The organism is Pseudomonas sp. Z2-11 (assembly GCF_054161305.1).
Map to the genome: position 1 here is coordinate 5,137,949 of NZ_CP096395.1, position 56,395 is coordinate 5,194,343.

Below are 56,395 nucleotides of genomic sequence, written 5' to 3' on the forward strand. Positions count from 1 at the left end.
TGTGTTCAGAGGGGGCCGCTATGCACTGGAGCGCCAGCCGGCCCAGCGGGAGCAAGCTCCCTCGCCACAAAAGCAGTGATCAGAACTGCGTACTGATCCACGACATCAGCAGCGCCAACCCCAGGCAAGCGAAGCCGAAACGGTAGAAAAACCGGTTCATACGTTGCGTCGCCAGGTCCAGCAGCGCTTCGAATCGTTCATTGCCTTCGCTGCTGCGCTCCGCAAGACAGGCCCGCGCACGCAGTTCGCGGCGTCGCGTCGCGTGCAGCACCCAGCCACCCGGACAGGCAAACAGCAGCGCGAGCAGGTTGATCAGTTTGGCGGGGTGGGCAGCGAACAGCGAGAACAGTTGCAACGACATCACAAACCTCAAGCGAAAACGGACGCGCTGCGCCCGGAGCCTACGAACAGGGCGCGGATTCTACCGAAAGCCAATCGCCTTGCGCGGCTTTTTCCGACCGGTAACGATCCCAATGCCCGCAATGCGGTTCACTTAAGAAAAATGATGGACCCGTGGCGAGGGAGCTTGCTCCCGCTCGGCTGCGAAGCAGTCGTAAGCCGGCGGGTGCGGTGTGTCTGATGCTCCGCATTTGGCAGGTTTTGGGGCCACTTCGCGGCCCAGCGGGAGCAAGCTCCCTCGCCACAAGACGAAGTGCAAACCTTCTAATTCTTCATGTCACGGTTTCGTCATATGGATAGGCCACCCTGTCGCCCTCCAAAACCGTACGGAATCCGTCATGCTGCACGCCGAAAACCAGGATCGTCTCTACCTGATCAGCCCGAGCGATGAACAACAGAACCTTGTCGGCAGTCTGTCCTTCAATGTGCAGGATCGTCATTGGCTGGTGTACTGCGCCCTCGGCGGCCATCAACATGCGGACCTCCCGGAGACAGACCTGCTGACCGGGATCAGCGTGCTGGAGCTCTATTCCCAGGCTGCGTGAATCACGCCCATAAAAAACCCTGTGGGAGCGACTGTGGGAGCGGGCTTGCTCGCGAATGCATTGCGCCAGTCAACATTTATGCAACTGATCCACCGCCTTCGCGAGCAAGCCCGCTCCCACACAAGCTCGCTCCCACAGGGATATCAGACTTGCTGCTTACTCCGCCAACACCTGACCAATGGTCGGGTCCTTGAACAGACGGGTCAGCGCATCACTCAACACGTCGCTGACCAGCTTGGTGTTGGTGTCCTGGTTGGGCGCCATGCCGAAGCGCTGGTCCAGTGACGCGCCATAACGACCGCTGTAGCGGCGGTTGGCGTTCTGCACGTCGGAACGGAACGTCGCGCCGATGGTGGCTTCGGTCACGTACATGCCTTCCTTGGGCGACTGGTATTTCAGCTCGGCCAGGGTCACGGTCAGTTGCGGGGCGTTCATTGCGTTCTGCGTCGGGGTGAAGCCCAGCAGACGCACGGCTGCTTCAGCCTGGGCCTGCAATTTTGGCAGGACCTGTGCGCCCTGCACCGTGATCACGCTGGTCTCAGGGTACAGACCACCACGCGTGCCGAGGGTTGGCGACGGGCGACCGTCGACGACCCGCACCACCACCGGCTGGCCGCGACCCACCGGCGCCAACTGGGCGTTGAGCTTGGGTTCCGGGTTAAGTTGTTGCGGGCTGTGGGCACAGCCGACAAGGGTCAGACTGGTCACGGCGATCAAACCGAACAACAGGCGTTGCAACATGCTCTTCTCTCCAGAATCGGGCACAAACAGGCCGGCAGTATAGCGGTGCGCCATCGCGGCGAACTAGCGTCGCCGCATGAATACTGAAATGTCAGACAGGGGCCGCGGTGGCCGGTTCCTGTCACCGTGTTGTCATTGTCCTTACACCGGGGTGTCATGCCGGGCTGTCAGGCTGGTCCCAAGTTCCCCGGACACGGTATCCGACCATGCGTTTTCTCATTTCCCTGTTTACCCCGCGCCCGCATCACCGCTGCTTCGCCCTGCTCGACCGCAGCGGTCGTTGCCAGGCATTCAAGCAATGCAGCCTGCAGCCCATGGGCGATGGCTGGGTCGAAATCGAAGAGATCCGTCTCAATTGGCTGCATCAGCCGTTGCCCGCCAGCGCCCTGGTACAAGCGCCCCGCGCTCGTGCACGCAGCCGCCAGTTGTTGGCCGTCTGACCGTAAGGCTAATAAAAGTCATAAAACACGACCATTTCCGCGCGTTTCTTCGCTACAATCTCCCCCCGATTATAAGGACGTCTCCTGATCGGGCCCCGCAACGCCGCTGATGCGCTTGTATTGGCACCCCGCACCGCCCACAGAGAGCCGCCCACACAGATCGAGTGAAGCTGGCGCGCTTGCTGTTTCCCTGGCAATCACTGCTTTTCGCGAATCTGCAGAGCTGTCATTACGCTCGGTCACTGAGCTGTCTGCCCGTTTTGCCTGTCATGTATTACATGAGGGGCATCCAGATCGGGCGCGGTGCCAGGCTGGGACAGCCCTTTTTGAGGTTCACGTCTTCAAAAGAGCGTGAAAAAACGGGTTTTCACAACTTCACAAGAGTGTGGCGAGCAAATGAAGAGTTTTGCGTCTGAACAAGCACCATTGGCGTCTGGAACAGCCCAACGAGACAGGACCGGATATCGCTCAAGAACCGGCGCCTGAAGCCTGTCCGCTACGGATTTGGTTGCACGAACGGATGTCTCGGCCATAAGTCGAATTGCCCGCCCGGCGCTTAAATGAGTTCATGGGACTCTTGAGGCCAGGCTGCATGCATCCGCAGTGTTGCGAAAAATTGCGAAGATTCGGACATGGCGATCCTGGCCATGGATACCTGGGGCGCAACTGACCTGCCCCGCTTCCTGGCCGCTATGCCGACAATTTGGTGCTGCAGATTTTGGAGACGCGTTAAATGGCGCATAACGAAGCAGTCGACGTAGTTCTGGTAGGGGCCGGCATCATGAGTGCCACCCTGGCCGTGCTGCTCAAGGAGCTCGACCCGGCGATTTCGCTGGAAGTCGTCGAGCTGATGGATTCGGGTGCCGCGGAGAGTTCCAATCCCTGGAACAACGCCGGTACCGGCCACGCCGGGCTGTGTGAGCTGAACTACACACCCCAGGCCGCCGATGGCAGTGTCGACATCAAGAAAGCCGTGCACATCAACACCCAGTTCGAGGTGTCGAAGCAGTTCTGGACGTACCTGACCAAAAAAGGCACGTTCGGCTCGTCGAAATCCTTCATCGCCCCGGTGCCGCACCTGAGCTTCGTGCAAGGCGAGAAAGGCGTGGAATTCCTCAGGAAGCGCTTCGAGCTGATGCGCCAGCACCACGCGTTCGCCGACATGGAATACACCGAAGACCGCGACCAGATGGCCGAGTGGATGCCGCTGATGATGCCAGGCCGCCCGGCTGACGAAGTCATCGCCGCGACCCGCGTCATGAACGGTACCGACGTCAACTTCGGCGCCCTGACCAACCAGTTGCTCAAGCACCTGGGCAGCGCGCCGGACACCCAGATCAAGTATTGCAAGCGCGTCACCGGCCTCAAGCGCAAGGGCGATGGCTGGACCGTGAGCATCAAGGACGTCAACTCCGGCAGCACCCGTGAAGTCGACGCCAAATTCGTCTTCCTCGGTGCCGGCGGCGCCGCGTTGCCGCTGCTGCAAGCTTCGGGCATTGAAGAGAGCAAGGGTTTCGGCGGTTTCCCGGTCAGCGGCCAGTGGCTGCGTTGCGACAACCCGGAAGTGGTCAAGCATCACCAGGCCAAGGTCTACAGCCAGGCCGCGGTGGGCTCGCCGCCGATGTCGGTGCCGCACCTCGATACCCGCGTGGTCGATGGCAAAAAATCCCTGCTGTTCGGGCCATACGCTGGCTTCACCACCAAGTTCCTCAAGCACGGCTCGCTGATGGACCTGCCGCTGTCGGTACGCGCCGGAAACATCGGCCCGATGCTGGCCGTTGCCCGGGACAACATGGACCTGACCAGGTACTTGATCAGCGAAGTGATGCAGTCCATGGAGCAGCGCCTGGAATCCCTGCGGCGCTTCTACCCCGAGGCGAAAGCCGAGGATTGGCGCCTGGAAGTGGCTGGCCAGCGCGTGCAGATCATCAAGAAAGACCCGAAGAAGGGCGGCATCCTGCAATTCGGTACCGAACTGGTGGCGGCCAAGGACGGCACTCTCGCCGCCCTGCTCGGCGCTTCACCAGGCGCTTCGGTCACCGTGTCGATCATGCTCGAACTGATCGAGCGCTGCTTCCCGGAAAAAGCCAAGGGAGAGTGGGCCGCCAAGCTCTCGGAAATCTTCCCGGCCCGGGAAAAAGTGCTGGAAACCGATGCGGCGCTGTATCGCAAGGTCAACGCGCAGAACAACATCGCGCTGGAACTGGTTGAAGCAAGCAGCGAAACCCAAAGCTACGCTTGATTCGCCCGGATGAAAAAACGCCCCGTTCTCCATGAGAGCGGGGCGTTTTTTTTGCAGCTTTTCGTGGCGAGGGAGCTTGCTCCCGCTGGCCTGCGCAGCAGGCCTGATCAATCAACCGCGAGCTTTCTTGATCAACTCAATATATTCCTCTGCATTGCGCTGATCATGGATCAACGCAACGAAATCGTTACCCTGTTCGTCCTTGCCATTCAGGTCGTAACCCGCCTCGACGAAAAACCCCAGGAAGCGCTCGAAATCGTCGACACGCAGCCCACGGTAGGCCTTGATCAGTTTGTGCAGCGACGGCGAAGTGGCATCGACGGGCTCGAAATTGAGGAACAGCTTGATCTGTTCGTCGCCAATCTCGTCACCAATCACTTGTTTCTTGTCTTTACGCATTGCCGGCTCCAGCTCGCACAGTTCACGGGGCGGGCAGTTTACCCCCGGCGGGCCTCGGGGCTCAACGCGGGCGTGCGGCGCCAGTGTGCAGGTCGGCCCAGATATGGCCGTTGGCGTAGCTGAGGAACTGCACGTAGACCGTGTCGTTGCGCAACAGATCGATCACCACCCGGTACTGGGCCTGTGGATAAGACAGCGTCAGGGTCTTGCTCGCCTCATCGAATACCGGTTTCTTCAGGCTTTTGCTTTCGCCATCAAAATTGAGGATCACCTGGCTGATGATGGCTCCCTTGTTCAGGGGCTTGCCCTTGAGCCGCACCATCAGCGGCGAAGTGACCGGGATCGGCTGCTGGTTGGATGGGCGCTGGTTGCCCAGCACCACCGAATACTCGGTGACTTGCAGCAACTGCTGCTGTTCGGGCTGTTCCTGACGCGCCACCAGGTCATCGGGGGGCAGGAACTGGCTGTGCATCGGCGCGGCCACCGCCAGCAATGGCAGACCGCAGATCAGCAGCAGAGCGGCACAGCGACGGATCGATACACTCATGACAGGCTCCAGGTGCTTGGCTGGGCACGCTAGCATCCCTTGAAAAAATATGCGACCCGGGTCAATACAGCGGGGCTTGCGGCGCGGCATACTCCGTGAGGCCATCGGTGTCGGCCCGCTGGCATATGCCGTTGTGGCGAGGGAGCTTGCTCCCGCTCGGCGGCGCAGCCGTCGTATCGGCTAACGCGTTCCGTCTGAAAGATTTCAATGGCCCATCTTGGGTCTGCTGCGCAGCCCAGCGGGAGCAAGCTCCCTCGCCACGGGTTTATTGTCCAGTCTATGCGAGGAGCATCATGGCCTTCTCCGCCCCACCCCTGTTCGCCGCCTGGCGCCAAGCCTGGCGTGCCGGTTACACCCTTGAGCGCCTGCGCGGCGACCTGGTAGCCGGGCTTACGGTCGGCATCATCGCCATCCCCCTGGCCATGGCCCTGGCAATCGCCGTTGGCGTGCCGCCACAACACGGTCTTTACACCGTGCTGGTGGCCGCCCCCTTGATTGCCCTGACCGGCGGCTCGCGATTCAACGTGAGCGGGCCGACGGCCGCATTCGTTGTCATCCTGCTGCCCATCACCCAGCAATACGGCCTGGGCGGCCTGCTGCTGTGCACAATGCTTGCCGGCCTGATCCTGATTGCCCTGGGGCTGATGCGCGCCGGGCGCTTGATCCAGTTCATCCCTTATCCGGTGATCCTCGGTTTCACCGCCGGGATCGGCGTGGTGATCGCGACGCTGCAATTGAAGGACCTGTTGGGCCTGAACACTGCGGGCCAGGCCACGCATTACATCGAACAGCTGGGCGAATTGATCGTGGCGCTGCCCGGCGCACGGCTTGGCGACGCCATTATCGGCGGGGCATGCCTGGCCGTATTGATTGTCTGGCCGCGCTGGGTGCCACGCGTCCCGGGCCATCTGGTCGCGCTGCTGATCGGCGCGTTGCTGGGGCTGGCCATCGAGCGCGCCGGGCTGCCGGTCGCAACGCTGGGCGAACGCTTCAGCTACGTCGTCGACGGCATCGTCTACCCCGGCATCCCGCCTTTCCTGCCGCGCTTCGACTGGCCCTGGAACGTGCCGAATGGCCAGGGCGGTGCGTTGATACTTTCCTATGACCTGTTCCGCCAATTACTGGGCCCGGCCTTCGCCATCGCCATGCTCGGCGCCATCGAGTCATTGCTCTGCGCGGTGGTGGCGGATGGCATGACCGGGAGCAGGCACGACCCCAACGCCGAATTGATCGGCCAGGGCCTGGGCAACCTCGTGGCGCCGTTGTTCGGCGGCATCACCGCCACCGCCGCAATTGCCCGCAGCGCGACCAACGTGCGCAGCGGCGCGTCATCGCCCCTGGCGGCGATCATTCACAGCCTGGTGGTGCTGGTGGCGATTGTGTTGCTCGCGCCGCTGTTCAGTTACTTGCCGATGGCGGCACTGGCGGCGTTGCTGGTGATGGTCGCCTGGAACATGAGCGAGGCCGGGCATGTGCTGCATACCCTGCGCATCGCCCCGCGCAGCGATGTGCTGGTGCTGCTGACCTGCCTGGGCCTGACGGTGCTGTTCGACATGGTCCTGGCCGTCGCCGTCGGCCTGTTGCTGGCCGCCGGGCTGTTCATCAAGCGCATGAGCGAACTGACCGACAGCGCTGAACTGCCACGCCATGCCCACCAGGCCTTGCTGGACATGCCCGAGCATGTTCGCTGCTACGCCATTCACGGGCCGCTGTTCTTCGGTGCGACGGAGAAGGCCCTGGATGTATTGCGCCGGTTCGACCCAGGTGTCCGGGTGGTGGTCGTGGACATGAGCGCCGTGCCGATGCTGGACATGACGGCCCTGGCCGCGCTGGAAAATATCCTCAGGGACTATCGAAAGCAGGGCATCGGCCTGATCCTGGTCGCGACCGCACCGAGGGTACGCCTGAAACTGCGCCGCGCCGGGGTCCATCGCGAGCAGCGGCAGTTGGCGTATGTGCAGACGCTGGAACAGGCGCGGAGTAAAAGTGAGCGCTGGCTGGCCGCGAGCGCAGCGCACTCAAGACTGGTTTGATTGTGTGGCGAGGAAGCTTGCTCCCGCTGGGCCGGCTGGCGCTCCAGTGCGCAGCAGGCCATCTTGCGGTTGCTGCGCAACCGAGCGGGAGCAAGCTCCCTCGCCACAAAAGCGTCCTTGCCACAGGGGATGCCGATCAATCGAACTGAGCGCGCATCCATGCCTGGTATTGCGCCACGCCGGGCTCACCTTCGCGGGGCGCCCAGTGAGCCAGCTCACCGTCGCCCACCGGCCGGTACGGGCCGGCCTTGCATTCGAACATCAGGCTGTCGGCTTCAAGCACGACCAGGCCGTGATATACCCCGGCCGGCAGGTCGATGCCGAGGCAGTCACCGCCGGCCTGGAGGATTCGCTTGTCGATCACCGTCCCGGTTTCATCGAAGATCAACACACCGAGCCGGCCCCTGAGCACCAACAGGGTTTCCGCCTTGTCGGCGCTCAAATGGCGATGCGGCGGGATATAGGTAGACGGCTGCAAGCCCACCGCCATGCGATGGCACGGTTCGTCCATCTGGTGAAGGTTGTGGTGTTGCCGTCCACGGGGATTGGCCGCGGCTTTCTCGGCCAGTTCATCGAACAGGGCTTGATCCAGGAACGTCGGCCGATCCATACGGTTACATCCCCTTGACGGCAAAAATACCATTGGCGTTACGCCAGTAGCCTTTGTAGTCCATGCCGTAGCCAAAAACGTAGCGATCGATGCACGGCAGCCCGACGAAGTCGGCCTTCAGGTCGGGACGCGCCTTGCGGTCGTGGTCCTTGTCGATCAGCACGGCGGTATGTACGGCACGGGCGCCAGCGTGTTTGCAGAAGTCGATGATCGCGCCCAAGGTATGACCTTCATCGAGGATATCGTCGATGATCAGCACGTCGCGGTCGATGAACGAGACTTCCGGCTTGGCTTTCCAGAACAGGTCGCCGCCGCTGGTTTCGTTGCGATAGCGGGTAGCGTGCAGGTAGGAAGCTTCCAACGGGAAGTTCAGGCAGGTCAGCAGTTTGCCGGAGAAAATCAGCCCGCCGTTCATCACGCAGAACACCACCGGGTTGCGGTCAGCCAACTGATCGTTGATTTGCGCACCGACACGGGCAATGGCCGCTTCGACTTCAGCTTCGGTGTACAGGCAGTCAGCCTCTCGCATGACTTGACGGATATGCTCGAGATCAGCGGACATGGCGCTCTCCAAGGGTGGCGTTTGCGGAAAAGCGGGCAAAGGTACGCATCCCGCCCGGCCAGATCAAGCGTTTGTGGACTAACGTTCTGTATTGTCTATAGGACAACACCCTCGGATAGATTAATCTAGGCCGGTTTTTTTGCCCGCCGCCGGAGCCTTCCCCATGCCCATCCTCGAGATCCGCCACCCGCTGATCAGACATAAACTCGGCCTGATGCGCCGCGCCGACATCAGCACGAAGAACTTCCGCGAGCTCGCCCAGGAAGTCGGTGCCCTGCTCACCTACGAAGCCACCAAGGACCTGCCGCTGGAGTCCTACGAGATCGCCGGTTGGGCGGGCACGGTGCAGGTGGAAAAAATCGCCGGCAAGAAGATTACCGTGGTGCCGATCCTGCGTGCCGGTATCGGCATGCTCGAAGGCGTCCTGAGCCTGATTCCGGGTGCCAAGGTCAGCGCCGTCGGCGTGGCCCGCAACGAGGAAACCCTGCAGGCCCATACCTACCTGGAAAAACTGGTGCCGGAGATCGACGAGCGCCTGGCGATGATCATCGACCCGATGCTCGCCACCGGCAGCTCCATGGTTGCCACCATCGACCTGCTGAAAAAAGCCGGTTGCCGGGACATCCGCGCCATGGTCCTGGTCGCCGCGCCCGAAGGCATCCAGGCCGTGGAAGATGCCCACCCCGACGTGACCATCTACACCGCCTCCATTGACCAGAAACTCAACGAACACGGCTACATCATCCCGGGCCTGGGCGATGCCGGCGACAAGATCTTCGGCACCAAGCAGAAGGACGCCTGAGCATGCAGGACGAATTCAACGATCCGCTCTGGCGTCAGGTGCTGTCCGGCGCGCAGATGCTGTTCGTCGCCTTCGGCGCGCTGGTGCTGATGCCGCTGATCACCGGCCTGGACCCGAACGTGGCGCTGTTCACCGCGGGCCTGGGGACGATCCTCTTCCAGATCGTTACCGGGCGTCAGGTGCCGGTATTCCTGGCGTCGAGTTTTGCCTTCATCACGCCGATCATTCTTGCCAAAGGCCAGTTCGGCCTGGCGGCGACCATGGGCGGCGTGATGGCGGCCGGTTTCGTCTATACGTTCCTGGGCCTGGCGGTGAAGATCAAGGGCACCGGCTTCATTGACCGGCTGCTGCCACCGGTGGTGATCGGCCCGGTGATCATTTCCATCGGCCTGGCAATGGCGCCAATCGCCGCCAACATGGCGATGGGCAAGGCCGGCGACGGCACCGAGCTGATTCACTATCAGACCGCGATGCTGATCTCGATGCCGGCGTTGCTCACTACCCTGATCGTCGCCGTGTTCGGCAAAGGCATTTTCCGCCTGGTGCCGATCATCTCCGGCGTATTGGTGGGTTTTGCCATGGCCTTTTTCTTCGGCGTCGTCGACACCGCGAAAATCGCCGCCGCCCCCTGGTTCGCCCTGCCGGCCTTCACCGCGCCGGAGTTCAACTGGCAAGCGATCCTGTTCATCGTGCCGGTAGCCCTGGCGCCAGCGATCGAACACATCGGTGGGGTAATTGCCGTGGGTAGCGTGACCGGTCGCGACTACCTGAAAAAACCCGGCCTGCACCGCACCTTGTTCGGTGACGGCATCGCCACCACCACAGCCGGCCTGTTTGGCGGCCCGCCCAACACCACCTATGCCGAAGTGACTGGCGCGGTGATGCTGACCAAGAACTACAACCCGAAGATCATGACCTGGGCTTCGATCTTCGCCATCAGCCTGGCGTTCGTCGGCAAGTTCGGCGCACTGCTGCAAAGCATTCCGGTGCCGGTGATGGGCGGGATCCTGTGCCTGTTGTTCGGTTCGATCGCGGCGGTGGGCATGAACACACTGATCCGCCACAAGATCGACCTGGGCGAAGCACGCAACCTGGTGATCGTTTCGGTGACGCTGGTGTTCGGCATCGGCGGCGTACTGGTCGGCACCGGTACCGGCCCGGACGACTTCGGCCTCAAGGGCATCGCGCTGTGCGCCGTGGTGGCGATCGCGTTGAACCTGATGTTGCCGGGCAACGATGGCTGGAAGCAGAAGAAGGCGGATGAGCCGCTGATCTGAGTTTTGTGTCGTCAGTCAGAAAGCTATCGCGAGCAAGCTCGCTCCCACAAGGGGATCTGTTGTGAACACAAATTTTGTGACCACTCGAGATCCACTGTGGGAGCGAGCTTGCTCGCGATGAGGCCCTTGAACCTCACAAAGCAATCGGCGCCCGCTCGCAAAGGGTGCTCAACACCTTCGCCCACTGCGGATCGTCATTGAGACACGGCACCAGTACCAACTCCTCCCCTCCCGCTTCGCGAAACTGCTCGCGCCCGCGGTCGCCGATTTCTTCCAGCGTCTCGATGCAATCGGCAACGAATGCCGGGCACATCACCAGTACTTTCTTCACCCCGCTTTTGGCCAGTTCGTCCAGGCGCGCCTCGGTATACGGTTCGATCCACTTGGCCCGTCCCAGTCGCGACTGAAACGACACCGACCATTTGCCATCCGCCAGCCCCATCTGCCGGGCGAACAGCTCGGCGGTACGAATACACTGGGCGCGGTAACACGTGGCCATGACTTCCGGCGGCGCATTCCGGCAGCAATCGGCGTCCTTGAAGCAGTGATAGCCCGTAGGGTCGAGCTTGGTCAGGTGCCGTTCCGGCAGGCCATGAAAACTCAGCAACAGATGATCGTAATCCTGCATCAGGTAGGGCTTGGCGCTGGCAACCAGGGCATCGATATATTCCGGCTGGTCATAGAAGGGCTGGAGAATCGAGAACTGCACCTTGAGCTTTTTTTCGCGCACGACCCGCTTGGCTTCTTCGATGACCGTGGTCACGGTGCTGTCGGCGAACTGCGGATACAGCGGCGCCAGGGTGATTTTCGTGTGCCCCTGGCTTGCCAGGCGCACCAGGGTCGATTCGATCGATGGCTCGCCATAACGCATTGCCAGCTCCACCGGGCCCTGGGTCCATTGCGCACTCATGGCCTGTTGCAGGCGACGACTGAGGACCACCAGTGGCGAGCCCTCTTCCCACCAGATCGAGGCATAGGCGTGAGCCGATTGCTCGGGGCGCTTGACCAGGATCAGCGACACCAGTAGCCGCCGCACCGGCCATGGCAGGTCGATGACGTAGGGGTCCATCAGAAATTGGTTGAGGTAGCGGCGTACATCGGCCACCGAGGTGGAGGCAGGCGAACCCAGATTCACCAGAAGCAACGCGTGATCGGTCATGCAACGTCCTATTTCAAAGGCGACCCGACAAATCTTCCAGGGCCGCAGACAACTCAGTGAACCGGAATGAAAACCCCGCCGCCTGCAATCGGGCGGGCGTGGCGCGCTGGCCTCCCAGCAACAGCAATGACAACTCCCCCAATGCGATTTTCAACGCAAGCTCCGGCATCGGCACCACGGCCGGGCGATGCAGTACGTGCCCCAGGGCCTTGGCGAAATCGCGGTTGCGCACCGGGTTCGGTGCGCAGGCATTATAAGGACCGCTGGCATCGCTGCGGTGCAGAAGAAAATCAATCAGGGCGATTTGATCGTCGATATGAATCCATGGCATCCACTGCCGCCCGCTGCCGATACGCCCGCCCATTGCCAGTTTGAACGGCAGCAACAGCCGCGACAAAAAGCCGCCCTCGGCAGACAGGACCAGGCCGGTGCGAACCAGCACCACGCGTATGCCCAGGGCTTCTGCACGTTGCGCGGTTTCTTCCCAGGCGATGCACAACTGGCTGGCGAAGTCTTCGCTGACCGGCCCGGATTCTTCGGTCAACTCCCGCTCGCCGCCGTCGCCATACCAGCCCACCGCAGAGCCGGAAATCAGCACCTGCGGTTTCTGTTCGCAACGCTCCAGCCAGGCCAGCAGAACCTCGGTCAGCGTGACGCGGCTGCTCCACAGCAGCATCTTGCGTTTATGGCTCCAGGGCCTGTCGCCAATAGGCGCGCCGGCAAGGTTGACGACCGCGTCCACCGGTTCGCCAAGCTCATCGAGGCTGGCGATACCGCGCACCTGCGCGCCGCAGATTTTCGCCACCTGTTCGGGCCGACGACTCCAGACCGTCAGGCGATGTCCCTGCTCCAGCCAGTGCCGGCAGAGTTGACGTCCGATCAAACCAGTACCGCCGGTCAGCAATATGTGCATGAGATGTTCCTCGGCTCGCGTTTTACCTGGCCCATTAGTCTATTTTTATAAGTAGGCATTTTTCATATCGGACAGGGTCTGTACCTAACAATAGGACAACCCGCCAAAACGCGAACGGTAAAACTTATACCAAAAACCAGAATTGTACAGGATTAAACGACGGCGTAGTCTGTACAGAAAGGTAAACGAGGCCCTCATGACTGTACCCATCGCAATCATCGGCACCGGCATCGCCGGACTTTCAGCCGCCCAGGCCCTGACGGAGGCCGGGCATGTCGTTCAACTCTTCGATAAAAGCCATGGCAGCGGCGGCCGCATGTCAAGCAAGCGCAGCGACGCTGGCGCGCTGGACATGGGCGCACAATATTTCACCGCCCGGGACCGGCGCTTCGTCACGGAAGTCCAGCGCTGGCAAGCCAACGGCTGGGCGGCGGAATGGAACCCGCAGCTCTATCACTTCCAGGACGGGCAAATGAGCCCCTCGCCGGACGAGCAGACCCGCTGGGTCGGTACCCCGCGCATGAGCGCGATTACCCGCGCCCTGCTCGGCGAGCTGCAGGTGCAGTTTTCCTGCCGCATCACCGAGGTCTTTCGTGGCCAGGAACACTGGCACCTGCAGGACGCCGAAGGGTTTACCCACGGCCCGTTCGGCCAGGTCGTGATTGCCACGCCCGCGCCCCAGGCCACGGCGTTGCTCGCCGCCGTGCCGAAACTGGCCGGCGTCGCCGCCGGGGTGAAAATGGACCCCACCTGGGCAGTGGCGCTGGCCTTTGAACAACCCCTGGATACGCCCATGGAGGGCTGCTTCGTGCAGGACAGCCCCCTCGACTGGCTGGCCCGCAACCGCAGTAAACCAGGGCGCGATGCCAAGCTCGACACCTGGGTGCTGCATGCAACCAGCGAATGGAGCCGCCAGCACATCGACATGCCCAAGGAAGCGGTGATCGAGCATTTGCACGGCGCCTTCGCAGAACTGCTGCACAGCGCGATGCCCGCGCCGAGCTTCAGCGTGGCCCATCGCTGGCTCTACGCCCGTCCCGCCGGCAGCCACGAATGGGGCGCCCTGGCCGATGCCGACCTGGGCTTGTATGTGTGCGGAGACTGGTGCCTGTCCGGCAGGGTCGAAGGAGCATGGCTCAGTGGCCAGGATGCCGCCCGTCGCTTGCACGCCAGCCTTCAGTGAGCGCATTCCCCAAGCCATCCGCTGCTGTCGCGAAAGGCAGCAGCCGGCGGCCAGGTCACGACGCCGCCCTTCGGCCTGGAACAATCGGTTGACTTGTTCGCGTACCGACCTATGATGAAAATATTGTACAAACAATAGTACATGTACAAGATTTACCCAGCAGAGGTCGCCCATGCCCAACGAAGCTATCGCCAAACCGAAAATTGCCATCAGCGCCTGCCTGATGGGTGCCGAAGTGCGCTTCAATGGTGGTCACAAGCAATCGCCGTTGTGCAGCCGCACGCTGGTCGAGTACTTCGATTGCGTGCCGGTGTGTCCGGAAGTTGCCATTGGCCTGGGCGTCCCGCGCGAGCCGATCCGGCTGGTTGGCAACCCCGCGCGCCCCGACGCGGTCGGCACGGTGAAGCGAGACCTCGACGTGACCCAGCCATTGGCCGATTACGGACAACAAATGGCCGCTGAGCTGGATGATATCTGCGGCTATATCTTCATGCAGAAGTCGCCGTCCTGCGGGCTGGAGCGGGTCAAGGTCTACGACCACAACGGTGTCCCGCAGGACGGCGGCGGACGTGGTGTCTACGCCCAGGCCTTTTGCGAGCGTCACCCCGATCTGCCGGTGGAAGAAGACGGCCGCCTCAACGATCCGGTACTGCGCGAGAACTTTCTGACCCGCGTATTCGCCTATGCCGCCTGGCAACCGCTGCGCCGCCGGGGGCTGACCCGACGCGACCTGATTGAATTTCACTCACGCTACAAGTACCTGTTGATGGCCCACAACCCTGAGCAATACAAGGCGTTGGGCAACATGTTGGGCAACATGGGCAAGGCCGATCCGGACGAACTGGGCCAGCGTTATTTCAGCGCGCTGATGGCGGCCTTGAAGAAATGCGCCACCCGACGCACGCACACCAACGTCCTGCAGCACCTGAGCGGTTACCTCAAGCGCGCCATCGATGCCGATGACAAGCAGGAGGTGCAGCACCTGATCGGGCAGTACCGTCTTGGTATCGTGCCACTGGTGGTGCCGCTGACGTTGCTCAAGCATCATCTGCGTCAGCACCCCGACCCCTATCTCGCCCAACAGGTCTACCTGCAACCGCACCCAGAGAACCTCAGCTTGCGAAACGCCATTTGATGAAGAACGAACTCGACTCCAGCGCCAGCGAAGACCTGGGCGCCGATTTCGCCAAGGCCCTCGCGCAGGGCTGGCTGCCCATCCGCGAAGTCGCCCGGCAAACCGGCGTCAATGCCGTCACGCTGCGAGCCTGGGAGCGACGCTACGGGTTGATCGTGCCGCACCGTACGCCCAAGGGCCATCGCTTGTTCAATCGCGAACATGTGCAGCGAATCCTGAGCATCCTCACCTGGATCGATCGTGGCGTGGCAGTGAGCAAGATAAAACCGTTGCTCGACACACCGCAGCCGTCAGGCGAACCGTTGGAAGACGACTGGCAACGTCAGCGCCATGCCCTGATGCTGGCGGTGACGCAACTGGCCGAGCGTCAGGTCGATGAGTCGGTGAACCAGGCCATGGCGCTGTATCCGCCTTGGACTGTTTGTGAACAGTTGCTCCTGCCCTTGCTGGGCGAGTTGCAATTGCGCTGGCAGAGCCAGTTCGGCGCGCAGCTGGAAAAGGTCTTCCTGTACTCCTGGCTGCGCAGCAAATTCGGCAGCCGGATCTACCACAACAACCGCCAGTTGCGCGGCGCACCGCTGTTGATGATCAACCAGTCCGAGGTGCCGCAGGAGCCCCAGTTGTGGCTCACCGCCTGGCTGGCAAGCAGCGCCGACTGTCCCGTGGAGGTGTTCGACGGGCCGCTCCCGGCCGGTGAGCTGGCGTTGGCGGTCGAACGGCTCAAGGCCCGCGGCGTGCTGCTGTATTCGAGCCAGGCACTGAACCTGTCGCAATTGCCCAGGCTGCTGAGCGGGCTCGACTGCCCGATCATCATCGCCGGCCCCGCCGCCTCGATTCACCAGGCCAAGCTGTCTGCAAGCGCGGCAATGAGCAACGTCAGTTGGGCCGAAGACCCGCTATCGGCTCATCGCGAACTGAGCCGCAGAGAACTTCTTTAGTTGGAAAAATCCATGCAATTGATCTGGCTGCGCAGCGACTTGCGCCTGCACGACAACACCGCCCTGGCGGCCGCCGCTGCCCGGGGGCCCTGCGTAGCGGTCTACCTGCCGAGTCCGAAGCAATGGGCGGCCCATGACGATGCACCCTGCAAGATCGATTTCTGGTTGCGCAACCTCTCGGCATTGAGCACGGCCCTGGCGGAACTGAACATCCCATTGCTGATCCGCAACACGGAGTATTGGAACCAGGCCCCGCAAGTGCTGGTCACTTTATGTCGCGAGCTGGGCATCGGTGCCGTACACGTCAACGAGGAATACGGCCTGAATGAAACCCGGCGCGACGCCGACGTCGCCCGGGCGCTAAAGGATGAGGGCGTGGAATTTCACAGCCATCTCGACCAGCTCCTGTTCAAGCCCGGCAGCGTCCTGACCAAGACCGGCAGTTATTTCAAGGTGTTCAGCCAATTTCGCAAGGTCTGCTATAGCCGTCTGCATTTTTCGTTACCGAGCCTGGTGCCCGCGCCTCTCCGGCAGGCGCCTACCGCCATCGCCAGCGATCCGCTGCCGACGCAGATCGAAGGATTCAACCCGCCAAATGCGGCGCTGCGCGATCTCTGGCCCGCCGGCGAAAGCGAAGCCCGGCGCCGGCTCGAGTCGTTCGTCGAGCAACACATCGATTACTACCAGAGCGAACGGGATTTTCCGGCCAGACCCGGGACCAGCCAGCTGTCGGCCTATCTGGTGGCCGGCGTGGTTTCACCGCGCCAGTGCCTGCACGCCGCGCTACAGGCCAATCAGGGCGAGTTCGAAAGCGGAAACGTCGGAACCGTGACCTGGATTAACGAACTGCTCTGGCGCGAGTTTTATAAACACGTTCTGGTGGGATTCCCCCGCGTATCGCGCCACCGCGCGTTCCGCCCGGAAACCGAGGCCCTGGCCTGGCGCAACGACCCCCAGGCACTGGCGGCGTGGAAAGAAGCCCGTACAGGCTTGCCGATCATTGACGCTGCCATGCGCCAATTGCTGGAGACCGGCTGGATGCATAACCGCCTACGGATGGTGGTGGCGATGTTCCTGACCAAGAACCTGTTGATCGATTGGCGAGAGGGCGAACGCTTTTTCATGCAGCACCTGATCGACGGTGACCTGGCGGCAAACAATGGCGGCTGGCAGTGGAGCGCCTCGACCGGCACCGACTCGGCGCCCTGGTTCCGGATTTTCAATCCGTTGAGCCAATCGGAAAAATTCGACCGCGAGGGGTTGTTCATCAAACGCTGGTTACCCGAACTGAACGATCTCGATAAGCCGGATGTCCATAACCCGAATACCCGTGGCGATTTGTTTGGCGCGGTGGACTACCCCGCTCCGATCGTCGACCTCAGCCAGTCCAGGGCCCGCGCCCTGGCAGCGTTCAGAAACCTGCCGTCACGGCAGGACGCCGGTTGAGAATTTGTGCGGTGAACGAACAGGGGTCGGCCGATGCGGGCTGCCATTCTCAATAGTATGACGATATAGTCGTTAAAAAAGGCGCATCGTCCGGTAAACAAGGAGTGAGGAATGGGTTCGACACCGCCACGGCGATACTGGCTGACCGGCGCCGGTAACGGAATTGGCGCCTCTTTGGCCGAATCGATACTGCGTACCGGCGCCCATCTGGCTGTCAGCTCGCGCTTGCCGTGCGATGCGCTTTTGGCAAGATATCCAGGACAGGTCCTGATCGTGGCCGGCAATCTGACCGACAGTCAAGCCGTACGCGAGGCGGGCGAGCGAATCGCCCAGGAATGGGGCTCCCTGGATACCGTGATCATCAACGCCGGAACCGCCGAATACATCAGCGGACAACCCGTTAACCCATCGATCATCGAACACATCGTGCGCAGCAACCTGCTGGCCGCCAGCCTGTGTATCGAGGCGGCCGCGCCATTGCTGCGCGCCGGCAACGGGACCCATCTGGTGGGCATCGCCAGTCCGCTGACCTATCTGCCGCCCTCGCAATTCGAGGCCGGGGACCAAGGGATGCGCTTTCTATTCGAATCGGCTCGCGGCAAACTGGCCCGCGATGGCATCGACGTGACCATCGTGCACCCAGGGTTCGACAACTCATCGCCGGCCGTCGACGATGAATTGCCGCCGTCGATTCGCTGGTCTGCTGAAGCGGCAGCCGATCACATCCTGACCCAACTGACCGAACGTCCCCCTGAAGTGATCCTGCCTGCCATGACCATGAACCTGCTTTGGCCATTGCCATCGAACGACACGGTGCTGGCGGGCGCGCATTCACGTTCGGACAGTTACCAGTGCCCGATCAAGGGACACCCCTGAACAGCGCGCTTGCCTTACACTGCGCGCCATGAAGACCATCCCGCTGCACGAAATCCCCGCCCCGGCCGTCACGTGTTCAACGTGTGCGGCGTGCTGCTGCCAACTGGAAGTCATGTTGATCACCGACACCGGCGTGCCCGAGCGCTTCATCGACACGGATGACTGGGGTGGAGAAGTGATGCTGCGTCTTGACGACGGCTGGTGCGCGGCGCTGGATCGCGACACCATGAGATGCACAATCTACGAAAGACGTCCGCTCATCTGCCGGGAGTTCGAGATGGGTGCGCCGGAGTGCCTGGAAGAGCGACAGGGCATTGCGACGGCATACAGATAGAAGAAGCTTTTTGTGGGAGCGAGCCTGCTCGCGAATGCGCCGGGTCAGCCAATATTATCCAGGCTGACCCAACGCTTCGCGAGCAGGCTCGCTCCCACAGTGCCAAGCGTTTTGTTACAGCGGCATTGTGTAATGCAATGCGTAGCTTTCCACACCGTCGTTGGTCGACTTGATGCCGGCGTTGGAATAGTGAGTGGCACGGATGCCGACTTCATGCCCGCCATTGAAGCGCAGGCCAAAGCCGATGCGGTCTTCGAACTGGAACGCTGTGCCGAGCTTGTTGCTTTCGATTTCAGTGTTTTCAAACAGCGCAACACCGACGCCTGCCTCGATGTAAGGCTTCACGTTCTGACCGGCAAACTCATACACCAGGACTGGCGAGAACGACAGGCTGTGGTTGCTCGAAGTTTCATCCCCCTCCCAGTACGTATAGGCACCGCTCCAATAACCGGTCAAGCGCCCCACGTCGCTCTGCAGCCAGCTCTTGTCCCAATCGAATTGCATGCCCAGGCGATAGGTCATGGTCGAGTCGCCGGTCTGGCCAACCCCGAATTCCACGCCCGCCGCCTGTGCGGTGTAAGTGTGCCCCAGCAACGCAGCCGCAAATGCGGCAAAGCAGAATAAACGCTTCATTAGAAACATCCTTTTCCGACAGCCTTAGTTAGTTTTTCTTACAGAAGACACAGCTATAGAAATCCACGCCAAATCAGAAGTTCAGCACGATTCACATAATTTTCACGTTTTTTTACAGAACGAAGCTTCGCACAATGCCAGACGAATTCCATAGCATCGGTAGGATATTTCTTAAATGTATCGGATCAGCGCTACTCCAGAACTGAGTTTCGCTGGCAGGCCCGTCAGCCAGTAGCGCCCGCTCCGCCAACAAGCGCTGGAGTTGCCGGGCCACGGCGGCGCCCGTATCGATCAGACTGATATGGGCCGGAATCATCTGTTTGAGCAACGGTTTGAGGAATGGATAGTGGGTACAGCCAAGGATCAGTGTGTCGCAGCCAGCCGCCAGCAACGGGTTGACGTAGCCCTGTAGCAGTTGGTGCAAGGCCGAACTGTGCAGGTCGCCCGCCTCGATCAATTCCACCAGTCCCGGACAAGGCTGCGTGATCACGCGGACATCCGTGGCGAAGCGGTCGAGCAACGCGGCAAATTTGGCGCTCTGCAAGGTGCCAGTCGTTGCCAGCACGCCAACGATGCCGCTTCGCGTCGCGGCGGCAGCCGGCTTGACCGCCGGCTCCATACCAACGATGGGCCAGTCGGGGTAGTCGCGACGCAGGTCAGCCACCCCGGCAACTGTCGCGGTGTTACAGGCCACCACCAGGGCCTTGGCGCCCTCGCGCTGGAAAAAGTCGGCAATGACCGCGCAGCGCTGCCGGATGAATTCCGGGCTTTTTTCGCCATACGGAATATGCCCGCAGTCACCAACGTACAGCAGCGACTCATTGGGCAACAGCCGACGGATTTCCCCCAGCACCGACAGCCCGCCGACACCCGAGTCGAACACACCGACCGGCGCCTCACGCATGCCGGTTACCGCAGACACCGCAGCGCGGATCGCGCTTGACGCGTAATTCGCGAAAACGCGTGCCCAGGGCATCGATCAGCAGCAGGCGCCCCACCAGGGGCTCACCGAAACCCGCCAGCAACTTCAAGGCTTCCAGCGCCTGGAGACTGCCTACCAAACCCACCAGCGGCCCGAGCACACCGGCTTCGCTGCAGGTCAGCTCGGCTTCGCTGCCGTGCCCGTAAAGGCAGTGGTAACAAGGACTTTCGGGGCGACGTGGGTCGAATACCGACAGTTGCCCTTCCAGGCGAATCGCTGCGCCGCTGACCAGGGGCTTGGCGGCGGTGACACACGCCGCATTCACCGCTTCGCGGGTAGCAAAGTTGTCGGAACAGTCGAGCACCACATCCACCGCCGCCACCGCGCCGGCCAGGGAGTCTTCATCCATGGCGGTCGAATGGGAAACCAGGCGAACCTCGGGATTGATGGCGGTCAGGCGACGCACCGCCGAATCGACCTTGGTGAGGCCGACGCTATCGGTGTCGTGAATGATTTGTCGCTGAAGGTTGGTCAGGTCGACCGTGTCGAAATCCGCCAGGTGCAACTCGCCGACGCCGGCGGCGGCCAGGTACAACGCCACCGGGGCGCCCAGGCCACCGAGGCCGATGATCAATACGCGGCCCTGCTTGAGGCGCAGCTGCCCATCGATGTCGATGTGCTGCAACAGAATCTGGCGACTGTAGCGCAGCAGTTCTTGATCATTCAGCACGGCAGGCGTCCCAGGCTGATGCGTTCGTGATTACCCAGATCCTTGCGACTGTGGACTTCGGCAAACCCTTGCTTTTGCAACAGACCACGCACCGCCTCGGCCTGGTCATAACCGTGCTCCAGCATCAGCCAGCCGCCTGCCCCGAGATGATCGGGGGTCTGGGCGATGATTGCACGCAAGTCGTCGAGACCGTCCGCCCCCGCCACCAGCGCACTGGCCGGCTCGAAGCGCACATCGCCCTCGGCCAGGTGCGGATCGCTGGCGGCTATATAAGGCGGGTTGCTGATGATCAGGTCGAAACGCTCGCCTTCCAGGGCGCTGAACCAGTGACTGCTGAGCACCGTGACATTGCGCAGGCCCAGGCGCTGGCGATTGCGCTCGGCCAGGGCCACGGCTTCCAGCACCCGGTCGACCGCCGTGACATTCCAGGCCGGACGCTCGCTGGCCAGCGCCAGGGCAATCGCGCCGCTGCCGGTGCCAAGGTCGAGGACCCGGGCGGGCGTGGCTGGCAACAATGCCAGTGCGGTCTCGACCAACAGTTCGGTGTCGGGCCGTGGGATCAGCGTATGGGGCGCGACTTCCAGGTCGAGCTTCCAGAAACCCTGCTGCCCGAGAATATAAGCCACCGGCTCGCCGGAGCGACGGCGACGCAAGTATTCGGAAAACAACAACGCCGCCTCGCTCGGCACGATTCGCTCGGGCCAGGTGTGCAGGAAGCTGCGGGACTTGCCCAGGGCGGCGGCCAGCAACAGCTCGGCGTCCAGTCGTGGGCTGGGCGAATCCGGCAATTGCGCGGCGCGAAGCAAGCTGGCGATGATGGTCATGGGTTTACCTCTGCTTACTCGCCAATCGCGGCCAGCTGGTCGGCCTGGTATTCAGCGAGCAAGGGCTCGATGACGGCGTCGACACCACCTGCAAGAATTTCGTCGAGGGAATACAGGGTCAGGTTGACACGGTGGTCGGTGACCCGGCCCTGGGCAAAATTGTAGGTACGGATCCGCTCGGAACGGTCGCCCGAGCCCACCAGCAACTTGCGTTCGCTGGCGATGGCATTGGCGGCGGCGCTGGTCTGCTGGTCGTTGAGCTTGGCCGACAACCAGGCCATCGCCCGCGCGCGGTTCTTGTGCTGGGAGCGCTCTTCCTGGCACTCCACCACGATGCCCGAAGGCAAGTGCGTGATGCGGATCGCCGAGTCGGTCTTGTTCACGTGCTGGCCGCCCGCGCCGGAGGACCGGTAGGTGTCGACGCGCAGGTCCGCCGGGTTGATCTCGATGGCTTCCTGTTCGTCCGGCTCGGGCAATACCGCCACGGTGCAGGCGGACGTATGGATGCGTCCCTGGGATTCGGTGGCCGGCACGCGTTGTACGCGGTGGGCGCCGGACTCGAACTTCAACTTGCCATAGACGTTATCGCCCTCGACCCGGGCGATAACTTCTTTATAGCCGCCGTGTTCGCCTTCGTTTTCCGAGAGGATCTCGACCCGCCAACCGCGACGCTCGGCGTAGCGCGAATACATGCGGAACAGGTCGCCGGAAAAGATCGCTGCCTCGTCGCCGCCAGTGCCGGCGCGGATTTCGAGGAACACGTTGCGCCCGTCGTTCGGGTCCTTGGGCAACAGCATGCGTTGCAGGTTGCTTTCCAGCTCGACCAGTTGCTCCTTGGCTTCGCGAACTTCTTCCACGGCCATCTCGCGCAGGTCCGGATCGCTGTCCTTGAGCAGCGCCTGGGCGCCCTCAAGGTCGCTCTGCACCTTGAGCAACTGCTTGTAGGTCGCAACGATCGGCTCGACTTCCGCGTACTCCTTGGAGTAGGTGCGAAATTTGTTCTGGTCGGAAATGACTTCGCCATCGCCCAGCAAGGCGGTCAGTTCCTCGAAACGGTCCTGGAGAATATCCAGCTTATTGAGCAGTGACGCTTTCATTGCGGTTTCTTATCCGATAAGCCATCCGGTGAAGCTTCACCGAGGGCGAAAAGTTCCTGGGCCATGGCCAGCGCATCGAGGCGGCCTTCGGCGGTCAGCTTCTTGAGCTGGACACTGGGCGCGTGAAGCAATTTGTTGGTCAGGCCACGCGCCAGTTGCACCAACACCTCTTCGGCGCTGCCGCCGTTGGCCAGCAGGCGCTGGGCCTTTTGCAGTTCCTCGTCGCGCAGCCGCTCGCTTTGCTGACGATACGCCTTGAGCACATCCACCGCCGCCAGCTCGCGCAGGCGCACCATGAAGTCCTCGGCGCCGACGGTGATCATTTCCTCTGCCGCCTGAGCCGCGCCCTGACGGCTCTTGAGGTTCTCGGCGACGACTTCGTGCAGGTCATCGACACTGTAGAGGTAAACGTCGTCGAGTTCGCCCACTTCCGGCTCGATGTCGCGGGGAACGGCGATATCGACCATGAAGATCGGCTTGTGCTTGCGCAGCTTCAGGGCGCTTTCCACCGCGCCCTTGCCGAGGATCGGCAATTGGCTGGCGGTGGAACTGATGACGATGTCGCTGTGCACCAGCTCGGCGGGAATGTCCGAGAGCAGCACTGCATGAGCGCCGAACTGCTCGGCCAGGGTGCTGGCGCGCTCCAGGGTGCGGTTGGCGACCACGATGCGCTTCACGCCGAGGTCGTGCAGGTGCCGAGCGACCAGGGTGATGGTCTCGCCCGCGCCGATCAGCAGCGCCTGGCTGCGTTGCAAATCACTGAAAATCTGTTTCGCCAGGCTGACGGCGGCGAACGCCACGGACACCGGGTTTTCGCCAATGGCCGTGTCGGTGCGTACTTGCTTGGCGGCATTGAAGGTGGCCTGGAACAGACGCCCCAGCAGCGGGCCAACTGTTCCGGCCTCGCGGGCCACGGCGTAGGCCGATTTCATCTGGCCGAGAATCTGCGGTTCGCCCAGCACCAGCGAATCGAGCCCGGAGGCGACGCGCATCATGTGACGAACTGCCGCATCGTCCTCATGCACATAAGCACTGGCGCGCAGCTCTTCAAGGCTCAGATCATGGTATTGGGCCAGCCAGCGCAGCACCGAATCGGCCGAAACGTGATCCTGCTCTATATAAAGCTCACTGCGATTGCAGGTGGAGAGAATCGCGGCTTCTCGGCTGTCGGTGAGTCGGCAGAGCTGCTGCAGGGCCTCCACCAGCTGCTCAGGCGTAAAGGCCACGCGCTCGCGGACGTCTACTGAAGCAGTCTTGTGGTTGATACCAAGTGCAAGGAAGGCCATTCAAGGTCGCTGGTGGTGACGTGAAGCCGGCAATTGTCCTACTTCGTCAGATTCAGAACAACCACCACCGACTATTGTCACAATTACCTGTGCCTATGAGGCATCCACCGAGACTCGGTTATGTTTGGCCGATGGCTTGTGTCATGATGATCCGACCGCAGGTTAGTCGCCCTCTTCCTATATGAATAGATCTTTCGCGTTGCTCCTCGCTTTTGCCTTCCTCGGCGGCTGCCAGTCCATGGCCCCCGTCTCGACGGACGGTACGCCACCGGTCGAAGACACCACCCCGGCCCCCGAAAAGCCCAAGGTCTACGGATCGTTCAGCGAAGAAACCATCTTCAGCCTGTTGAGCGCCGAACTCGCCGGCCAGCGCAATCGCTTCGATATTGCCCTGGACAACTACGTGACCCAGGCCGTCAACACCCAGGACCCGGGCATCTCCGAGCGGGCCTTTCGCATCGCCGAATACCTGGGGGCCGACCAGCCCGCGCTGGATACGGCGCTGATCTGGGCCAGGAACGCACCCGACGATCTCGAAGCGCAACGCGCCGCCGCCGTGCAACTGGCGCGCGCCGGCCGTTACGACGATTCCATGATGTATATGGAGAAAGTCCTGCTGGGCAAGGGCGATACCCATTTCGATTTCCTCGCGCTGTCTGCGGCCGATACCGACCAGGAAACCCGCGACGGCCTGATGAAGAGTTTCGACCGCCTGCTGCAGCGTCACCCGAACAACGGGCAGCTGATTTTCGGCAAGGCCTTGCTCTTGCAACAGAACGGCGACTCCCAGGGTGCCCTCACGCTACTGGAGGACAACCCGCCGGAACCCGGCGAAGTGGCGCCTATCCTGTTGCGCGCCCGCCTCTTGCAAAGCATGAATCGCGGCGATGAAGCCCTGCCGCTGATGGAAAAAAGCATCAAGAAATACCCGGACGACAAACGCCTGCGCCTCACCTATGCACGCATGCTGGTGGAAAACAACCGCATGGACGACGCCAAGGTCGAGTTCTCCAGCCTGGTCCAGCAGTACCCTGAAGACGACGACCTGCGCTATTCCCTGGCGTTGGTCTGCCTGGAAGCCAAGGCCTGGGAAGAAGCCAAGGGCTATCTGGAGGACCTGATCGCCCGCGAAAGCCATGTCGATTCGGCCCACCTGAACCTGGGGCGCATCGCCGAAGAACGCAACGACCCCGAAAGCGCGCTGATCGAGTACGCCCAGGTCGGCCCGGGTAACGACTACCTGCCCGCGCAGTTGCGCCAGGCCGACATCCTGATCGGCAATGGTCGGGCGGCCGAGGCCCAGAGTCGCCTGGCCATCCAGCGCGACACCCAGCCGGACTACGGCATCCAGCTCTACCTGATCGAGGCCGAGACCCTGGCGGCGAACAACCAGAGCGACAAGGCCTGGGCCGTGCTGCAACAAGCCTTGAAGCAATACCCGGACGACCTGAACCTGTTGTATACCCGATCCATGCTGGCGGAAAAACGCAATGACCTGGCCCAGATGGAAAAGGACCTGCGTCTGATCATCCAGCGTGATCCCGACAACGCCATGGCGCTCAACGCCCTCGGCTACACCTTGTCGGATCGCACCACCCGCTACGATGAAGCCAAGGTGCTGATCGAGAAAGCCCATCAGATCAATCCGGAAGACCCTGCTGTGCTCGACAGCCTTGGCTGGGTGAATTTTCGCCTGGGCAATCTCGACGAAGCCGAACGCCTGTTGCGCCAGGCCCTGGAGCGCTTCCCCGATCAGGAAGTCGCCGCTCACCTGGGTGAAGTCCTGTGGGCCAACGGCAAACAGCGCGAGGCCCGGCAGATCTGGAGCAAATTCCTCAAGGAACAGCCCGACAGCCCGATTCTGCGCAGCACCATCAAACGCCTGACCGGATCAGAGACTCTTTAAGCCATGTTTTTGCGCCACTTCATCGTCTTCAGCTTCATCGCCCTGCTCGCCGGTTGCGCGGGCTTCGGCGCCCGCGAATCCGTCCAGGGCCAAGGCAACCAGGCCCAGTGGCGCGTGCACAAGGAACAACTGAGCGGCCTCGACGGCTGGCAGATCGACGGCAAGATCGGCATTCGCGCGCCTAAAGACTCGGGCAGCGGCACCTTGTTCTGGTTGCAGCGCCAGGATTACTACGACATTCGCCTTTCCGGCCCGCTGGGTCGTGGCGCGGCACGGCTGACCGGCAGGCCAGGCCAGGTTTCGCTGGAAGTCGCCAACCAGGGACGCTACGAGGCGCCCAGCCCCGAGGCGTTGCTGGAAGAACAGCTGGGCTGGAAACTGCCGGTATCGCACCTTACCTGGTGGGTCCGCGGCCTTCCGGCGCCGGACAGCAAAAGCCGCCTGACCCTGGATGCCGACAGTCGCCTGTCCAATCTGGAACAGGACGACTGGCAGATCGAATACCTCAGCTATGCCCAGCAGAACGGTTACTGGTTGCCCGAGCGCATCAAGCTGCACGGCAGCAACCTCGACGTCACGCTGGTCATCAAGCAATGGCAGCCGCGCAAGCTGGGGCAATGACATGAGCGCAACACGCCTGACGCTGCCCTCCCCGGCCAAGCTCAACCTGATGCTGCATATCCTCGGCCGGCGTCCGGACGGTTACCACGAATTGCAGACGATTTTTCAGTTCCTCGACTACGGCGACGAGATCACCTTTGCCGTACGCGATGACGGCGTGATCCATCTTCACACCGAGTTCGACGGCGTACCCCATGACAGCAACCTGATCGTCAAGGCCGCGAAAAAACTCCAGGAGCAATCCGGTTGTTCGCTGGGCATCGACATCTGGATCGAAAAAATCCTGCCCATGGGCGGCGGTATCGGTGGCGGCAGTTCGAATGCGGCGACGACTCTGCTGGGCCTCAACCATTTGTGGCAGCTTGGCTGGGACCTGGATCGCCTGGCAGCGCTGGGCCTGACACTGGGCGCCGACGTACCGGTTTTCGTGCGTGGCCACGCGGCTTTTGCCGAGGGCGTCGGGGAAAAACTCACCCCGGTGGAACCCGAAGAACCCTGGTATCTGGTACTGGTGCCGCAAGTATCTGTAAGTACAGCAGAAATTTTTTCAGATCCGCTGTTGACACGTAACTCGGAGCCCATTAAAGTGCGCCCCGTTCCCAAGGGAAACAGTCGAAATGACTGCTTACCGGTGGTAGCAAGGTGTTATCCAGATGTTCGTAACGCTTTGAATTTGTTAGGTAAATTTACCGAAGCAAAACTCACCGGAACTGGAAGTTGTGTGTTTGGGGGCTTCCCAAGCAAAGCTGAAGCTGATAAAGTCTCGGCCCTTCTGACAGAGACCCTTACAGGGTTTGTAGCAAAGGGAAGCAACGTTTCGATGTTGCATCGCAAGCTGCAAAGTCTGCTCTAAAAGGAATCGAGTGCTGGGCACTCGCAGCAACAGATACAGGGGCGTCGCCAAGCGGTAAGGCAGCAGGTTTTGATCCTGCCATGCGTTGGTTCGAATCCAGCCGCCCCTGCCATTTTCCTATACTCATCCAGGTATACCCTCAGCCTTCAGGTACTGCGCGTGTCCAAGATGATGGTCTTTACGGGGAACGCTAACCCCGATCTGGCTCGGCGTGTAGTACGTCAGCTGCATATCCCTCTCGGTGACATTTCTGTCGGTAAGTTCTCCGACGGCGAAATCACTGCCGAGATCAATGAAAACGTTCGCGGTAAAGACGTCTTCATTATTCAGCCGACTTGCGCTCCGACCAACGATAACCTGATGGAACTCGTCGTGATGGCTGATGCCTTCCGCCGCTCCTCGGCTACTCGTATTACTGCTGTTATTCCTTACTTTGGTTATGCCCGTCAGGATCGCCGTCCGCGTTCCGCACGTGTGGCTATCAGCGCGAAAGTCGTCGCCGATATGCTGACCGTAGTCGGCATCGATCGTGTACTCACGGTCGATCTGCATGCTGACCAGATCCAGGGCTTCTTCGATATTCCCGTGGACAACATCTACGGCTCCCCGGTCCTGGTGGATGACATTGAAGATCAGCGCTTCGAAAACCTGATGATCGTGTCCCCGGATATCGGCGGCGTCGTGCGTGCACGGGCTGTTGCCAAATCCCTGGGCGTGGATCTGGGTATCATCGACAAACGCCGTGAGAAGGCCAATCACTCCGAAGTGATGCACATCATCGGCGACGTCGAAGGGCGTACCTGTATTCTGGTCGATGACATGGTCGATACCGCCGGCACCCTGTGCCACGCGGCCAAGGCCCTGAAAGAGCATGGCGCTGCCAAGGTCTTTGCCTACTGCACACACCCTGTGCTGTCGGGTCGAGCGATCGAAAATATTGAAAATTCCGTGCTGGACGAGCTGGTGGTAACCAATACCATCCCGCTGTCCGCTGCAGCACAAGCCTGTGCGCGTATCCGTCAACTGGATATCGCACCGGTAGTTGCCGAGGCGGTTCGCCGCATCAGCAATGAAGAATCGATCAGCGCGATGTTCCGTTAAGGGCCCTGCCCTTTCCAGGATGTCTCGTTGACGAAAAGCGCCCCGCCCCGGCATCACCTGTCGGGGCGGGGCTTTTTTGCCCATACCGTGCCTGGCGCTGGTCGCAAACGCCACTCGGTCATGGCTATTTTGGAGATACAACATGAACGATTTTACTCTGAATGCTGAAGTGCGTTCCGACCTGGGGAAAGGTGCGAGCCGCCGCCTGCGTCGTCTCGCAAGCCTGGTTCCAGCTGTAGTCTACGGTGGCGACAAAGCCCCTGAGTCCATCAGCATGCTGGCCAAAGAAGTTGCCAAACTGCTCGAAAACGAAGCGGCCTACAGCCACATCATCGAGCTGAACGTTGGTGGCACCAAGCAAAACGTCGTGATCAAAGCCCTGCAGCGTCACCCGGCCAAAGGCCACGTGATGCACGCTGACTTCGTCCGCGTTGTTGCCGGTCAGAAGCTGACTGCTGTTGTTCCAGTGCACTTCATCAACGAAGCTGCTCCGGTCAAGAAAGGCGGCGAGATCTCGCACGTGACTTCCGAGCTGGAAGTTTCCTGCCTGCCGAAAGACCTGCCTGAATTCATCGAAGTCGACCTGGCTGACGCCGAAATCGGCACGATCATTCACCTGTCCGACCTCAAGGCTCCTAAAGGCGTTGAGTTTGTTGCCCTGGCTCACGGTGATGACAAGGCTGTTGCCAACGTCCACGCTCCACGTGTTGCTCCAGAAGCTACTGAAGAAGGCGCTGCAGAGTAATTTCACTCTGTCGCCGGGGTGACCGGAAACATCGCGGACTGGAACGTAGCGAGACAACGGGCAAGAACGCGAAGTTTACTTAACGGTAGATCCGCAATTTTCGTTCGTTGTCGCCATACACCTGACCGCGACATGTTATCCACACTCCAGGAAGGGCCCCTATCGTGACTGCCATCAAACTGATCGTTGGCCTGGGAAATCCAGGCGCTGAATACGAACAGACCCGGCATAACGCAGGGGCCCTTTTTGTTGAGCGCATCGCGCACGCCCAAGGCGTCAGCCTGGCTGCCGATCGCAAATATTTCGGCCTGACCGGGCGCTTTTCGCATCAAGGTCAGGATGTTCGCCTGCTGATTCCCACCACCTACATGAACCGCAGCGGCCAGGCCGTGGCGGCATTGGCCGGTTTCTTTCGCATCAAGCCTGAAGAAATCCTGGTGGCCCACGACGAACTCGATCTGCCTCCGGGCGTTGCCAAGCTCAAGCAGGGCGGCGGCCATGGCGGTCACAACGGGTTGCGCGACATCATCGCGCAACTGGGCAATCAGAATACGTTCTACCGCCTGCGGCTCGGCATCGGCCACCCGGGCGTTGCCAGTATGGTTTCAAACTTTGTCCTGGGTCGCGCGCCTCGCGCCGAACAGGAAAAACTCGATGCCAGCATCGATTTTGCCCTCGGCGTGCTGCCGGATATCCTCGCCGGTGAATGGAACCGTGCGATGAAAAACCTGCACAGCCAGAAGGCTTGACACTTATCCGAGGGGAAACACCATGGGATTCAATTGCGGCATCGTCGGCCTGCCTAACGTCGGCAAGTCCACCCTGTTCAACGCCCTGACCAAATCCGGGATCGCGGCCGAGAACTTCCCCTTCTGCACCATCGAGCCGAACAGCGGCATCGTGCCGATGCCCGACCCGCGCCTGGAAGCCCTGGCAGCCATCGTCAACCCCAAGCGCATCCTGCCGACCACCATGGAATTCGTCGATATCGCCGGCCTGGTGGCGGGCGCCTCGAAAGGTGAAGGCTTGGGCAACAAGTTCCTGGCGAACATCCGTGAAACCGATGCAATCGCCCACGTGGTGCGCTGCTTTGAAGACGAAAACGTGATTCACGTTTCCAACAGCGTCGACCCGAAACGCGACATCGAAATCATCGACCTGGAACTGATTCTTGCCGACCTCGACAGTTGCGAAAAACAACTGCAGAAAGTCGCTCGCAACGCCAAGGGTGGCGACAAGGACGCAGTAGTCCAGAAGGGCCTGCTTGAGCAGTTGATCGCCCACTTCACTGAAGGCAAACCTGCCCGCAGCTTGATGAAGAACATGAGCACCGATGAAAAACTGGTGATCAAGGGCTTCCACCTGCTGACCACAAAGCCGGTCATGTACATCGCCAACGTCGCTGAAGACGGCTTCGAGAACAACCCGCACCTGGACGTGGTCAAGGCCATCGCCGAAGAAGAAGGTGCCATGGTCGTTCCGGTCTGCAACAAGATCGAAGCGGAAATCGCCGAGCTGGACGACGGTGAAGAGAAGGACATGTTCCTCGAGGCCCTGGGCCTGGAAGAGCCTGGCCTGAACCGCGTGATCCGCGCCGGCTACGAAATGCTTCACCTGCAGACCTACTTCACCGCCGGTGTCGAAGAAGTCCGCGCCTGGACCGTTCGTGTTGGCGCGACCGCCCCGCAAGCCGCCGGCGTGATCCACACCGACTTCGAAAAAGGCTTCATCCGCGCCGAAGTCGTCGCCTACTCGGATTTCATCCAGTACAAGGGCGAAGCCGGTGCCAAGGAAGCCGGCAAATGGCGTCTGGAAGGCAAGGAATACATCGTCAAGGATGGCGACGTGATGCACTTCCGCTTCAACGTTTGAAATAAAAAAAACACCGCGTGGCAGCAACTGTCACGCGGTGTTTTTTTATGGGCGTCAACTCAACAAATGCCATTGATCGACGTCTGGCACCACCCCGATCAGGCCTAATTCGGCGTCGGGAGACGCAGCGGGAGCAAAGACCATGTTGTCTTCGCCAAGGCTTTCCCGCCAGTCCCCAGCCAGCGCAATCTGGAACGCATGGCCTTGCGCGTCCGCTTCCGCATCCTTCAGGTAAGTGCGGTCCAATGCCTCGTTGTAAACCAACTTCAGCGTCGTGTCCGTCCCCTCTCCGAAGCCGGTATAGCCCAGTGCCGATACATCGATCTTGTCGTCAACCGTAAAGCCTTCGATAAGGTCGGCAAAGCTCTGGCTGTCGGTACGGTAGCTGTCTTCGGTGGAGAGATAGCGGAATACGTCGGCGTTTTCCCGATTGTCCGTCCACAATGAAATGTCGGCCCTGTCTCCGCCGTTGAGACGGTCGGCGCCCGCGCCACCGATGATGACGTCTGCTCCGGCGCCGCCGTTGATACGGTCATTGCCGTCCAGGCCACGGATGATCTCTGACAAGGCCGAACCGGTGATCGTATCGTTGGCAGACGTACCTTCGACGGTGGGCGCGGTAAACACCAGATTGGTGCTGTTCATTTGCCCTACCAGATTGCCGTCCAGGGACAGTTCAAAGCGTTGCCCGGCGGCATCGGCGTCGTAGCTCTTGAGGTAGGTGCGGGTGCCGTCCGCGCTGGACTGGATGGCCAAGGTGCCGTCATGGCCGTCGCCAATCCCGGTGAAGCCCAGGCCAATCAGGTCGATGCGGTCCTGTGAGACATCGAAGTCCCGGACCCGGTCGCTGTTGTTCAGCGCAGCCGTGCGGAAACTGTCGCCCAGTTCGGTAAAGCGGAAGATGTCCGCGCCAGCGCCACCTTGCAGAACGTCACGCCCGCCATTGCCCTGGAGCACATCGTCGCCGGCCAGGCCGTGGATGATTTCGGCGGCAGCGGTCCCCCGCAGGATTTCCTCACCGGCGTACCCATCCACATGGAGCTTGCCATCCTGGCTGCCGAAACTGCTGTCCAGACTGCCATCGGCGTTCAAGCGGATGACACTGAAATCGCCGTTGCTCGTGCCGGCGGCCAGGATCCTGCCATCTGCCTGTACCGTCAATGCCACTGGCGTGTCGGCCTCGAAGGTCACCCTGCCGTTATCGCCAAAGTGGCTGTCGAAGGACCCGTCAGCGTTAAGCCGCGCGATGGTGGCCAAGGTACCGCCCTGAGCATGGCCCATGACAACGATCTTGCCGTCGGCCTGAACGGTGACCGTCGAGTCTTCGCCAAAACCCATCGCAGCGCTCAAGTGCAGGACACCGTTGTCACCAAAACGGGTGTCCAATTGACCGTCGGGGTTGTAGCGCTGTAACGCGAACGTCGGATCACCCGCCCCGGCGGCATTGTAGGCAGCCCCGACCACGACACCTCCATCGGCCTGCACCGCAGTAGAGATTGCTCCGTTGAAATACGGGTCTTCGGCAATGTTGACGGTCAGCACGCCCTCGTTGCCAAAGCCGTCGACGAAGGTGCCGTCATCGCCGACCTTGGTGATAGTGGCCTGGTCGAACCCGCGCGCGCTGACCTGGAAGGTGCCGTCCGTGTTGGCCGTCAGGTCGATGTCCTTGAAGTCATGGCTGATGGCGACCGTCACGGCGCCGTTCTGACCAAAGGCTGCATCGCGCGTCCCGTCGCTGTTGAAGCGCTCCACCTGTATGCCGGTGTTCAGCGCGACAGCGACAAGCACCTTGCTATCGGCCTGCACCGCCGTCAGCTCGTAGCGGGACGACGGGGCTATTGTGGCAGGAACAATGTCGACGCCGCCGTCGTGGAAGCCGGTGTCCAGGCTGCCATCCGCGTTCAGGCGGACAACCGAATGGTTCTGTTCGTAGCCGTAGCTTTCCTCGCCTGGCGCGCCGGGGTAACCCCATGCCAGGTATTCGGTATAGCCGCCAATCAGTATCTTGCCGTCCGGCTGGATAATGATGCTCTGGTTGTCATCGGAATGGCCGGTGAGGTCGACCTGGACAGTGCCCGGGCCCGTTCTCACGATATGGGAACTGGTTCCCGTGCTATCGGTAGTTGCCATGGTTTAATCCTTTAAATGGGTGCTGGATTCGTCACTCTAGTAAAGCGATCAGGGTTTGCACGCCGCCCAAGCATGAGCAAGACCAGTGGTTTTGGTGGCCACTGGCCTCGTCGGAGCTGATCGAGATGATCGCTTTTTTCGGAGATATCAAACGAGCGGCAAGTTCACTTGCGACTGGAGGAAGACGACCAAAGGAACGTCTGGCGTCGGGGTGCACTGGTGACGGAAACCATCGACTCGCTCCCGTACATGGAGCGAGCCAACGACTCAGTCAGGTGAAGGGTGATCCGTCTATTCGAACCTGGCAACGGCTACGGATCGGTGACGGGGAGTGCTCACCCGCCCACCGTCAGAAAACGAATATCAGGAAGGAGCATTGCGCCCGACTCAGGCCTTTTTGGTCCTCGGCAGGAAAATCGCCAGCACCCCAAGCAGCGGCAGGAACGAACACAACCAGTACACATATTCGATGCCCCGGATGTCTGCCAGGTGCCCCAGCAGCGCGGCACCAATCCCGCCGAAACCGAACATCAGGCCGAAGAACACGCCGGCAATCATCCCGACATTGCCCGGCACCAGTTCCTGGGCATACACCACGATGGCGGAGAATGCCGAGGCCAGGATGAAGCCGATCACCACGCTGAGGATGCTGGTCCACAGCAGATCGACGTGAGGCAGGATCAGCGTGAATGGCGCCACGCCGAGGATCGAGAACCAGATCACCGCCTTGCGTCCGATCCGGTCACCGATCGGTCCGCCAAAAAACGTTCCGGCCGCTACCGCGCCAAGAAAGAGGAACAGGTGCAACTGGGAAGACGCCACCGACAAGTCGAATTTCTCGATCAGGTAGAAGGTGAAGTAGCTGGTGAAACTGGCCATGTAGAAATACTTGGAAAACACCAGTAACCCCAGCACCACCAAGGCGCTCAAGACCCGGCCCCTGGATAAGCCGTGGGTCGCCGCCTGGCCTTGCTTGAGCTTGAACAGGTTCAGGTGATTGGCGTACCAGCGGCTGATGCGGTACAGCACGAACAAGGCGAACAGCGCGAACAAGCCAAACCAGGCCACGTTGCCCTGCCCGTAAGGAATGATGATCGCCGCCGCCAGCAACGGCCCGAAGGCGGAACCGGCGTTGCCGCCCACCTGGAACGTCGATTGTGCCAGGCCGTAGCGGCCGCCGGAGGCCAGGCGTGCCACGCGCGACGCTTCGGGGTGGAAGGTCGAGGAGCCGATTCCGATCAATCCGGCCGCCAGCAGGATCAAGGCAAAACTGCCGACCATCGACATCATCACGATACCGACCAAGGTGCAGATTGTTCCTGCCGGCAAAAGCCAGGGCTTGGGGTGCCGATCAGTGTGATAACCCACCCAGGGCTGCAGCAGCGAGGCCGTGAGCTGGAAGGTCAGCGTGATCAGGCCGACCTGGGTAAACGTCAGGCCGTAGCTTTCCTTGAGCATCGGATAGATTGACGGCAGCACGGCCTGGATCAGGTCATTGATCAGATGGGCAAGCGCCACCGCACCAATGATGCGCATGACTAACGGGCTGCTTTGAGGCGTAGCGGCTGGCGACGTCGTGTCGGCCTGGGTATTGCTGATAGCCATGGGAGTTTCCATACGGCGGATGGGTGCACACGGGCAGGTGCGTCAATGTGCCATTTTTCGGTGCGGCAAGGCTATCCCCTTAGCTTGCTATCTACCTATAAAAAATAGTCGCCGAACAAGGTGATAGCGCAACGCCATGGTCTGAATCTTGCCTTGTTTATGCTCTACGACGCGGCTCCTTACAAAGGGGACCGAGAATGGGAAGTTTCGCTACAGAGCAGGCCCACAGAGCCAGCCTGGACAAACTTTCGAGGCCTTTTAAAAGGGCACCTGTTTCGACAAACGTGTCGAAACGCACAAAAACAGTGCAAAGGGTGTTCAGGGGAGTATGGGCATGCAGGCTTTTCTATCACCGGGCATCCGGTTGCTGGGGCATTTTGGTTTCGCCCGTAAATTCCAGTTGTTGTTCCTGTTGTTCATCCTGCCGCTCATGGGCAGCCTGTGGCTGATCGGCCAGGATTACCGGGACAAGCTCAACCTGATTTCCGGGGAACGTGCCGGGGTGCGTCAGTTGCTGGCGCTGGACAACCTGGACAACCTGCTCGCCGCCCAGCGCAATCGCGCGGCGCGCTGGAGAGCAACGGAAACCAACCGCCAACCGACCCCGGCGACACTGGCCGCCATGGCCGCGTTCGATGCCGTGCAACCGGCGCTCAACCAGGCCGCCAGCGACCTCGGCGCGACCCTGCAAGCCGAAGGCGCGGAGGCCGACACCCTCGCCCGCTATCAGACATTGCAAACCAGCCTCAACGGCCTGGATTCTAAAAGCCTCGGCACCGTCGGTTGGTGGCCGGACGGCTATGATCGCTTCACCGCGGCCCTCGGCGCGCTGCAAGCGTTGCGTGAACAGATCGTCATGGACAATCGCCTGACGCTCGCCTCCTGGCTGGAAACCTATCTGCTGACCCAGATCTCGACCCAGCAGACACCCGACCTGATCGAACGTGTCGGCCGCCTGGCCAGCGTTGGCCAGGCCTCGGTGGTATCAGGCCAGTTCACTTTGCAGAGCCGCCTGCAACTGCGCGACTTGCGCAGCCGCATCGGCGATGCCCGGGACCAGTTGGTCAAGACCGGTGCGCTGCTGGAAACGCGCCTGCCCAGCGAGCTGCAAACCTGGGCCGGCCAGTTCCAGGGCAGCCTGAAAAACCTCGACGGTGGTTTGAAAATCCTCGATGACGGCGTGTTCGGCGGCGCCATCAATCTCAAGCCGGAAGGCTTCGAGAAACAGATGGATGCCCTCCTCCTCGATCTGGCGACCCTGCGCCAACAATCATTGACCGCTCTGGATAACCGGCTGGAGCACTATCACAGCTCGGCGATCCGTCAATTCACCTTGGTGGCCACCGTGCTGGGCTGCCTGCTGCTGGCCGCGCTGTATCTGTTCATCTGCCTGCAGACCTCGATCCGGCGCAGCGCCAGCGGCATCACCGTGCTGGCCGAAGCCCTGCGTGACGGGAACCTGAGCGTGCAAGTGCCGGTGCAGGGCCGCGACGAACTGGCGGCGATCAGCACCGCTCTCAACGTCGCCGTGGTGCAATTGCGCAACAGCCTGCTGGGCGTCGACCACGAGACCCTGCAACTGAGCGATGCCGTGCGCACCCTCAACACCCATTCCAGCGGAGCCCTGGGCGAGGTCGAGGCACAACAGATACAGATCAGCCAGATCGCCGCTGCCGCGACGCAACTGGCGGCAACGTCCCAAGGCGTCGCGAGAAGTTGTGAACAGGCATCCGACAGCGCCCAACAGACCCGCCAGATCGCCGCCGACAGCAGTCGCGACAGCCAGCGCACCACGGCGAGCATCCAGCAACTCAACCAGCGTCTCAACGAAACCGCCGCGGCGCTGGGCCGGGTCAGCGAGCAGGGCCAGCAGATCCAATTGGTGGTCGACACCATTCGTGGCGTGGCCGAGCAGACCAACCTGCTGGCGCTCAACGCCGCCATCGAGGCCGCCCGCGCCGGCGAACAAGGCCGCGGGTTTGCCGTGGTTGCCGATGAAGTGCGCAGCCTGTCGCAGCGCACCCAGTCCTCGACGCAGCAGATTGCCGGCACCGTCGACAGCCTGCGCGCCACGGTCAACGAGGCCGTCAACCTGATGGAAGCCGCCTGCGGCCAGGCCCAGACCGACGCCCAAGCCGTCACCGGGCTTGGCGAACGACTGGGCGAAATTGCCAGCGCCGTGCAAAGCGTCACCGATACCCTGGCGCAAATCGCCACCGCGGTTGACGAACAGGCCAGCACCGCCGACGAAGTCAGCGGCAATATCCAACAGGTGGATCAGGCCGCCATGCGCTTGCTGGAAGGTGCCCGCGCCGTGAACCTGGCGGCGGACACATTGAGCCAAGGCAGCCAGGCCTTGAGCGCGAACACGGGGAGATTTCAACTCAACTGACGAGCGCTGGCGGCGGGGATGGATAAGCGGTTGAAAGCGCAGAGAAATATTTTGGATTCACGCTTGACACATCTTCGTTACCAGCGAATAATGCGCGCCACTTGGCTACATAGCTCAGTTGGTTAGAGCATAGCATTCATAATGCTGGGGTCCGGGGTTCAAGTCCCTGTGTAGCCACCAAGTCCTGTTCAAAGATGTTCTCGAATGTCTTTGAACAACAAGAAGCCCGCCTAGTGCGGGCTTTCTTGTTTCTGGCTGTATCTCCTGTCTCCCCTCCTCCGTATATCCCTATAACGCAGTGCGGTTATGCAGTCTCCTGGAAATCCATCTCCGGTGGCTGGCGCTGGAAGCCGCCCGTCAGCACCGCCAGGTACACCACGCCGATCGCCAGCCAACTCAGGCCCAGATAGATCGCCAGGTGATCGAGGCTGACCATCAGCCATACATCCGCTGCCAGCCCTATGAACGGGAACAGCAGGAACAATACGAATTCACGCGGGCCCTTCTTTTCTGCGCCGATCCAGTAGTGAAAGATCACTGACAGGTTCACCAGGCTGAACGCCAGGAACGCGCCGAAGTTGATGAACGAGGTGGAGGTGGTGACGTCCAGTTTCAGCGCCAGCAACGCGACCACTGCGCACAACAGGATGCTGTAGATTGGCGTCCCGAAGCGCTCATGCAAGGTACCGAAGAACGATTTTGGCAGCACACCGTCACGGCCCATGGCGAACAGCAGCCGCGAGCCGCTGGCCTGAGCCGACAGACCCGACGCGAACTGGCCAACGATCAGGCCGATCAGGAAGATCGACACGAACAGGTCGCCACCGATATTGCGGGCAATTTCATAGGCCGCCGCATCGACGCTGTCGAACTGGAAGGACGGATGCGCGGCCTGCACGAAATACGACACGCTGACGAAGATCAATCCGCCGATCAGGGTGATCAGCATGATCGCGCGCGGAATGGTCCGGCGTGGGTCGCGGGTTTCTTCGGTCAAGGTGCTGACCGCGTCGAACCCGAGGAACGAATAACAGGCAATGGCCGCACCGCTCATGATCAGCGGCATCTGCATGTCTCCATTGAAGAACGGCTTGACCGACCACAACGGTGTGCTCGCATCACCACCGATGTAATGGACGCACAGCGCAACGAAGGCGATCAGTACCAGGAACTGCACCAGCATCAATAACGCGTTGATACCGTTGGCCAGTTTCAGACCGACGATATTGATCGCACTGGTTATGCCGATGAACAGCAGCACCCAGATCCACTGCGGCACCGCCGGGAATGCGGAATGGAGGTAGGCCGCGCCGATCAGCCAGATCGCCATGGGCAGGAACAGATAATCGAGCAGCACCGCCCAACCGGCGATGAACCCGAGTTTCGGGCTGATCGCCTTGCGCACGTAGCTGTAGGCCGAACCGGCGACGGGAAACGCCGCGGCCATGCGGCCGTAGCTCATCGCGGTGAAAAACATCGCCACCAATGCCGCGAGATAAGCGGCGGGGACCATGCCGGCGGTGGATTGAGCGAGGATGCCGAAGGTGCCGAGGACAATGATCGGTGTCATATAAGCGATGCCGAACAGCACCACCGACCCCAATGACAGGGTGCGTTGTAAACGAGCCATGAGCGACTACTCCGAATTATTGGATTTATGGCAGAGCCGAGTTCGGCGCAAGTTTTCGGGTATTACGTTGTTGTTCTGGTTTTTCTTCAGCAAAGAGATGTTGCTGCCCAGGGCCCCTTCGCGGGCGGGCCCGCTCCCACAGTTGATCCCGGGCGTTCACACATCCAGTGTGGGAGCGGGCCTGCCCGCGAAGGCGTCAGCCCTACCCACACAGGATCAGGATCAACGCGCGGGAATCAGCAGCTCGCGCAACCCACAGGCATGCTCGACAATTTCCCCCGGCAACTTCAGGCGCTGATCATCCAGATACCGATAATCATGCCGCGCCGCCGTCAGTTGGTTCAGGTCCAGCTCCACCGCAAACTGCCCTTCCTCCCGCCCGGCCTCGAACAACAATTTGCCCAGCGGGTCCACCAACGCACTGCCGCCTGCAAACACCAACCCGCCGTCGCCCTCTTCCACCCGGTTGACCATCAGCGCAAACGCCTGGTTTTCCTGGGCACGGGCCATGATCGCGGTGCGGTGGGTCGGGCCGTAGGGATCCATGTTGCCGTTGGTGACGATCAGCAGTTCGGTCCCCAGTTGCGCCAGGGCCCGGGCGGTTTCCGGGAATTCGATGTCGTAGCAGATCAGCAGGCCGACCCGCACACCCTTCCATTCACACGTGGCGTAACGGTCGCCGGCCTCGAACACCCCGCGATCCGACGCCCACAGGTGTGTCTTGCGATATTTCAGCGCAATGCCTTGTGGCGTGATCAGCAGCGTGGTGTTGTAAAAGCGGCCGCGGTCGTTCTCGGCCACGCCGATCACCACGGCAACGTCATGTTCCCGAGCCGCAGCGAGCACCGCGCTGACGGTCGGTCCGTCCAGCGGTTCGGCGGTTTCTGCCACCGTCTCAAGCGACGGAAAACCCATCAGGTGGGTTTCGGGGAACACGATCATCTGCGTATCGGCGGCACACGCGGCAATCGCCTTGAGCGCGCGTTCGAGGTTGTAAGCCGTGGCGTTATCACGGCCCGCCAGCTGGGCGAGTTCGACTTTCATGGGTATTCCTTGTTCTTGATCGGCGGGTAGAAAGATTGCCCGCTCGGTGTCTGTGCGCCAGTATGCGCAGCAAGCCCGCGGCCGGGAAATCACGCCGCTGGGGTAACCCGATAGGGGTAGAGGCATGACACTTTCGCTGGATGACATCGCGTGGCACCGCTCGGTCGGACAACTGATCGACGCCTTGGACAAGCCCAATTTCTGGACGCAGCTGGTACGGCTGCTGGATCAGTACGTCCCCTTTGACAGTTGGGTGGCGCTGCTTTTCAGTGCCGACCAGCGCCCGCAAGTGTTCGCCGAGTGCCCGGGCGCGGACGGCAGCCCCGATCAGTTGTTCCAGGATTACCTGCGCGGTTTGTATCTGCTCGATCCGTTCTACATCGCCTGTCGCGAGCAGTCGCGCACCGGGCTGTATCGCCTGTCGGAAGTCGCACCGGAACATTTCGAGCTGACCGAGTATTACCAACGCTACTTCCGGCTGAACGTGGTATCCGATGAAATCCAGTTCAATTGCCAGCTCGAAGGCGACCGCACGCTGTGCCTGTCGTTGGGCAGCAAGCAGCGCTTCAGTGGCGAGCAGATTGCGCTGCTGTCACTGATCCAGCCCTGGGTACTCGGCCTGTTGCGCCAGCGTCTGCCTTATGAAATCAATGAGGTCGTGGCCCTCGCGCCAGCACCGTCGCAAGTCGACTGGCGAGTGCAGCTGGAAGCGTCAGTGCAGCAGCTCAAAGGCGCGCAATTGACGGCGCGGGAGCTGGATGTCGGGCGCTTGATGCTCAGTGGCTGCTCCAGCAAGGAAGTCGCCCGCAAGCTGGAAATTTCTGTCGAGACCGTGAAAGTCCATAAGAAGCACATGTACAGCAAACTGGGGATCAAGTCCCAGTCCGAGCTGTTTTCGATTTTTCTCCAGGCGCAGAATGCCTGACGTGTCTATGGGAGCGACGCAGAAAAGCGCTTATTGAAAGAAGCACGTCCTTGCTGATTTGCGCCCCACGTCCCGCATCGCTACAGTCGGCCTCAATATCCCTGGCCCATGGATGGAGCGACACGTGCTTTCAGACCTCAAACCGAATCTTCATCGCCTGTCAGCCGTTTCGCTGCTGGCCGTCGCCCTGACACTTGTCGCCTGTAAGACGCCGCCCGCCTCCACGACTGCCCCGCCATTGCCCACCGCTCCGGAAATCGCTTCCGGCTACCGCACCGACCTGCAGACTCGCCACGCAGACCGGCACATGGCCGCTGCGGCCAATCCTCTGGCGGCCGAGGCCGGGCGGGAAATGCTCCGGCGTGGAGGCTCGGCCATCGACGCGGCGATTGCGATGCAGGCAGTGCTGACGCTGGTGGAGCCGCAGTCTTCCGGCATCGGCGGTGGCGCGTTCATTGTGCTGTGGGACGGCAAGGCGGTGCGCACCTACGACGGTCGCGAAACGGCACCGGCCGGCGCCAGTGAAAAACTCTTCATCCAGGCCGACGGCAAACCCATGCCGTTCACCGCCGCGCAGATTGGCGGCCGTTCGGTAGGCACGCCTGGCGTGTTGCGCGCGCTGGAACTGGCTCATCGCAAACACGGTCGCCTGGAATGGGCGACGCTGTTCGAGCCGGCCATCAAACTGGCGGAACAGGGCTTCAGGATTTCCCCCCGGCTGCACTCGATGATCGCCGCCGATACAGCCTTGCCCAGCTCGCCCGAGATGGCCGCCTATTTCCTCAACGCCGATGGCAGCCCGAAAGCGGTGGGCACGCTGCTGAAAAATCCTGCCTTGGCCGGCGTACTTTCGCGTATTGCCCACGAAGGTCCCAGCGCTTTGTATGAGGGGCCGGTGGCTGCGGAGATCGTCGCCAAAGTGCAAGGCCATGGCAATCCCGGCAGCCTTTCGCTGAGCGACCTCAAGGATTACGCCGCCCGGGAACGCGCGCCGCTGTGCACCGACTACAAGCGCTGGCAAGTCTGTGGCATGGCGCCACCGTCGTCCGGCGGGATCGCCGTGGCGCAGATCCTCGGGACATTGCAGGCCCTGGAACATCGCGACAGCCGCTCGGCCCTCGCGCCGTTGAAACCGCTACCGTCAAACAAACCCGCGGGTCTCGAGCCGGCGCCGCAAGCGGTGCACCTGATTTCCGAGGCTGAACGCCTGGCCTACGCCGACCGCGCCCAGTATGTCGCCGATGCGGACTTTGTCCCGGTGCCGCTCAAGGGCCTGGTCGATCCGGCTTATCTGGCCAGTCGCGCGAACCTGATCGGCCCACGCAGCATGGGCATCGCCAAGCCCGGCACGCCGCCGGGTATCCAGGTGGCCTACGCCCCGGACCGCTCGCCCCTGCGCATTTCCACCTCGCAAGTGGTGGCGGTGGATGACCAGGGCGGCGCCGTGTCGATGACCACCACGGTGGAGTCGGCCTTCGGTTCGCACTTGATGGTGCAGGGCTTCATGCTCAACAACCAGATGACCGATTTCTCGTTCATACCCGAAGAGAACGGACAGAAAGTCGCCAACCGCGTCGAACCCGGCAAACGCCCGCGATCGTCCATGGCGCCAACGCTGATCTTCGATCGCCAGAGTGGCGAATTCCTTGCCGCAATTGGTTCGCCGGGCGGATCGCAGATCATCGAATACGTCGCCAAGTCGGTGATCGGCCTGCTGGACTGGAACCTGGACCCGCAAGCCGCCATCAACCTGCCCAATTTCGGCAGCCGCAACGGCGCCACCGAACTGGAGCAGGGCCAGTTCAGCCCGACGCTGATCCAGGCGCTGAAAGACCAGGGCCACACGGTGAGCGAGATCGACATGACCAGCGGCACCCAGGCCATCGTTCTGGTGCGCAATGCGCAAGGCAAGGCTTCACTGGCTGGCGGGGCGGATCCGCGGCGTGAGGGAGAGGCGCTGGGCGATTGAGCGCGCGGGGATCAGGTGAGGCCCGCTTGGTTTGATGGTGGATGGGATGACGCCTTCGCGAGCAGGCTCCCCACAATGGATCTGCGTGATACCTGTGACAACCCCGATCAACTGTGGGAGCGCGCCTGCTCGCGAAGGCGGCTCACTCAGCAAGTTCTCAAGTCGACAGCTGATTGGCGAACTGGCTCACCGCATCCACCACCTTTTTCGCCCCGTCCTGGATCTCGACGATGACCGTTCCCGCCTCGGCTGCCAGGGCCAGGCCCTGTTCGGCCTGATGTTGACCATCGGTCATCAGCGCCACGGCATTGCGGGCCATGTCCTGGTTCTGGCGGACCACGCCAATGATCTCGTCGGTCGCCTGGCTGGTTCGCGAAGCCAGTTGCCGGACCTCATCGGCGACCACTGCGAAACCGCGTCCCTGCTCACCGGCCCGAGCAGCCTCGATGGCCGCGTTGAGCGCCAGCAGGTTGGTCTGTTCGGCGATGCCGCTGATGGTCTTGACGATGGTCCCGATGACCAGGGATTGCTCGTTCAGGGCCTCGATACCTTGACCGGCGGTTTGCATGTGTCGGGCCAGGTCACGCATCACGTCCACCGCCTGGGTCACGACGGTGGTTCCGCGCTGGGCGCTGCTATCGGTCTGCAATGACGTGCCGTACGCGATGCTGGCGGCTTCGGCGACGGCTTTTTCCTGGTTGACCTGATCGGTGATATTGGTCGCGAACTTGACCACTTTGTAAAGGCGCTCGTTGGCGTCGAGTACCGGATTGTAGGACGCCTCCAGCCACACCTCACGGCCATTGCTGTCGATGCGCTTGAAGCGGCCGGCGACAAATTCCCCGTTGTTCAGGCGTTTCCAGAAGTTCTGGTAGGCCGCGCTGTTGTACTCCTCGGGTTCGCAAAACGTGCGGTGGTGCTTGCCCTTGATCTGCGCAAGGTTGTAGCCCATGGCATTGAGAAAACGGTCGTTCGCTGTCAGGACGTGGCCGCCCAGGTCGAACTCGATCACCGCTGTCGAACGCACCAGGGCGCCGATCAGGTTTTCATGCTCGCGGGAATTTTCGATGGTGCGGGTGAGGTCATTGGAGTACATCGAGAAATAGCGGATTCGCCCATTGGCATCCCGTACCGGCTGGAGGATCGAGCGTAGCCAGGCCTCGTCGCCGTTGCCTCGTACCAGGCGAACGGCACCGGAGAAGTGCTCACCGCGGGTCAGCGCGGTCTTGAAACGAATCTGGAATTCGTTGGACCTCAGGTAGGCCGGCACCAGGTCCTCGACAGCGCGGCCAATCAAGTCCTGGCTCTTGTAGTGCATCTCATCGAGAAAGTTCTGATTGACCGATTGCACCCGCCCCTCGGCATCGAGGGTCAGCGCCAACATCTCTCGATCCAGGCTTTCCTTGACTTGCATGATGCTCGAGAGTTCTTGGCGAAGAGCCAGCAGCTCCTGCTTGAGGCGGGTGTTGAACATGGGCATGCTCCGGCAGGCAGAGAATCTGTTGTGTTCCCATGCCATCGGCTTGGCGATTTGTTTCTGAAGAGTGCCGCTGGTCGGCCTGAAAAATAATCCAGTGGCGCTCGAACGCCGGTCCGGCTTCCACGGTCATTGGAATGTTCCACCGTTGGCGTCCGACCGCTGATGCTTCGTCGCACCAGATACCCATAACCATAAAAACCGAGGTGATTGCCGTGACCACTGACATTGAAGACAGCCGCTCCGCCCGCTTCGCATTGCGCTGCTCCAGTTTCGCCGAGCGCTGGTTTCCCGACTCCTGGGTCTTCGCCGCGCTGGCGGTGCTGGTGGTCGCAATCGCCACGCAGTTCATCGGCGCGACGCCCACGGCAGCGGCGATGGCGTTTGGCGATGGCTTCTGGAGCCTGATTCCGTTCACGATGCAAATGGCCTTCGTGGTGATTGGCGGTTACGTGGTCGCCAGTTCGCCGCCCGCCGTCAAGCTGATCGATCGCCTGGCACGGATTCCAAAAAACGGCCGCAGCGCGGTGGCCTGGGTGGCCTTGATTTCCATGGTCGCGTCGCTGCTCAACTGGGGCCTGTCGCTGGTGTTCGGCGGCCTGCTGGTACGGGCACTCGCCCGGCGCAGCGACTTGAAAATGGATTATCGCGCCGCCGGTGCCGCCGCCTATCTGGGCCTGGGAGCGGTGTGGGCGCTGGGACTGTCTTCGTCGGCCGCGCAACTGCAGGCCAACCCGGCCAGCCTGCCGCCATCGATCCTGTCCATCACGGGCGTCATTCCGTTCACCCAGACCATTTTCCTCTGGCAGTCCGGGGTGATGTTGCTGGCGCTGATCGTGATTTCGCTGATCGTCGCCTACGCCACCGCTCCCGGGCCCAACAGCGCCCGTGATGCCGCCGCCTGCGGGATCGATCCGAGTTTCAGCATGCCGGCGTTGCAGCCTCGCACCCGTCCAGGAGAATGGCTGGAACACAGCCCGCTGTTGACCATCGCCCTGGTGCTGCTGGCTGCCGGCTGGCTGTTCCATGAGTTTTCGACCAAGCCTGCGATCAGCGCCATTTCCGGGCTGAACACCTACAACTTCCTGTTCATCATGCTCGGCGCATTGTTGCACTGGCGTCCGCGCAGCTTCCTCGACGCCGTGGCCCGCGCGGTGCCGACCACCACCGGGGTGTTGATCCAGTTTCCGCTGTACGGCTCGATCGCCGCGCTGCTGACCACGGTCAAGGGCAGCGACGCGCAGACGCTGGCCCACCATATCTCGACCTTTTTCGTACAGATCGCGTCGCATGACACCTACGCCTTGTTGATGGGCGTCTATTCGGCGGTGCTGGGCTTCTTCATTCCCTCGGGCGGGGGCAAGTGGATCATCGAAGCGCCCTACGTCATGCAGGTGGCCAATGATCTGAACTATCACCTGGGCTGGGCGGTGCAGATCTATAACGCCGCCGAGGCGCTGCCGAACCTGATCAATCCGTTCTACATGCTGCCGCTGCTGGGTGTCCTGGGGCTGAAGGCCAGGGATCTGATCGGTTTTTCGTTTGTACAGTTGCTGGTGCACACCCCTCTGGTGCTGGTACTGCTCTGGGCGTTGGGGACTACGTTGACCTATTTGCCGCCGATGATGCCATAAAGCCATAAAAAGGGCCGATATTTACATCGGCCCACTTCTTCTTCGGCTCCGTCTGTTTCAGTATGGATACACCCTGTTCAAAGGGACCCACACGCTGAAAAGGATCTGAGCATGTCCAAACTCGCCGTATTTTCTGTCGCCGCCCTGGCCTTCAGTGCCGCCGCCCATGCCGCCGACATCGATGTACAACTGGGCAGTACCGAACGTGTCACCCGTCTCTTCGCCTACCCCAACAACTGCAACGTCATCTGTTTTCGCAACTGGACGCTGGAGCAGACCGTCGAGCATTACCTGACGCAAAGCGTGCAACGCGACGGCTACGGTGCGGCCAAGGTCAGCGTCAAGCGCGATAACGACATCGTCTACGCGAGCATCAGCGGGGTGCCGAAAAGCTACGGCCAACCGCTGGCCGCGCTGCTCAACGCCGGAGACCTGGCGTACAACGGCGCGACGAAACTCAACAATGACAAAAAGTGGGCCTACAACTGGTACCTGTTCCTGCCCCTGGGCATGGCCTTGGAAAACCGCAAGAGCGTCGAGTTGCTGCACTTCCCGCCGGATTACTCGCTGACCCAGGCCCAGGATTACCTCGAATCGGCCACCACCGACCGCTGGGCCACGCTGCTGACCGCCAATGGCATCGCCGCCGACCAGACGCCGGCCTACCAGACGATCATCGACATCGCGCCGATCGCCGCCCCGTCCAACGCCGGCCAGGCGCTAGAAGGCGTCTACGATTATTTCAACGACTATCAGACCACCATGGTCAAGCAGGTCAGCCAGAACGCCAGCGGCAATGCACTGCCGATGGTGGCCTTCGGTGCTCCGGTGCGGAACTGGATCAAGACCCAGTACGGCCCGACCGTGAATGTGCTCGGCCTGGCGACCATCACACCGACAGAAGGCATCAAGGTTCCGGTACTCGGCTCCAATCACCCCAGCTATATCTGGTACGCCGCCGACCCTGAAAGCTATGACGGTGACCAAGCCAAGGCAGATGCTGCCGGCTTGAAAGTCATGGGACAGGACCTGAGCGCCGCATGCTGGCAAGCCGGGATGGGCAGCAAGCCCGATACCGATCCGACCCAGCAACTGAGCCAATGCACGCAGACCTGGCAGGTTACCCAGAAAGAGAAGACCTGCGAGTTGTTCTATACCTCGATTCGCAAACTGACGCCGGCCGAAGCGGCGACAAAATGCGCGGCGCCGGCGATCAAGTCGCAACTTCAGCAATTGAAGGTGCCGATGCCGCTGCCAGCTGAATCAGTCTGAACCTGACGGAGCCTTCCCGCGTGAGCCTTGGCTGACGCGGGAAAGCGCCGCTGCCGTCAATCAGCGACGATGCTGATCACTGACGTCTACGCTCAGGGCGCGTCTACAGGACGCAAGCGATACTGCGGCGGCAACTGCTCGAAACCGCTGATCGTGGTGTCCAGGCTTTTCCAGCGCCCGTCCTTGATCCCGTAGATGCAACCATGAATGGACAGTTTCTGCCCGCGGTGCCAGGCATTCTGGACGATGCTGGTGTGACCGACGTTCGCCACCTGCTGGATCACGTTGAGTTCACATAGGCGGTCGACCTGTTCCTCTTCGGTCGGCAATTTGGCCAACGCTTCGCGGTGCTCGTAGTACAAGTCGCGAATCGAGCGCAGCCAGCCGTCGATCAGGCCGAGCTGGCGGTCCTGCATCGAGGCACGCACGCCGCCGCAGCCGTAATGGCCGGTGACCAGGATGTGCTTGACCTTGAGCACGTCCACCGCGTACTGGATCACCGAAAGGCAGTTCAGGTCGGTGTGCAACACCACGTTGGCAACGTTACGGTGCACAAACAGATCACCTGGCAACATGCCGACGATTTCGTTGGCCGGCACTCGCGCGTCGGAGCAGCCGATCCACAGGTATTCGGGGGTTTGCTGACGAGCCAGCTTGGCGAAGAAGTCAGGATCCTCCTGCTTGATCGCATCGGCCCAGCGCGCGTTGTTATCAATCAGATCTTGTAATTCATTCATGCTGTCCAGCCTCGATAGAGAGTGCGCAACTGTGACAGACGACCGCCGGTCGAGGTCACGTCGGCAGCGCGTTGGAATTCCTGGCACCGCAGCCGGTCGACTCATAGTAAGGCCCACAGTATGAGGAATTGCCATGAATGATTCACGACGTCCCTACGATGCGGTGCAACCGGAACCCATCGACGACAACGAAGACCGCATGGGCTCGATGCGTGAGCTGGAATTCGATGACGATGAATACGAGGCCAGGATCGGCGACGAGCTGCCCGAAAACGAACGCGAACAACTGATACCGGACGAACGTGTGCGTGAAGCAGGCATGACGGGGGCTTCGATGGATGACCGCCAGCCGACCGACGATGATCTGAGCCCCGAGACCCTGATCCGTGATGATGGCGCCAGGGACGCCCTGGAGGCCGGTGAAGGAGAACAGGCCGATTGGGACCTGAGCGTCGTGGATGAAAATGATATCGGCGGCGGCGACGGCCTGGACGAAGCGGAAATGGCCGATATCGACCCATTGGATGGCAAGCGCTGAACAAAAACCTCGCCTATCCCCTGTGGGAGCGAGCCTGCTCGCGAAAGCGGTGATTCGGCTTGCATCAATGCTGAATGTACCGCCGCCTTCGCGGGCAGGCCCGCTCCCACATAGGTTCTTTGTCTGGCCTCGAATTTGATGTACGCCGCCTATCCCTGTGGGAGCGAGCCTGCTCGCGAAAGCGGTGATTCGGCTTGCATCAATGCTGAATGTACCGCCGCCTTCGCGGGCAGGCCCGCTCCCACATAGGTTCTTTGTCTGGCCTCGAATTTGATGTACGCCGCCTATCCCTGTGGGAGCGAGCCTGCTCGCGAAGGCGGTGATTCGGCTTGCACCAATGCTGAATGTACCGCCGCCTTCGCGGGCAGGCCCGCTCCCACATAGGTTCTTTGTCTGGCCTCGAATTTGATGTACGCCGCCTATCCCTGTGGGAGCGAGCCTGCTCGCGAAAGCGGTGATTCGGCTTGCATCAATGCTGAATGTACCGCCGCCTTCGCGGGCAGGCCCGCCCCCACATCAGTCCACCAAGGTACAGGCCATGACCACCGCATCTTCACGCCCGCCCACCGCCGGGTAGTAATCCCGCCGCCGGCCAATCTCATTGAAACCATAACGCTCATACAACCGGAACGCCGTGCGATTGCTGTCGCGCACTTCCAGGAAGCATTCGCGTGCCTCCACCTTGTAGGCAATCGACATCAAGTGTTCCAAGAGCCGCAAACCCAGGCCGCGCCCCTGGTTTTCCGGCTTGACGGTGATATTGAGCAGGTGCGCTTCATCGAGGATTATCTGCACCACGCCATGGCCGACTTGCTGCTGGCCTTCGAACATCAACCAGATCTGGTATTTGCCCAGCCCGTCGAGAAATATCCCGCGGGTCCAGGGATGGCTGTAGGCCGCGTATTCGATCTTCAGTACAGCGTCGAGGTCCGCCTCGGTCATCGGGCGGAACGATACAGCGTCACTCATTCGATTCTTTCCAGCGCGCCATCAGCCGGCGCATGGCTTGCCAGACGTCAGCCTTGTGGCGTGGCGTTTCCATTAACGATTCCAGTCCAGGCAATGCCCAGGCCGAGCCCAGGCCTTCGACCTGCAACTCACGGTTGAACGCTTCGGCATCCGCCTCGCCGGCGAACCTCACTGCCGGCAGGCCGATGAGCCACAGACACACGCACGGTTCGTCTTCCAGACGCGCCGAAACAAATCCCTGGACAAAATCCCGCGCCGCCTCCGGCCCCTGGTCCATCGTGCCGCGCGACAACAATGGCCAGCGCACCGGCTCGCCGATGATCTGCGGGCTGTCCGGCAGGCCGGCGGCACGCAGCATGTCCTTGAGCAGCAAGTAGGCTGGATCGCGGCTCTGGAAGGGTTCGCCGGTGGGTAACTCCACCAGCAGCAGGCAACGCCCGGCTCGCAGCAGTTGCAGGGCGAAACGTGGCGGCGGCACCTGTGCGACCTTCACCGGGGCCGGCGCTTCGTCGACCTCTTCCACTTTGGCGTTGGTCCGGGTCGAGGCCAGGCTCGGACGCGGGACTTCGACTTTCGGCCGTTCGACAGCGGGCGCCAACGGTTCGGCAACGGTCTTGGCGACGGGCGCGGCCTGGGGCGGCGCGACCTCCATCGGCTCAGGCGCTTCCAGCAGCTCGGGCCGCGACGGGGCGGCAAATGGCAATTCGGTACGCGGCAGCCAGTTGACCACCTGCATGGCGGTCAGATAGGCGCGGCGGCGGGACTCGATAAGCAAGGGTCGGCCACTTGTGGATAACTGAAAGTGGGGAGGATTCTACCGCCCTTCGGCGCGGATCGCTTCCCTGTTGAGCCGATAGTTGAGCGATACGCGACGACAGTCCGTCTCGGGGGTGAATAGCAACCGGCCCGATGCAGTACAATCGCCGCTTTTAATTGCCAACCCGACGGCCATTGCGATGATCGAACCCAAGCGCGTCTTGCGCGCCCTTGCTGAACACTGGGCATTGCTGGAACCTTTGTGCGAGCATTTCGACCAGGGCACCCTGAGCCTCAACGAACTGCGTTCACAACTGGCCGCCCAACAACTGGACAGCACGCCCCAGGACATTACCCACCTGCTGGACGTGTGGATCCGCCTGGACATCCTCGTGCCGGTGGCGAAAAGCCCCAACCGTTTCGAGCTCAACGCCCAGATCCACGACTTCCTCGCCTACCTTCGCCGCGAACACCGCCTGGGCCTGTGCCTGGAAATCGAAGCCTACCTGCGCCACCTCGAGCGCCTGGCCGGTTACATCCAGGACGCTTTCGAGGTGCGCGACGGCAACGACCTGGCCCGCCAGTTGCGCTTGCTGGACATGCGCGTGCGCGACGTCCTGAAAAAGCTCGCCAACGATGAGCAGGCACTGGTGGCCGTGGCCGAACGGGCCAAGACCAGCGACCGGCAGATTCCGCTGCGCCAGCGCTACGCCGAAGTACTGGCGACCTGGGACGAATACGTCGAACCGATGATCCAGCTGGTGAACGCCGACGGCGCCTTCGAGCAAGGCGTGCGCAAGGTCGAGAACGTGCTGTTGCGCATGCTCACCGAACAACAGCGCCTCGGCCACCTTGTCGACGACGACATGCTGCTGCGCACCCATGCACGCATCCTCGAAATGCAGACCAGCGCCCAATTGACCCTGCGCCACGCCCGGGAACTGCTCCTGCCGCTGCGTGAAGAGGCCCGCCGCCACAACGCCGTGACCCGTGGCGCGGCGCTGGCCCTGGCGGCCATTCGCCGCAAGGGCATCGACGCCGTGCCGCAAGCCGCCATGCCGCTGTTCACCCGGCCGCAAAGTACGTTTTTGGGCAGTGCCAGCCAGGTCGAAGCCTATGTCTATGCCCTGGCCCGTTTCGAGCCGAAACCGGCGCGCTTTCCCAAGTCCCACAAGACCCATAAGGGCGGCGAGGCACCACGGGCGCCGCGCACCGTACGCGAGATGGTCGAGCGTTGCGAAGACGCCCTGCCGATGCCGGACCTGATGAGCTGGCTGCTGGAGCAGGAACCGGACGGCGCCACCGACGAATTGCTGTACTGGTTCTCGCGCCTGTCGCGGGAAAAACGTTTCAAGCGCGAGCGTCTGGAACGCCGCGATTATCACACCCACGAGCATCAGGTCAGCCTGCGCTCCTTCGCCCTGCTCTCGGCCGGCGACACCGCCGCCGAGGATTCTGCGAGCATCCCCCATGCATCTTGATCTATCCGAACTGTCCCAGCTGGCGCCGATCTTTCGCGAGCTGTTCAAGGGTTACCACGTCAGCCGCCGCGACCCGGAGCTGTACGCGCAACTGTCGAACTTCCAGGACCAGTACCGCACGCTGTTCAAGGCCCTGGGCTTCGAACTGGTGTGCGATACCCGCGGCTTCTATTATTTCGTCCCCGACCTGGCCGCCGCCGCGGTGAACAAGACCGCCCAGCGCCTGGCCCTGTTCACCTTCATCCTGGTCGAACACCTGGCCGATCAGGGTCGCGACCCGATTGCCGTGCTCGACGGTGGCAGCCTCGGCCGCGATGAGTTGCCGTCGTTGCTGGAAAAATACCGCGACCTGTTCATCCAGGCCGAAGTACAGACCCAGGAAGAGCTGGAAGAAAAAATCATGCGCCGCATGACCCAGCTGGGTTTTGCCAGCGAAGAAAACGGCGTGTATCGCTTCCTGCCGCCGATGCATCGTTTTCTCGACGTCTGCCTGTCGGTCCAGCAGGACCGCGACCTGGCCGCCAGCCTGCACAGCGTGTTGCCGCTGCCGGCGCCGGTACTGATCGACGAAGACAGCGACGAAAAACTGCTGCAGACCGATGACCCGCTGGACCTCAGTGAATTCGACGGTGAAAGCGAAGAAGACGCACTGGCCCGCGCCATTGCCGAAGAACAGGAGACCGACGCATGAGCAAGGAACGCTACGGCATCCGCCGCTTTGCCCTTTTGAACACCGCCGGCTATAGCCTCGGCCTGTTCCCGCTGGAAGAACCGTTATCGGTTTACGGCGCGAACAACCTGGGTAAATCCGCCTCGATCAACGCCCTGCAGTTCCCGATCCTGGCGCGCATGTCGGACATGAGCTTCGGCAAGTACAGCCTGGAGCAATCCCGGCGTTTCTACTTCGCCTCGGACACCAGCTACATCCTCGTGGAAGTTGCCCTGCCCCACGGCCCGCACGTGATTGGCGTGGTCGGTCGCGGCCCTGGTGGCGGTTTCGGCCATCAGTTCTTTGCCTACGCCGGCAAACTGGACCTGGCCCACTATCAGAAAGATGACACTTGCCTGCGCCAGAAAGAGCTGTTCACCAACCTGGAGCGCGAAGGCCTGAAGGCCTACGAACTCAAGCCGGATGAACTGCGCCGTCTGCTGGTCGGCGGACACACCTCGATTCCCCTGGACCTGACGCTGATCCCGCTACGCTCCACCAGCGAGCAAAGCCTCAAGACCTTCCGCGCGTTGTTCATCAACCTGCTGCACATGCGCGAAATCACCGCCGCCAAGCTCAAGCAACTGTTCCTCGATGCCTTCGAGCACAGCCTGCGCTCCGGCAGCGTGGACTATATAGCTGCGTGCGAAGAAGCCTTCCGCGACGTGCGACGCATGGAACAGGACTACAACTCCCTGGTGGCGGCCGGCCCGTTGGTGGAAGCCTTGGCCAACGGCGTGAAGCAGCGCGATATCCTGCGCGGCAAACTGCATCGCCTGTCGCCATTGCTCGACTCGCTGCTGGGCACCTGGTCGGACTATGCCAGTGCGCGCAAGGAAGAGCTGACCATCCAGGCCGAGCACTACCGCAACGAGCAGGATTCGCTGCAGAACGACCAGCGCGGCGGCACCCAGGAGCTGATGCGCCTGGAGCGTGAAATCAGCGGCATCCAGCGCTGGCTCGGCGAACTGTCGGTGCTCAAGCATCGCTTTGCCCTGGTGGACGACGTCAAGGTCCTGGAGCAGCAACTGCTCGCCGCCAAAGACGCCCACGACGAACTGGCCGGCGCTCTGGCTCAGTCCCGGCAGTTCAGCGCCGAAGACCTGGAAGAGCGCCTGCGGGATCTGGAAAAACGCTTGAAGTCGGTCAAGCAGCAACTCGATCACGCCGATAACAACAGCTACGCCCGCCTGCGCGAAGAGTTCTCCCAGCAGGACGTCGAGCGCCTGATGCGCCTGTTCAACAGCGCTTTGTTCAGCCTGCCGCTGGGCGAACACGGGATCGCGCTGGACGAGAATGGCGAGTGGGTCAAATCCATGGAGCTGATTCTCGACGGCTTCAGGGGCGAGCGCTTCGAAGTGCCCGGCCTGTCCATCGACCTGTCCCACATCGAACCGCCGGCCCTGCAAGCGCTTGCCGACCGCGCCGCGCTGCGCGATCAGAAAGAGCGTCTGGAAAAAGAGCTCAAGCAGCTCAAGACCCAACAAGCCGTGGCCGCCGACCGTGCCGCGAGCAAGACCCAGACCGAAGCGCTGTACCAGCAGGTGCTGGATGCGCAGAAAGCCCTGGAGGATTTCCGCCGCACCCAGACCTTGAGCGCCGAGGAAGGCGAGAAACTCGAGCAACTGGCGCAGATGGAAGCCGCCCAGGACGAACTCAAGCGCTCCAGCGATGCCTTCACCGAGCGCGTCCAGCAGCTGTCCGCCAAGTTGCAACTGGTGGGCCGGCAGATCGCCGACATGGAAGCCAAGCAACGCACCCTCGACGATGCCCTGCGCCGTCGTCAGTTGCTGCCGGCGGACCTGCCATTCGGCACGCCGTTCATGGACCCGGTCGACGACTCCATGGACAACCTGTTGCCGCTGCTCAACGATTATCAGGACAGTTGGCAGGGCCTGTTACGGGTCGATGGCCAGATCGAAGCGCTGTACGCCCAGGTGCGCCTCAAGGGCGTGGCCAAGTTCGACAGCGAAGACGACATGGAGCGCCGTCTGCAACTGCTGATCAACGCCTATGCCCACCGCACCGACGAAGCTCTGACCCTGGGCAAGGCGCGTCGTGCGGCCGTCACCGACATCGCCCGGACCTTGCGCAACATCCGCAGCGACTACGACAGCCTCGAACACCAGTTGGCGCTGTTCAACCGCGAGATCAACAAGCGCCAGGTGTCCAACCTGCAAAGCTTCCGCATCGTCCTGGCGCCGAACAAGGAAGCGCTCAAGCACATCGACCAGATCATCCACAGCGCCGGCCAGTACGAAGAAGGCGAGACGCTGTCGGTGTTCGACCTGAGCCAGAGCGCCGAGCAGGACAACAAGAACGAAGAAGCCAAGGAATATCTGGCGCGGCTGGTGGCGGCAAACCACAACCAGCTCGGCCTCAAGGACCTGTTCGAACTGGCGTTCGAGATCACCAAGGTCAACGGCCAGCCGGTGATCCACACCGACATCGACGGCGCGGCGTCCAACGGCACCACCATGACCATCAAGGCGCTGACCAACATGTACTTGTTGCTGCACCTGATGGACCGCGAACAGGCTGGTCGCGTGCGCCTGCCGTACTACCTGGACGAAGCGGCGGACATCGACGAAAAGAACCAGGCAGCGCTGCTGGAAACCAGCTTGCAACTGGGCTTCGTGCCGATCCTCGCCAGTGTGAAGCCGCAGGTCTGCGCCAGTGTCGCCATCGACCTGGAAGGCGGCAGCGGCCCGAACGGCATCTACATCGACGAGGCGGACTGGAAGTACATCCGTCGTCACGATGCGGTGAAAGCCACGGTGAACGTCCAGGCCGATGAGCCGGAGCTGGATCCAGTCTGAGGTGAATAGCCGGGTATGAAAAAGGCCGCGATCCAATGGATCACGGCCTTTTTTGTTATCGCATACTCCGTGGCGAGGGAGCTTGCTCCCGCTCGACTGCGCAGCGGTCGCAGGCTTTGGGGCCGCTACGCCCGAAGCGTCGGACCGGCCCAGCGGGAGCAAGCTCCCTCGCCACAGGTGTCACATCCTATAAGCTCACTTGCCGAGCGTGATCTTCGGCGCCCAGGTCAGCCACTCATCTTCAAACTTGTCGAACAGCGGGAACGTCTGCTGCGGTCGCGCCGGGTTGCCCATCCGCTCGCCGTCCGGTGTCGCAAAAGCGATACCGCCCTGGATCAGTGTCTCCAACGACTCGGTCCGCACCGTCGCGCCCTTGAACAGGCCGAAGTCCAGGCCAAAACCGCTGCTGTTCCAGAAGCGAGTACCACTGCGCACCAACGGCGCATACTTGGGCTCGATCAGGATATGAACCAGCACCCGGTCCGCCGTCTGGCCCAATTCATATCCTGTGACTTTGCCCACCGTCACCTCGCGATAGGTCACCGGCACGCCAATCTTCAACGAACCACGCCGCGCCGCACTCAATACCAGGCTCAAACCAGCCTCCGGAACCGCGCTTTCGGGTGGTTCGGCCAACGCAACAAAGCTTTTCTGTGGGCCCTGGCTTTTCACAGCGGGCTGCACTTCGATGTATTGACCGGTCACCAGGGTTTCCAGGTTCGACGTCTTCATCAACCCCAGCTCTGGCTTGACCACCCAGAACTGGGTCCCGGCGCGGGCGATACGCTCCGGCACTTCGGTGATACGCGCGGTGACCAGCACTGACTGCATGTCGGCGCTGAGATCGACGTTCTCGATCTTGCCCACATCCAGCCCCTTGAAACGGATCGGCGTACCGCTGCGCAAGCCGTCGGCGCGATCGACCTTGATTGTCACGACCGTGCCGTTCTGCTGTGCCGCTTCGCGGTCTTCATGCAGACGGAACCGAGGGATGCGTCTTTTCAACGGTACATTCGGCTCCGGCGTCTCGAAGGCGATCCCGCCGGCCATCAGGCTCTGCAGGGACTCGCTCTTGACCTGTATCCCGCCAGTCAGACCGCCCGTGAGGGTGACGCCGCTGGCGTTCCAGAATCGCGT

At 61.5% G+C, this 56,395-nt stretch carries 51 protein-coding genes, 2 tRNA genes and 1 pseudogene (1 of these 54 only partly in view); 30 read left to right on the forward strand and 24 right to left on the reverse strand.

What is annotated here, in order from left to right; genetic code table 11:
- Positions 1–79: 79 nt before the first annotated feature.
- Positions 80–361, reverse strand: coding sequence for a hypothetical protein (locus tag M1E16_RS22820; RefSeq protein WP_434571881.1), 282 nt, complete (start codon positions 359–361; stop codon positions 80–82).
- Between the two features lie 376 nt (positions 362–737).
- Here M1E16_RS22820 and M1E16_RS22825 point away from each other — a divergent pair, with 376 nt between their 5' ends.
- Positions 738–944, forward strand: coding sequence for a hypothetical protein (locus tag M1E16_RS22825; protein WP_047229420.1), 207 nt, complete (start codon positions 738–740; stop codon positions 942–944).
- 156 nt (positions 945–1,100) lie between these two features.
- Here the strand turns inward: M1E16_RS22825 and M1E16_RS22830 are convergent, their stop codons facing one another.
- Complete coding sequence (locus M1E16_RS22830; RefSeq protein WP_305498883.1) at positions 1,101–1,685, reverse strand: YajG family lipoprotein; 585 nt, start codon at positions 1,683–1,685, stop codon at positions 1,101–1,103.
- 206 nt (positions 1,686–1,891) lie between these two features.
- Between M1E16_RS22830 and M1E16_RS22835 the strand changes: the two genes are divergently transcribed.
- Complete coding sequence (locus tag M1E16_RS22835) at positions 1,892–2,125, forward strand: hypothetical protein (RefSeq protein ID WP_305498881.1); 234 nt, start codon at positions 1,892–1,894, stop codon at positions 2,123–2,125.
- 733 nt (positions 2,126–2,858) lie between these two features.
- A complete protein-coding gene (mqo, locus tag M1E16_RS22840; RefSeq protein ID WP_458128446.1) occupies positions 2,859–4,367 on the forward strand; it encodes a malate dehydrogenase (quinone) in 1,509 nt (502 codons plus the stop codon).
- A gap of 111 nt (positions 4,368–4,478) precedes the next feature.
- On the opposite strand, the gene M1E16_RS22845 is transcribed toward mqo, so the two are convergent.
- Together M1E16_RS22845 and M1E16_RS22850 are read right to left on the reverse strand one after the other, a co-directional pair.
- Entirely contained in the window at positions 4,479–4,766 is a 288-nt protein-coding gene (locus M1E16_RS22845; RefSeq protein ID WP_434628377.1) for a PA4642 family protein, read from the reverse strand.
- Between the two features lie 61 nt (positions 4,767–4,827).
- The gene (locus M1E16_RS22850) at positions 4,828–5,313 is read right to left on the reverse strand and encodes a hypothetical protein (protein ID WP_434696813.1); all 486 of its coding nucleotides are present in this window, start codon (positions 5,311–5,313) and stop codon (positions 4,828–4,830) included.
- A 293-nt stretch (positions 5,314–5,606) separates the two neighbouring features.
- Here M1E16_RS22850 and dauA point away from each other — a divergent pair, with 293 nt between their 5' ends.
- On the forward strand, positions 5,607–7,346 hold the full coding sequence (gene dauA / locus M1E16_RS22855; RefSeq protein ID WP_458128447.1) for a C4-dicarboxylic acid transporter DauA: 1,740 nt from the start codon (positions 5,607–5,609) through the stop codon (positions 7,344–7,346).
- 136 nt (positions 7,347–7,482) lie between these two features.
- On the opposite strand, the gene M1E16_RS22860 is transcribed toward dauA, so the two are convergent.
- Together M1E16_RS22860 and M1E16_RS22865 are read right to left on the reverse strand one after the other, a co-directional pair.
- Positions 7,483–7,956, reverse strand: coding sequence for a WbuC family cupin fold metalloprotein (locus M1E16_RS22860; RefSeq protein ID WP_434696810.1), 474 nt, complete (start codon positions 7,954–7,956; stop codon positions 7,483–7,485).
- A gap of 4 nt (positions 7,957–7,960) precedes the next feature.
- A complete protein-coding gene (locus M1E16_RS22865) occupies positions 7,961–8,518 on the reverse strand; it encodes a hypoxanthine-guanine phosphoribosyltransferase (RefSeq protein ID WP_458128448.1) in 558 nt (185 codons plus the stop codon).
- A gap of 163 nt (positions 8,519–8,681) precedes the next feature.
- On the opposite strand from M1E16_RS22865, the gene upp reads away from it, so the two are divergent.
- Entirely contained in the window at positions 8,682–9,320 is a 639-nt protein-coding gene (gene upp, locus M1E16_RS22870; RefSeq protein WP_434571869.1) for a uracil phosphoribosyltransferase, read from the forward strand.
- Between the two features lie 2 nt (positions 9,321–9,322).
- The gene (locus M1E16_RS22875) at positions 9,323–10,597 is read left to right on the forward strand and encodes a uracil-xanthine permease family protein (RefSeq protein ID WP_458128449.1); all 1,275 of its coding nucleotides are present in this window, start codon (positions 9,323–9,325) and stop codon (positions 10,595–10,597) included.
- 133 nt (positions 10,598–10,730) lie between these two features.
- On the opposite strand, the gene hemH is transcribed toward M1E16_RS22875, so the two are convergent.
- Together hemH and M1E16_RS22885 are read right to left on the reverse strand one after the other, a co-directional pair.
- Entirely contained in the window at positions 10,731–11,756 is a 1,026-nt protein-coding gene (hemH, locus tag M1E16_RS22880; RefSeq protein ID WP_458128450.1) for a ferrochelatase, read from the reverse strand.
- 13 nt (positions 11,757–11,769) lie between these two features.
- A complete protein-coding gene (locus M1E16_RS22885; RefSeq protein WP_458128451.1) occupies positions 11,770–12,669 on the reverse strand; it encodes a TIGR01777 family oxidoreductase in 900 nt (299 codons plus the stop codon).
- Between the two features lie 196 nt (positions 12,670–12,865).
- On the opposite strand from M1E16_RS22885, the gene M1E16_RS22890 reads away from it, so the two are divergent.
- The 6 genes from M1E16_RS22890 to M1E16_RS22915 all read left to right on the forward strand — a co-directional run bounded on the left by M1E16_RS22890 (position 12,866) and on the right by M1E16_RS22915 (position 18,581).
- On the forward strand, positions 12,866–13,852 hold the full coding sequence (locus M1E16_RS22890) for an NAD(P)/FAD-dependent oxidoreductase (protein ID WP_458128452.1): 987 nt from the start codon (positions 12,866–12,868) through the stop codon (positions 13,850–13,852).
- Positions 13,853–14,024: 172 nt separating this feature from the next.
- Positions 14,025–14,987, forward strand: coding sequence for a YbgA family protein (locus M1E16_RS22895; RefSeq protein ID WP_458128453.1), 963 nt, complete (start codon positions 14,025–14,027; stop codon positions 14,985–14,987).
- Positions 14,987–15,925, forward strand: a complete 939-nt coding sequence (locus tag M1E16_RS22900) for a MerR family transcriptional regulator (protein ID WP_458128454.1) — start codon at positions 14,987–14,989, stop codon at positions 15,923–15,925. Before M1E16_RS22895 ends, M1E16_RS22900 begins: the two co-directional genes overlap by 1 nt.
- Positions 15,926–15,937: 12 nt before the next feature.
- The gene (gene phrB, locus M1E16_RS22905; protein WP_458128455.1) at positions 15,938–17,371 is read left to right on the forward strand and encodes a deoxyribodipyrimidine photo-lyase; all 1,434 of its coding nucleotides are present in this window, start codon (positions 15,938–15,940) and stop codon (positions 17,369–17,371) included.
- A 111-nt stretch (positions 17,372–17,482) separates the two neighbouring features.
- Complete coding sequence (locus M1E16_RS22910; protein WP_434655711.1) at positions 17,483–18,247, forward strand: SDR family NAD(P)-dependent oxidoreductase; 765 nt, start codon at positions 17,483–17,485, stop codon at positions 18,245–18,247.
- 28 nt (positions 18,248–18,275) lie between these two features.
- Positions 18,276–18,581: a YkgJ family cysteine cluster protein gene (locus tag M1E16_RS22915; protein WP_434655708.1), complete on the forward strand. Its 306-nt coding sequence runs from the start codon at positions 18,276–18,278 to the stop codon at positions 18,579–18,581.
- Positions 18,582–18,695: 114 nt separating this feature from the next.
- Here M1E16_RS22915 and M1E16_RS22920 read toward each other — a convergent pair whose 3' ends face one another.
- The 6 genes from M1E16_RS22920 to hemA all read right to left on the reverse strand — a co-directional run bounded on the left by M1E16_RS22920 (position 18,696) and on the right by hemA (position 24,073).
- Positions 18,696–19,214 (reverse strand): acyloxyacyl hydrolase, encoded by a 519-nt coding sequence (locus tag M1E16_RS22920; protein ID WP_434571851.1) that lies wholly within the window; start codon positions 19,212–19,214, stop codon positions 18,696–18,698.
- A 112-nt stretch (positions 19,215–19,326) separates the two neighbouring features.
- On the reverse strand, positions 19,327–20,118 hold the full coding sequence (gene murI, locus M1E16_RS22925; RefSeq protein WP_434628342.1) for a glutamate racemase: 792 nt from the start codon (positions 20,116–20,118) through the stop codon (positions 19,327–19,329).
- Complete coding sequence (locus M1E16_RS22930; protein WP_434571848.1) at positions 20,111–20,866, reverse strand: molybdopterin-synthase adenylyltransferase MoeB; 756 nt, start codon at positions 20,864–20,866, stop codon at positions 20,111–20,113. Before M1E16_RS22930 ends, murI begins: the two co-directional genes overlap by 8 nt.
- The gene (gene prmC, locus M1E16_RS22935; protein WP_458128456.1) at positions 20,860–21,690 is read right to left on the reverse strand and encodes a peptide chain release factor N(5)-glutamine methyltransferase; all 831 of its coding nucleotides are present in this window, start codon (positions 21,688–21,690) and stop codon (positions 20,860–20,862) included. Before prmC ends, M1E16_RS22930 begins: the two co-directional genes overlap by 7 nt.
- A gap of 14 nt (positions 21,691–21,704) precedes the next feature.
- The gene (gene prfA, locus M1E16_RS22940) at positions 21,705–22,787 is read right to left on the reverse strand and encodes a peptide chain release factor 1 (protein ID WP_305498846.1); all 1,083 of its coding nucleotides are present in this window, start codon (positions 22,785–22,787) and stop codon (positions 21,705–21,707) included.
- A complete protein-coding gene (gene hemA / locus M1E16_RS22945; protein ID WP_305498845.1) occupies positions 22,784–24,073 on the reverse strand; it encodes a glutamyl-tRNA reductase in 1,290 nt (429 codons plus the stop codon). Before hemA ends, prfA begins: the two co-directional genes overlap by 4 nt.
- A gap of 181 nt (positions 24,074–24,254) precedes the next feature.
- Between hemA and M1E16_RS22950 the strand changes: the two genes are divergently transcribed.
- From M1E16_RS22950 to ychF, 8 genes are all read left to right on the forward strand, one after another.
- Entirely contained in the window at positions 24,255–25,979 is a 1,725-nt protein-coding gene (locus tag M1E16_RS22950) for a tetratricopeptide repeat protein (RefSeq protein ID WP_458128457.1), read from the forward strand.
- A gap of 3 nt (positions 25,980–25,982) precedes the next feature.
- Entirely contained in the window at positions 25,983–26,600 is a 618-nt protein-coding gene (gene lolB, locus M1E16_RS22955) for a lipoprotein insertase outer membrane protein LolB (RefSeq protein ID WP_434558626.1), read from the forward strand.
- 1 nt (position 26,601) lies between these two features.
- Positions 26,602–27,453 (forward strand): 4-(cytidine 5'-diphospho)-2-C-methyl-D-erythritol kinase, encoded by an 852-nt coding sequence (ispE, locus tag M1E16_RS22960; protein ID WP_458128458.1) that lies wholly within the window; start codon positions 26,602–26,604, stop codon positions 27,451–27,453.
- A gap of 37 nt (positions 27,454–27,490) precedes the next feature.
- A tRNA-Gln gene (locus tag M1E16_RS22965) sits at positions 27,491–27,565 on the forward strand.
- A gap of 47 nt (positions 27,566–27,612) precedes the next feature.
- Complete coding sequence (locus tag M1E16_RS22970; protein ID WP_003171603.1) at positions 27,613–28,554, forward strand: ribose-phosphate pyrophosphokinase; 942 nt, start codon at positions 27,613–27,615, stop codon at positions 28,552–28,554.
- A 142-nt stretch (positions 28,555–28,696) separates the two neighbouring features.
- Positions 28,697–29,299: a 50S ribosomal protein L25/general stress protein Ctc gene (locus M1E16_RS22975; protein ID WP_186612429.1), complete on the forward strand. Its 603-nt coding sequence runs from the start codon at positions 28,697–28,699 to the stop codon at positions 29,297–29,299.
- Positions 29,300–29,463: 164 nt separating this feature from the next.
- Positions 29,464–30,048 (forward strand): aminoacyl-tRNA hydrolase, encoded by a 585-nt coding sequence (gene pth, locus M1E16_RS22980; protein WP_047735973.1) that lies wholly within the window; start codon positions 29,464–29,466, stop codon positions 30,046–30,048.
- A 22-nt stretch (positions 30,049–30,070) separates the two neighbouring features.
- Positions 30,071–31,171, forward strand: a complete 1,101-nt coding sequence (ychF, locus tag M1E16_RS22985) for a redox-regulated ATPase YchF (RefSeq protein ID WP_458128459.1) — start codon at positions 30,071–30,073, stop codon at positions 31,169–31,171.
- Positions 31,172–31,225: 54 nt separating this feature from the next.
- Here the strand turns inward: ychF and M1E16_RS22990 are convergent, their stop codons facing one another.
- Both M1E16_RS22990 and M1E16_RS22995 read right to left on the reverse strand, forming a co-directional pair.
- Entirely contained in the window at positions 31,226–33,301 is a 2,076-nt protein-coding gene (locus M1E16_RS22990) for a calcium-binding protein (RefSeq protein WP_458128460.1), read from the reverse strand.
- Positions 33,302–33,688: 387 nt separating this feature from the next.
- Positions 33,689–34,906 (reverse strand): MFS transporter, encoded by a 1,218-nt coding sequence (locus M1E16_RS22995; protein ID WP_434571834.1) that lies wholly within the window; start codon positions 34,904–34,906, stop codon positions 33,689–33,691.
- A 334-nt stretch (positions 34,907–35,240) separates the two neighbouring features.
- On the opposite strand from M1E16_RS22995, the gene M1E16_RS23000 reads away from it, so the two are divergent.
- Both M1E16_RS23000 and M1E16_RS23005 read left to right on the forward strand, forming a co-directional pair.
- Positions 35,241–37,298 (forward strand): methyl-accepting chemotaxis protein, encoded by a 2,058-nt coding sequence (locus tag M1E16_RS23000; protein ID WP_434696794.1) that lies wholly within the window; start codon positions 35,241–35,243, stop codon positions 37,296–37,298.
- A 103-nt stretch (positions 37,299–37,401) separates the two neighbouring features.
- Positions 37,402–37,478, forward strand: a tRNA-Met gene (locus tag M1E16_RS23005).
- A 124-nt stretch (positions 37,479–37,602) separates the two neighbouring features.
- Here M1E16_RS23005 and M1E16_RS23010 read toward each other — a convergent pair.
- Both M1E16_RS23010 and M1E16_RS23015 read right to left on the reverse strand, forming a co-directional pair.
- Positions 37,603–38,928, reverse strand: a complete 1,326-nt coding sequence (locus M1E16_RS23010; protein ID WP_458128461.1) for an APC family permease — start codon at positions 38,926–38,928, stop codon at positions 37,603–37,605.
- Positions 38,929–39,150: 222 nt separating this feature from the next.
- Positions 39,151–39,972, reverse strand: a complete 822-nt coding sequence (locus M1E16_RS23015) for a carbon-nitrogen hydrolase family protein (protein ID WP_458128462.1) — start codon at positions 39,970–39,972, stop codon at positions 39,151–39,153.
- 124 nt (positions 39,973–40,096) lie between these two features.
- Here M1E16_RS23015 and M1E16_RS23020 point away from each other — a divergent pair, with 124 nt between their 5' ends.
- Together M1E16_RS23020 and ggt are read left to right on the forward strand one after the other, a co-directional pair.
- A complete protein-coding gene (locus tag M1E16_RS23020; RefSeq protein WP_305498821.1) occupies positions 40,097–40,897 on the forward strand; it encodes a helix-turn-helix transcriptional regulator in 801 nt (266 codons plus the stop codon).
- 112 nt (positions 40,898–41,009) lie between these two features.
- The gene (gene ggt / locus M1E16_RS23025; protein WP_458128463.1) at positions 41,010–42,866 is read left to right on the forward strand and encodes a gamma-glutamyltransferase; all 1,857 of its coding nucleotides are present in this window, start codon (positions 41,010–41,012) and stop codon (positions 42,864–42,866) included.
- Between the two features lie 157 nt (positions 42,867–43,023).
- Here the strand turns inward: ggt and M1E16_RS23030 are convergent, their stop codons facing one another.
- Positions 43,024–43,455 carry a methyl-accepting chemotaxis protein gene (locus tag M1E16_RS23030; protein WP_434605209.1) on the reverse strand — a complete coding sequence of 144 codons (432 nt, stop codon included), beginning with the start codon at positions 43,453–43,455 and terminating at the stop codon, positions 43,024–43,026.
- A 156-nt stretch (positions 43,456–43,611) separates the two neighbouring features.
- Positions 43,612–44,385 (reverse strand): annotated as a pseudogene (locus M1E16_RS23035) (PAS domain-containing protein); the annotation flags it as partial.
- 173 nt (positions 44,386–44,558) lie between these two features.
- Here M1E16_RS23035 and M1E16_RS23040 point away from each other — a divergent pair.
- Positions 44,559–45,977 carry a short-chain fatty acid transporter gene (locus M1E16_RS23040; RefSeq protein WP_458128464.1) on the forward strand — a complete coding sequence of 473 codons (1,419 nt, stop codon included), beginning with the start codon at positions 44,559–44,561 and terminating at the stop codon, positions 45,975–45,977.
- Between the two features lie 111 nt (positions 45,978–46,088).
- Positions 46,089–47,249 carry a hypothetical protein gene (locus M1E16_RS23045; RefSeq protein WP_458128465.1) on the forward strand — a complete coding sequence of 387 codons (1,161 nt, stop codon included), beginning with the start codon at positions 46,089–46,091 and terminating at the stop codon, positions 47,247–47,249.
- Between the two features lie 92 nt (positions 47,250–47,341).
- Here the strand turns inward: M1E16_RS23045 and can are convergent, their stop codons facing one another.
- Complete coding sequence (gene can, locus M1E16_RS23050) at positions 47,342–47,986, reverse strand: carbonate dehydratase (protein WP_434655675.1); 645 nt, start codon at positions 47,984–47,986, stop codon at positions 47,342–47,344.
- A 133-nt stretch (positions 47,987–48,119) separates the two neighbouring features.
- Here can and M1E16_RS23055 point away from each other — a divergent pair, with 133 nt between their 5' ends.
- Positions 48,120–48,524, forward strand: a complete 405-nt coding sequence (locus M1E16_RS23055) for a serine kinase/phosphatase (protein ID WP_434628302.1) — start codon at positions 48,120–48,122, stop codon at positions 48,522–48,524.
- Positions 48,525–49,040: 516 nt separating this feature from the next.
- On the opposite strand, the gene rimI is transcribed toward M1E16_RS23055, so the two are convergent.
- Positions 49,041–49,493, reverse strand: coding sequence for a ribosomal protein S18-alanine N-acetyltransferase (rimI, locus tag M1E16_RS23060; protein WP_458128466.1), 453 nt, complete (start codon positions 49,491–49,493; stop codon positions 49,041–49,043).
- Positions 49,486–50,229: an energy transducer TonB gene (locus M1E16_RS23065; RefSeq protein WP_434658090.1), complete on the reverse strand. Its 744-nt coding sequence runs from the start codon at positions 50,227–50,229 to the stop codon at positions 49,486–49,488. The genes rimI and M1E16_RS23065 overlap by 8 nt, the downstream gene beginning before the upstream one ends.
- A gap of 220 nt (positions 50,230–50,449) precedes the next feature.
- Between M1E16_RS23065 and mksB the strand changes: the two genes are divergently transcribed.
- Genes mksB through mksF form a run of 3 tightly spaced genes read left to right on the forward strand, consistent with a single transcriptional unit; the run spans position 50,450 to position 55,258 of the window.
- Positions 50,450–51,730, forward strand: a complete 1,281-nt coding sequence (gene mksB / locus M1E16_RS23070) for an Mks condensin complex protein MksB (RefSeq protein ID WP_305498806.1) — start codon at positions 50,450–50,452, stop codon at positions 51,728–51,730.
- The gene (gene mksE, locus M1E16_RS23075; RefSeq protein ID WP_434558641.1) at positions 51,720–52,421 is read left to right on the forward strand and encodes an Mks condensin complex protein MksE; all 702 of its coding nucleotides are present in this window, start codon (positions 51,720–51,722) and stop codon (positions 52,419–52,421) included. The genes mksB and mksE overlap by 11 nt, the downstream gene beginning before the upstream one ends.
- Positions 52,418–55,258: an Mks condensin complex protein MksF gene (gene mksF, locus M1E16_RS23080; protein ID WP_434628294.1), complete on the forward strand. Its 2,841-nt coding sequence runs from the start codon at positions 52,418–52,420 to the stop codon at positions 55,256–55,258. The genes mksE and mksF overlap by 4 nt, the downstream gene beginning before the upstream one ends.
- A 195-nt stretch (positions 55,259–55,453) precedes the next feature.
- Here mksF and M1E16_RS23085 read toward each other — a convergent pair whose 3' ends face one another.
- A protein-coding gene (locus M1E16_RS23085) for a PqiB family protein (protein WP_434601842.1) crosses the window boundary here: on the reverse strand, positions 55,454–56,395 show its 3' end. Its footprint extends 1,362 nt past the window's final position; the window shows 942 of its 2,304 coding nt (coding positions 1,363–2,304); its start codon lies beyond the right edge, outside the window; it ends in the stop codon at positions 55,454–55,456.

What these genes read in the sequence shown, in the direction of transcription:
- M1E16_RS22820 (WP_434571881.1), bottom strand. Translation starts at nt 361, where the DNA reads ATGTCGTTGCAACTGTTCTCGCTGTTCGCTGCCCACCCCGCCAAACTG.
- M1E16_RS22825 (WP_047229420.1), top strand. Translation starts at nt 738, where the DNA reads ATGCTGCACGCCGAAAACCAGGATCGTCTCTACCTGATCAGCCCGAGC.
- M1E16_RS22830 (WP_305498883.1), bottom strand. Translation starts at nt 1,685, where the DNA reads ATGTTGCAACGCCTGTTGTTCGGTTTGATCGCCGTGACCAGTCTGACC.
- M1E16_RS22835 (WP_305498881.1), top strand. Translation starts at nt 1,892, where the DNA reads ATGCGTTTTCTCATTTCCCTGTTTACCCCGCGCCCGCATCACCGCTGC.
- mqo (WP_458128446.1), top strand. Translation starts at nt 2,859, where the DNA reads ATGGCGCATAACGAAGCAGTCGACGTAGTTCTGGTAGGGGCCGGCATC.
- M1E16_RS22845 (WP_434628377.1), bottom strand. Translation starts at nt 4,766, where the DNA reads ATGCGTAAAGACAAGAAACAAGTGATTGGTGACGAGATTGGCGACGAA.
- M1E16_RS22850 (WP_434696813.1), bottom strand. Translation starts at nt 5,313, where the DNA reads ATGAGTGTATCGATCCGTCGCTGTGCCGCTCTGCTGCTGATCTGCGGT.
- dauA (WP_458128447.1), top strand. Translation starts at nt 5,607, where the DNA reads ATGGCCTTCTCCGCCCCACCCCTGTTCGCCGCCTGGCGCCAAGCCTGG.
- M1E16_RS22860 (WP_434696810.1), bottom strand. Translation starts at nt 7,956, where the DNA reads ATGGATCGGCCGACGTTCCTGGATCAAGCCCTGTTCGATGAACTGGCC.
- M1E16_RS22865 (WP_458128448.1), bottom strand. Translation starts at nt 8,518, where the DNA reads ATGTCCGCTGATCTCGAGCATATCCGTCAAGTCATGCGAGAGGCTGAC.
- upp (WP_434571869.1), top strand. Translation starts at nt 8,682, where the DNA reads ATGCCCATCCTCGAGATCCGCCACCCGCTGATCAGACATAAACTCGGC.
- M1E16_RS22875 (WP_458128449.1), top strand. Translation starts at nt 9,323, where the DNA reads ATGCAGGACGAATTCAACGATCCGCTCTGGCGTCAGGTGCTGTCCGGC.
- hemH (WP_458128450.1), bottom strand. Translation starts at nt 11,756, where the DNA reads ATGACCGATCACGCGTTGCTTCTGGTGAATCTGGGTTCGCCTGCCTCC.
- M1E16_RS22885 (WP_458128451.1), bottom strand. Translation starts at nt 12,669, where the DNA reads ATGCACATATTGCTGACCGGCGGTACTGGTTTGATCGGACGTCAACTC.
- M1E16_RS22890 (WP_458128452.1), top strand. Translation starts at nt 12,866, where the DNA reads ATGACTGTACCCATCGCAATCATCGGCACCGGCATCGCCGGACTTTCA.
- M1E16_RS22895 (WP_458128453.1), top strand. Translation starts at nt 14,025, where the DNA reads ATGCCCAACGAAGCTATCGCCAAACCGAAAATTGCCATCAGCGCCTGC.
- M1E16_RS22900 (WP_458128454.1), top strand. Translation starts at nt 14,987, where the DNA reads ATGAAGAACGAACTCGACTCCAGCGCCAGCGAAGACCTGGGCGCCGAT.
- phrB (WP_458128455.1), top strand. Translation starts at nt 15,938, where the DNA reads ATGCAATTGATCTGGCTGCGCAGCGACTTGCGCCTGCACGACAACACC.
- M1E16_RS22910 (WP_434655711.1), top strand. Translation starts at nt 17,483, where the DNA reads ATGGGTTCGACACCGCCACGGCGATACTGGCTGACCGGCGCCGGTAAC.
- M1E16_RS22915 (WP_434655708.1), top strand. Translation starts at nt 18,276, where the DNA reads ATGAAGACCATCCCGCTGCACGAAATCCCCGCCCCGGCCGTCACGTGT.
- M1E16_RS22920 (WP_434571851.1), bottom strand. Translation starts at nt 19,214, where the DNA reads ATGAAGCGTTTATTCTGCTTTGCCGCATTTGCGGCTGCGTTGCTGGGG.
- murI (WP_434628342.1), bottom strand. Translation starts at nt 20,118, where the DNA reads ATGCGTGAGGCGCCGGTCGGTGTGTTCGACTCGGGTGTCGGCGGGCTG.
- prmC (WP_458128456.1), bottom strand. Translation starts at nt 21,690, where the DNA reads ATGACCATCATCGCCAGCTTGCTTCGCGCCGCGCAATTGCCGGATTCG.
- prfA (WP_305498846.1), bottom strand. Translation starts at nt 22,787, where the DNA reads ATGAAAGCGTCACTGCTCAATAAGCTGGATATTCTCCAGGACCGTTTC.
- hemA (WP_305498845.1), bottom strand. Translation starts at nt 24,073, where the DNA reads ATGGCCTTCCTTGCACTTGGTATCAACCACAAGACTGCTTCAGTAGAC.
- M1E16_RS22950 (WP_458128457.1), top strand. Translation starts at nt 24,255, where the DNA reads ATGAATAGATCTTTCGCGTTGCTCCTCGCTTTTGCCTTCCTCGGCGGC.
- lolB (WP_434558626.1), top strand. Translation starts at nt 25,983, where the DNA reads ATGTTTTTGCGCCACTTCATCGTCTTCAGCTTCATCGCCCTGCTCGCC.
- ispE (WP_458128458.1), top strand. Translation starts at nt 26,602, where the DNA reads ATGAGCGCAACACGCCTGACGCTGCCCTCCCCGGCCAAGCTCAACCTG.
- M1E16_RS22975 (WP_186612429.1), top strand. Translation starts at nt 28,697, where the DNA reads ATGAACGATTTTACTCTGAATGCTGAAGTGCGTTCCGACCTGGGGAAA.
- ychF (WP_458128459.1), top strand. Translation starts at nt 30,071, where the DNA reads ATGGGATTCAATTGCGGCATCGTCGGCCTGCCTAACGTCGGCAAGTCC.
- M1E16_RS22990 (WP_458128460.1), bottom strand. Translation starts at nt 33,301, where the DNA reads ATGGCAACTACCGATAGCACGGGAACCAGTTCCCATATCGTGAGAACG.
- M1E16_RS22995 (WP_434571834.1), bottom strand. Translation starts at nt 34,906, where the DNA reads ATGGCTATCAGCAATACCCAGGCCGACACGACGTCGCCAGCCGCTACG.
- M1E16_RS23000 (WP_434696794.1), top strand. Translation starts at nt 35,241, where the DNA reads ATGCAGGCTTTTCTATCACCGGGCATCCGGTTGCTGGGGCATTTTGGT.
- M1E16_RS23010 (WP_458128461.1), bottom strand. Translation starts at nt 38,928, where the DNA reads ATGGCTCGTTTACAACGCACCCTGTCATTGGGGTCGGTGGTGCTGTTC.
- M1E16_RS23015 (WP_458128462.1), bottom strand. Translation starts at nt 39,972, where the DNA reads ATGAAAGTCGAACTCGCCCAGCTGGCGGGCCGTGATAACGCCACGGCT.
- M1E16_RS23020 (WP_305498821.1), top strand. Translation starts at nt 40,097, where the DNA reads ATGACACTTTCGCTGGATGACATCGCGTGGCACCGCTCGGTCGGACAA.
- ggt (WP_458128463.1), top strand. Translation starts at nt 41,010, where the DNA reads ATGGAGCGACACGTGCTTTCAGACCTCAAACCGAATCTTCATCGCCTG.
- M1E16_RS23030 (WP_434605209.1), bottom strand. Translation starts at nt 43,455, where the DNA reads ATGCGTGACCTGGCCCGACACATGCAAACCGCCGGTCAAGGTATCGAG.
- M1E16_RS23045 (WP_458128465.1), top strand. Translation starts at nt 46,089, where the DNA reads ATGTCCAAACTCGCCGTATTTTCTGTCGCCGCCCTGGCCTTCAGTGCC.
- can (WP_434655675.1), bottom strand. Translation starts at nt 47,986, where the DNA reads ATGAATGAATTACAAGATCTGATTGATAACAACGCGCGCTGGGCCGAT.
- M1E16_RS23055 (WP_434628302.1), top strand. Translation starts at nt 48,120, where the DNA reads ATGAATGATTCACGACGTCCCTACGATGCGGTGCAACCGGAACCCATC.
- rimI (WP_458128466.1), bottom strand. Translation starts at nt 49,493, where the DNA reads ATGAGTGACGCTGTATCGTTCCGCCCGATGACCGAGGCGGACCTCGAC.
- M1E16_RS23065 (WP_434658090.1), bottom strand. Translation starts at nt 50,229, where the DNA reads ATGCAGGTGGTCAACTGGCTGCCGCGTACCGAATTGCCATTTGCCGCC.
- mksB (WP_305498806.1), top strand. Translation starts at nt 50,450, where the DNA reads ATGATCGAACCCAAGCGCGTCTTGCGCGCCCTTGCTGAACACTGGGCA.
- mksE (WP_434558641.1), top strand. Translation starts at nt 51,720, where the DNA reads ATGCATCTTGATCTATCCGAACTGTCCCAGCTGGCGCCGATCTTTCGC.
- mksF (WP_434628294.1), top strand. Translation starts at nt 52,418, where the DNA reads ATGAGCAAGGAACGCTACGGCATCCGCCGCTTTGCCCTTTTGAACACC.